Raw genomic sequence first — 53,218 nt, forward strand, 5'->3', positions numbered from 1 at the left:
GGGGCGAACGGGCGGGGGCGTTCCGGCGGGGACGGACGGAGCGGGCTCAGGCCGCATGGCGGCCCCGGACGAGCGTGCCCTCCGCGATCCGCAGCACCCGGTCGGCCGACGCCTGCACCGAGAGGTCGTGGGTGGCGATGAGCGCGGTCGCCGATTCGGTCTGCACGACGGTGCGCAGCAGATCCATGACGGCCGCTCCGGTCGCGGCGTCGAGCTGGCCGGTCGGCTCGTCGGCGATCAGCAGGCGCGGAGAGCCGGCGAGGGCGCGCGCGAGAGCCACGCGCTGCTGCTGCCCGCCCGAGAGCTCGCCCGGGCGGGAGCGCCCGCGTCCGGCCAGGCCGACCAGATCGAGGAGGTGGGCGACGCGGTCCTCCCGCGCCCCCGGCTCCTCGCGGCGCAGGCGGAGGGGGAGGCCGACGTTCTCGGCGATCGTGAGGTGCGGCAGGAGTCCGAAGGTCTGGAACACGAAGGCGATCGAGTCGCGCCGCAGTCGGGTGCGCGCCGCCTCGTCGAGGCCGGTGACCGGCTCGCCGTCGAGCAGCACGCTGCCGGCGGTGGGGACGTCGAGGCCGCTGACGCAGTTCAGGAGCGTCGTCTTGCCGGAGCCGGACCGGCCGGAGAGGGCGACGATCTCGCCGCGGGGGACGCGGAAGGACACGTCGTGCAGGGCGGTCACGTCCCCCGCCGGGGTGCGGAAGCGGCGGGTGAGGCCGTCGACGACGAGCACGTCGGTCATCGGGCACCCCCGGCCGGTGCGGTGCCGCCGGGATCGGGAGCGGGCTCCTCGCGTCCGCCCGCCGCGCGCTGCGGCCACACCCCGACGTGATCGCTCTCGAGCGTCAGCCGCACCCGGTGGTTCAGCTCGAGCGCACGCCGGTACTCGGCGGGCAGCTGCAGGCGGCCGACGCGGTCGAGGACGGCGAACTCCTCCTCCGACAGGGTGGCGGCTCCGCTGCCGTCGAGCTCCTCCCTCCGGAGGGTCTCGGAGGAGATGCGGCCGTCGCGGATGGCGACCGTCCGCCGGACCTGCCCCGCCACCGCGGCGTCGTGGGTGACGATCACGATCGTGCAGCCCAGCGCCTCGTTGACCGCCCGCAGGGCCGCGAACACCTCGTCGCCGGTGCGGCCGTCGAGCTGTCCGGTCGGCTCGTCGGCGAGCAGCACCCGCGGCGCTCCGGCGAGCGCGACCGCGATCGAGACCCGCTGCTGCTCCCCGCCCGAGAGCTGGGCGGGTCGACGGTCCGCGTGCTCGCCCAGGCCGAGCATGCCGAGCAGCTCGTGCGCCCGGGCCGCCCGCTCCCGCCGTCCGCGGCCGGCGAGCGCGAGCGGCAGGGCGACGTTCTCGGCGGCGGTGAGGGCGGGCAGCAGGTTGCGGGACGACTGCTGGCGCACGAATCCGACCGTCGAGCGCCGGTACCGCACGAGCTCGGCTCCGCGCAGCGCGGTCAGGTCGTGTCCGGCGAGGCGGGCGCGGCCGGCGGTCGGGGCGTCCAGTCCGGACAGGATCCCGAGCAGGGTCGACTTGCCCGATCCGGAGGCGCCGACGATCGCGAGCACGTCCCCCTCGTCGACGAGCAGGTCCAGTCCCTGCAGGGCCTGGACCTCGACTCCGCCGGCGCGGAAGACGCGGACGAGGCTGTCGCAGGCGATGAGCGACTCCGCTCCGAAGTCGCCGGTCGTGGTCTGCGCGAGAGCGCTGGTGAGAGTCATGCTTCCTCCCCGGAACGCAGGATGTCGGCCGTGCGGACACGGCGGGAGAGCGGCACGTCGACCGCGAGGGCCAGCGCGAGGGCGGCGGCCGCTGCGGCGAGCACACCGAGCGGGAGCAGGAGGGGGACGGAGACCGCGGCAGGTCCGCCGACGAGGGTGTCCACTCCGAAGGCCGGCCAGGCGGCGGCGAGGACGACGGCAGCGGCCAGCGTCCCGCCGACCACGCCGCACAGCACCAGGGGCACGAGCTCGCCGGCAGCGAGCGGCAGTCCCGCGCGGTCGGGGAGGCCGAGGGCGCGGAGGAGCGCGAGGGTGCCCCCGCGCCGGCGCGCACCGAGCACGGTGGTCGCCAGGACGGCCAGCACCGCGAGAGCGCCGGTGGCGAGGAGCGACTGCACGGTCGCGTCGCGGACCCCGGACACCAGAGCGCCGTCGCGGCTCTCCGCGAGGACGGACGAGCGCAGGACCGCGCCGTCGGCCCGCGCGACCGGCCCGACGGCGAGCACCGTGCCGGCTGCGGGCTCGGCGCCGAGCGCCTCCGCCAGCAGAGCGCGGTCGACGACGGCGACGGGGCGGCCCACCCACTCCGCTCGGGGGATCGGCGGGCCTGCGACCCTCGCGTCGATCCGCACGCCGTCGATGTCGAGCACGAAGGTCCCGTCCCTGACGGTGCTCGCCAGGCGGCGATCGACCAGCACCGGGAGGGGACCGCCGGCAACCGGCTCGCTGCTCGGCGGGACCGCGGGCGGGTCGGAGCTCGGCAGTGCCTCGGGCGGCAGGGCCGCGAGCAGTCGTGCGTAGTCGGAGTCGACGCCGAGGACCGTCGCCGTGACCTGGCTCGTCGGTCCCTCGGCCTGGACCCCGTCGATCCTCGAGAGCGCGGCGGCGGTGTCGCCCGCGGCGGCGAGCTCGACGGCCAGAGCGGGCCCGTCGGCTGCGGCATCGATCCGCAGATCAGCGCCGACCGCCCGCCACGAGGCCGACTCCTGCCCCGACGCGACCGTCTGCAGCAGCACCGTCGAGGCCACGGCGGCGCTCGCCGCGAGGACGACCGCGACCAGCGCCAGCCGCGAGGTCCCCTCCTGAGCGCTCGATCCGGCCAGCAGAGCCGCCGGCCCGCGGCTGCGGCGAGCGAGCCGGACGAGCGGCGCGGCAGCGAGCGCAGAGACGGGCGAGAGCGCGAGAGCGACCACCGCCGCCGTGAGCACCGGGGCGACGAGGGCCAGCGGATCGACGCCGGACGCGCCGGACCCGCCGCGGAGCGCCAGGACCGCCGTCAGTGCGGCGACGGACAGCACGCCGACCGCCGCGAGCCGCACAGCGCGCCGCCGCGGGGCGGGCAGGGGCCGCTGCAGAGGCCGGAGCGTCGCGACCACGGGCGAGACGACGAGGACCGTCGCGGCGGCGATCAGGAGGACGGGGGAGTGCGGTGGCACGATCAGCGCGGCGAGAGCGCAGCCGAGGGCGGTCACGAGCAGCGACTCGGCGGCGGCGTGCGCACCGATCAGGCCGAGGGTCGCGCCGTGAGAGCGGAGCAGCCCGATCTCGGCCCGTCGCCGCGCCGCCAGGGCCGTGCTCGCGAGCACCGCGACCAGCACCGCGACGCCCAGGAGCCCCGCGGCCAGGGTCGAGAGCTGCGCCGTCGCGGCGGACACGGCCGTGGGGAAAGCGTCGAGCGCCTCCTCGTAGCCCGACAGCGCGGTGACCGACAGGGGTGCACCCTCGGTGATGTCCGCGGTCGAGGTCTCGAGGGCGTCGATCGCGAGGCCGGCGCTCCGCTCGCGCTCGAGGTCGAAGCGGGCCGGGTCCAGACCCACCCGCACGGTGCCGAGCGCGGCCTCGGGCAGGAGCGGGCCCACTCGGTCGAGGGTGTCGGCTCCGGTGAGCACGGTGACCGCGGGCCGGGCGGCCCCTCCCCGTGAGGACGAGGAGGCGGGCTGCCAGAGTCCGGGCAGATCGGTCCAGGCCGCGCCGACCGGATCGGCGGCCTCGACGACGCCCGCGACGCGGAGGACCGGGCCCTGAGCGACGGTCAGCAGGTCGCCGACCTCGAGGCCGGTCGCGGCGGCGGTGGCGGAGGAGACGGCCACGTCCGCCGGGCCCTCGCCCGCGTCGTCCGCCGGCAGCGCCCCGGAGACGACGCGGAGCGCGTCCGACTCCGCCGGATCGAGGACGCCGAGCCGGACCTGCACTCCGCCGAGCGGGGCCGTGGCGGACAGCTCGGGCCCGAGGATCCCGACGTGGATCCCCGATGCCACGGCGGTCAGGGCTGCGGGCAGCCGCTCGGGGACCTCGGCCGCGTAGTCGAGGAGGCGGCGGGCGGTGGTGGTGGCGTAGCCCGCGGGGTCGGCGACGGAGGAGCGCAGCAGCAGGTCGGCGTCCGTCCCGGCCGCGTCCACGGCCTCCGCGGCGGCGCGGTCGAGGGTGGTGTCGATCTGCACGGGCACGGCGAGTGCGAGCGCGGCCGTGACGGCGGTGAGGACGAGCACGCCGAGCAGGGCGAGCAGGTCGCGGCGCGCGCGGCGCAGGACGAGGAAGGCCGCGGCCACGACTCCGCTCATCCGTCCGCCCCCGCCCGGAGGAGGTCGGGCAGCGGGAGCCGCCGCTGCGCGAGCGCGAGGGCGAGGGAGACGGCCCCGAGCGCGAGGAGCAGGCCGATGGGCACGAGGGCGAGCGCCTGCCACGGGATGATCAGGGTGACCGCGTCTGCGCGTCCGGCGCCCGCGATCCGCGTTCCCACCAAGGCGAGGACCGCGCAGCCGGCGAGCAGGCCCGTGACCGCTCCTGCGAGAGCCGAGGCGATCGCGTCGGCCGTGAGCACGGCGAGCACGCCGCGGCGCGAGAGGCCGACCGCCCGCAGCTGGGCGGCCTCGAGCCTCCTCGCCCGGCCCACGGCGGCGGCTCGCGCGCCGAAGCCCGCGAGCGCGAGCAGGAGGCTCGCCCAGACGACGACCGCGGCGGTCGCAGGGATCTCGGCGCGCAGAGGAGCCGCGAGCATGCGCTCGGCGAGGGACCCGGGGGACACGGCGTCCGCGGGGACCCGATCGTCGGCCTCGCTCCAGTACTCGTCGGCGAAGGCGCCCGAGGCGCGGGCCTCGAGCAGCCGGTGGGCGAGGGCCCTGGCGTCGACGACGATCGTCGACTCCGCGCGCGAGGTGGAGGGGAGGCCGGCGGCGAGCGCGTCGAGGTCGTCGCCGGTCGCCGCTCCGGGCACTCCGGCGGTCTCGCCCGCGACCCGCAGCACGACGGGCGTTCCTGCGACGAAGGCGGTGAGGTCTGCGCCGGGGATCACGTCGAGGTCGTCCGCGAGGGGCGCCGGGAGGACGGCGCCGATCGGAGCGCCGGCGTTCCAGCCCACGGCCCCGTAGGTCAGCGGGGGCGGGAAGAGCTGGGCGCCGACCGTGATCCGCAGAGCGTCCGCTCCCACCTCGACCTCGGGCGGCAGCGAGACGTCGCCCTGCACGGAGCCCGCCCAGGTCGCGGCGTCCGTGAGCGCGACGGGAGCGGCGCTGCCGTCGGCTCCCTGCGCGGACCACTCGTCGAGAACGACGTCGACGCCGACGGCGCCCTCCGTCTCGGCGCCGCTGAGGGTCGCGGTCACGCCGACCAGCCTCAGATCGCCGGAGGAGTCGAGGGCGCTCGAGGTCACTGCCGCAGGCTCGGCGGGGGCGGTCAGCGCGCCCAGCGGCACCGGAGTCAGCGCTCCCCGCGCGTCGGCGAGGATCGCGGTGAGCGCGACCTGGAGCCCGTCCGGACCCGTCACGACGGCCCGGGCCTGCAGGGCGGCGGTTCCGCGGGGGAGGAGCGGACCGGTCTCGTCGAGGTCGCTCGCCGGCAGCGCCTCCTCCAGAGCACTGCCCGAGGTGCGGACCTGCTCGTCGGGGCTGTGCGCGAGCAGGCCGCGGGCGGTGGCGTCGAGCGCGAGCAGCTGAGCCGCGGAGCCGGGCGCCTCCGCTTCGACGCCCTCCTGCAGCTTCTTCGCCACCAGGCTCTGGCGGCGGAGCACCGGAGACGCCGTCGTCGACTCGTCCAGGCGGGCGGGGGCCCCCACGGCGACGGCCGCCTCCTCGCGGACCGCCTCCTGCCCGGTCGCGCTGGTGCCGAGCGCGATCACCGAGGCGCCGACCGTGAGTGCCACCAGCACGACGCCCGAGGAGCGGCCGGAGCCGCGGGCCGCGAACCAGCCGGCCAGGGGAGCGACCGCGCCGCGGGAGCGGACGGCGAGGGCCGCGACCGGCCGGGCGCACGCATCCGCCAGCCGCGCCCCGACGATCGCGAGCCCGCTCAGCAGGACGGTGGGGGTGAGCGCGAGGAGGAGGTCGCCGCTGCCGACAGGGCCGGCCGCTCGCCAGACCAGCAGCGCGGCGACGACGACGACGACCGCCTGGCCCGCCGCCGCGAGGGGCGGCCGGACTGCGTCCCGGCCGGCGGGCCGCAGCAGGAGCAGGCCCACGACGGCCGCCACCGCGACGGCGCAGAGCACGACCGGGGCGTCCGGCAGCACCCAGCGCGGCAGCCCGGCGGCGTCGAGCGGGGGCGCGGAGGCGACCAGGGCGTGCAGCAGCACGCCGCCCCACGGGCTCGCCGCTGCGATCGCCACCGCCACCGCGAGAGCGTCGACCGCGACGGTGCCCAGGCGCTGGAGCCCGGTCGCTCCCCGCTCGCGCAGCCGCTCCAGCTCCTCCGCCCGCGACTCGGCGAGGAGGCGCGTGACGGCCGAGGCCGAGGCCGCCAGCACGACCACGAGCAGCAGGGCGACGACGAGCGCCGCCGCGCGGGTGGTCGCGAGCCCGGCCGCGACGTCGTAGAGCGCGGTCGGAAGCCCGGTGTCCACGAAGAGCGTGCCACCCGGCGGCGCGGCCGCCAGCGCGATCGCGGTCTCGGCGTCTCCGGCGGCCGAGCGCAGAGCGGTCAGTCCGTCGGCCCCCGTCTGCGCGAAGGAGGGCCGCTCGACGGCGAGCAGCTGCGCCGGGGCGATCCCCGACGCGTCGACTCCGCCCGGAGCGGCGAGCAGCGGACCCACGGCGTGGACCGGCGAGTAGAAGGAGCGGTCCGGCTCGGGGAACCCCTCGGCGTCGCCCTGCGCGAGCAGCGGGTCGTTCTCCCAGAAGGTGCCCGCTCCGGCCCGGTACACCGCGTCGATTTGGAACCCGGATCCGCCGAGCACCAGAGTGCCGCCGACGGTCAGGCCGAGCGAGCGCGCGGCGCTCTCGGGCAGCGCGACGCCGGGGGCGGCGGTGGGCCAGGAGCCCGCGACCAGCTCGGCCTCGGCGCCGGGGTCGTCGAGCTCGGCGAGGAAGGAGTAGACGCCGTCCGGCGTGGTCGCCCAGTCGGAGGTGGCCCAGCCGGTGCTCGTGAAGGAGACGCCGGGTCCGTAGCCGGCGCGGGTGGCGGCGTCGACGTCCGCCCGCGACCCGGCCATGGGGCTGGAGGGCTCGAGGACGCGGACCGTCACGTCGACGCGGTCGGGCGGGAGAGCGCTGAGCGCTCCGCTCACTCCGCTCTGCTCGGCCGAGCGCACCAGGAGGAGGGCGCCGCAGAGCACGGAGCCCGCGACCACGGCGACGGCCAGCACCAGAGCGAGCAGGCCCGACGAGGTGCGCCAGCGGCGCAGGGCGAGCGCGCCTGCCCAGAGGGGCAGCGATCCGGACGCGGAGACGACCGTGCACCTCCATCGGTGAGCGTGATCAGGCGGCGGCACCGCGAGGCGAGTCTAGGACGCGCTCCGACTCCTGCGCGACGGATGTCGAGCACGATCGGACGTCGTCGGGACGTCGTGCCCTGTTCGCCCGCCGCCCCTTGCCCGCGCGCGACTCTGCGCGCACGCTGGAGCGATGACCGCGTGGAGCCCTCTCGAGAGCGTCGGAGCCGTGGTGATCGCCTTCGCGCTGATCGGGCTCGCCGTCGCGGCCGTGGCGGTCGGAGCAGGCGACGAGATCGCGTTCGTCGGCGTGCTCGTGGCGTTCGCCGTCGCGGTCACCGGGTTCGGCCTCCACATCGCCGGCCGGCAGGCGCGCTACCGCCGCGACAACCGCTGACCGGGAGGCGCTCCCGCCGCCGCGACCGCCGGCAGGTCAGTGCCCGAGCTCCACCAGCAGCACGCCGGCGATGATCAGGCCGATCCCGCCGAGCATCGTCCAGGTCAGCGGGTCCTGGAACAGCCAGCGCCCGAGCACCGCGGTCAGCGCGACTCCGACCGCCGCCCAGATCCCGTAGGCGACCCCGATCGGCATGCCCTGGGCGAGCGCCCCGGCCAGCAGCGAGAACGCGACGACGTAGCCGACTCCGACCACGACGTACCAGCGCTTCCGGCCGTCCGTCGCGGGCTTGAGGCTCATCGTCGCGGCGACCTCGGTGAGGATCGCGCCCGAGAGCAGCAGCCAGGCCATCAGTGCGCCGCCCGGCGCGCGGCCTGCGCTCGCTGCGAGCCGATCTCGACCATCAGCACGCCTGCGATGATCAGCACCAGCCCGACCGTCATCACGCCCGTCAGAGGCTGCACGAAGAGCACGGCCGCGAGGACCGCCGTCAGCGCGACGCCGCACGCGCCCCACACGCCGTAGGCGACTCCGATCGGCATGCCGGCCCTGAGCACCCGGCTGAGGAGGACGAACGCCGCCAGGTAGCCCGCCACCACGAGGGCGTACCAGCCCGGCGACTCGATGGCGGCCTGGAGGGCGAGCGACGCCGTCACCTCGGTGAGGATCGCGCCGGTGAGGAGCACCCAGCTCATCGCGTGCCGTCGGATCGGGTCATCCGGCCAGCGTAGGGCGGGCGCGGAGGCGTGCGCCCGCGGAACGAGAGCGCAGTGCCCGGAGACGGGGTGGGAACGATCGTTCTCCGGGCAGTGGCGTGCTCACCGCGCGAAGTGCTCGCGCACCTCCGCCTGCCAGCGCTCGCGGTCCTCCTCCGTGATGAACGCCGCGTCGAAGGAGTTGAGCGCCAGCTGCTCGAGCTGCGCGTCGTCCATCCCCAGCTCCTCGACCAGGGCGCGGTAGTTCTCATCCACGTAGCCGCCGAAGTAGGGCGGGTCGTCGCTCGAGACCGTCACGACGAGTCCCTCGCGGAGCATCGCGGGCAGCGGGTGGTCGGCCATCGTGTCCACAGCGCGCAGGGCCACGTTCGACAGCGGGCACACCGTCACCGGGATGCGGCGCTCGCGGAGCATCGCGACGACCTCCGGGTCCTCCATCGCGCGGATCCCGTGGTCGATCCGCTCGACCTTCAGCAGCTCGACGGTGGCCGCGACCGTCTCCGGCCCGCCCTCCTCGCCGGCGTGCGCGACCAGGCGCAGTCCCTCCGCCGCGGCGCGCGCGTAGACGTCGACGAACAGCTCCGGGCCGAAGCCCACCTCGTTCGAGTCGAGCCCGACGCCGATGATGTGCTCGCGCCAGGGGAGGATCGCCGTCAGCATCTCGTCGGCCGCGTCGGCGCCCAGGTCGCGGAGGAAGCACATGATCAGGTCCGTCGAGATCCCGTGGGTCTCCTCGCTCCGACCGAGCGCACGGGTGATCCCGCTCATCACGGTGTCGAGCGCGACGCCGTTGCCGAGGTGCGTCTGCGGGTCGAAGAAGATCTCGGCGCGGCGGACGTTCGCCTTCTGCGCCCGGTCGAGGTAGCCGGTCGCGAGCTCGAAGAAGTCCCGCTCCGTCTTCAGCACGGTGAGGTTCGAGTAGTGCAGCTCCAGGAACGACGCGAGGTCGGTGAAGGAGTACCGCGCGCGGAGGGCGTCGAGATCCTCGGTGGGCAGGGCGACCCCGTTGCGGCGCGCCATCTCGACGATGTGCTCGGGCTCGATCGTGCCCTCGAGGTGGATGTGCAGCTCGGCGCTGGGCGGGGCGGGGAAGGCGGGGCGGGGCATGCGGATCCTCCAGGGAGCGGCCGGGGCGGCGGGGTCGCTCCCGACCGTAGGCCTCCGCTGTTTCGCGCGCGTTTCCGGCGGGAGGCGCGCGATCCGGATCCGGAGCGGCCCCGCCCCCGGGTGCTAGAGCTCGCCCTGCTGCGAGGTGCCGGCCGGGATCGGGACGAGCCGCGTCACGACGGGCGGGTGGGCGACGAGTCCGCGGATCGCCGCGTTGAGGCGGACGACCGGCTCGCCGGCGCCGTGCGCGTCGAGCAGATCGCCGCTCGTCCACTTCTCCAGCATGACGATGGTGCCGTCGGGCGAGTCGTGGATCGCGTAGAGCTCGCAGCCCTCCTCCTCGTGCACCTCCGCGATGGCGGTGGAGAGGGCGGCGACGAGCGCGTCGCGCTGCCCCTCGGCGGGAGTGAAGATCGCGGTGACGACGACGGGATCGGACATGGCGTGCCTTTCGGAGGGGGAGAGGATCAGCGCCGCGGGGGTGCGGCGCAGCTGGAGCGGATGACGAGGTCGGCCTGCACCTCGATGTGCTGCGGGGCCTCGGGGAGGCGGCCCTGCATGCGGGCGAGGACGAGCTCGACGCTGTGACGGGCGAGCATGTCGATCGGCTGGCGGACGACGCTGAGCGGCGGGGTGACCAGCTCGCTCCACGGGTTGTCGTCGAACACGACGACCGAGAGGGCCTCCGGGATCCGGATGCCGAGCTGGAAGAGCCGGTGCACGGCGCTGCGCACCTGCGCGGTGTTGGCGACGACGAGCGCGGTCGGCGGCTCCGGCAGCGCGAGGAGGGCGGCGACCGCCTCGCCGCCGACGTCGCCGCGGAAGGGCACGTCGCGCACGAGCGTGGAGTCCAGCGGCAGGCCGGCCGAGGTGAGGGAGGCGCGGTACCCGGCGACGCGGGCCTGACCGGTGGAGGTGTGCGCGGGTCCGGAGAGGATCGCGATCCGGGTGTGGCCGAGCGCGATCAGGTGGTCGGTGGCCCGGGCGGCGGAGGCGGAGTTGCCGATGCTCACGACGTCGACGTCGTCGAGCCCGGGCGTGGTGCGGTCGACGAAGACCACGTCGACCCCGGCGCGGCGCAGGCGCGACCACTTCTCGAGGTTGTCCCCGGAGGGGGTGGCGATCACGCCCCCGACGGAGCGGTCGAGCAGGCTCGTGAGCGACTCGCCCTCGACGTGGGAGTCCTCCTGCGTGGTGACCAGGAGCACCTGGGCCCCGCGGGCGCGCGCCTCCCAGACCACCTTGTCGGCGAGGCGGGCGAAGAACGGGTTGGTGAGGTCGGGCAGGACCAGGCCGATCGCGAGGGCCTGCCCCTGGCTGAGCTCGCGGGCGGCGGCGCGGGGGCGGAAGCCGAGCTCGTCGATCGCCTCGACCACGCGGCGCCGCGTGTCGACCGCGACCGGGCCGGTGCCGTCGTTGAGCACACGGGAGACGACCGAGACCGAGACGCCCGCGGTGCGGGCGACGTCGCGGATCGTCGGAGCTTTCTGCACGGGTCCTCCCGGGGGCCGGCGGGGTCCTCGTCGAACGCCGCGATGCGAACTGCTGTTGACACAGCCTAACGGGCGCTGGTACAAAACTGGTACCGGTTCCACCCCGACCGGTCAGCAGAATTCCTCCGAAGAAGACTGCGCACGACGACGACGTCCACCGCCCTCACCGGCGGCTCTCTGCGTCCGTGCGCCACCGGACCAGAGAGGTCAACGTGAACCTGTACAAACTCCTCGGCGATCGCGAACGCGAGGGCCGCCCCATCCGCGTCGGGCTGATCGGCGCCGGCCGCTACGGCACCATGTACCTCTCGCAGGCGCGCAACATCCCCGGCGTCCACGTGGTCGCCATCGCCGACGTGAACGTGGCCCGGGCCCGCGGCGCCTTCGAGCTGGTCGACTGGCCCGCCGAGGCGATGGCCGCCGACATCCCCGAGGCGCTCGCCAACCGCACCACCACCATCGTCGACAACGCGGCCGTCCTCTTCGAGCACGACATCGACGTCATCGTCGAGGCGACCGGCAACCCCATCGTCGGCGTGCACCACGCCCTCCGCGCGATCGAGACCGGCAAGCACATCATCATGGTCACCGTCGAGGCCGACGCCCTCGCCGGACCGGCGCTCGCCAAGCGGGCGGAGAAGGCGGGCATCGTCTACTCGATGGCCTACGGCGACCAGCCCGCCCTCATCATGGAGCTCGTCGACTGGGCCCGCACCAGCGGCTTCGACGTCGTCTGCGCCGGCAAGGGCGCCAAGTACCTCGAGCACTACCACCAGATGAACCCCGACAACGTCTGGGAGAACTGGGAGTTCAGCAAGGAGCTCACCGACTCCGGCCAGCTCAACCCCTACATGCACACCTCGTTCCGCGACGGCACCAAGGCCGCCATCGAGATGGCCGCCGTCGCCAACGCGGCCGGGCTCGTCCCCTCCGACGCCGGCCTCACCTTCACCCCGGGCGACGTCGAGGAGATCGCCACGATCAGCCGCCCCCGCTCGATCGGCGGAGCGCTCGACCACGAGGGCACCGTCGACGTGATGTCGAGCGTCACCCGCGACGGCGCGCTCATCCCGCACAACACCCAGGAGGGCGTCTACGTCGTCGTCAAGGCGACCAACCCCTACGTGTCGACCTGCTTCGACGAGTACCCGTGGCACCCGGACCCGACCAAGCAGTACGCGGCGCTCTACCGCCCGTACCACTACGTCGGCCTCGAGCTGAACATGTCGATCGCCAACGCCGCCCTGCGCGGCATCTCGACCGGCCACCCCGAGGGCTTCTACGGCGACGTGGTCGCGACGGCCAAGAAGGACCTCAAGGCCGGCGAGTTCCTCGACGGCGAGGGCGGCTTCACCGTCTACGGCAAGCTCGTCTCCGCGAAGCACTCGGTCGCCACCGGCGCCCTCCCCGTCGCGCTCGCCCACCACGTCGAGCTGCGCAACGACATCGCGCAGGGCGCGACGGTCGGCTGGGACGACGTCATCATCGACGAGTCCCTCGCCGAGGCGCTCGAGCTGCGCCGCGAGACCGAGGCGCTGCTCGCCTCCTGATCCGACCCCGGGCCGGGCGGCCCCCCTCCGCCCGGCCCGGACCACCCCCCCGATTCCCCTTGATCCCCCTACCTTCCAATGACGAAAGGCCCCCCTCCCATGTCGTTCCCCACCCGCGCCGCCGGCGTCGCCCTCGCCGGCCTCGCCTCCCTGACGCTCCTCGCCGGATGCTCGGCCTCGCCCGACGGAGACGGCGGCGGATCCGCCGGCGGCTCCGGCTCCGGCGCCGACATCGTGTCGCTCGTCGACGCCTCCGCGCAGACCCCCGCCGACGAGGTCGCCTCCTCGCTCGGCACCCCCACCGTGCCGGACGGCGCGAAGCTCTGCTACATCACCCGCACCCTCTCCAACGAGTTCTGGGGCTACGAGCGCGACGGCTTCGAGAACCGCGCGAAGGAGCTCGGCGTCGACTACCAGACCTTCGACGTCACCGACGAGTCCTCGATCACCGAGCAGCTCGACAAGGCCAAGAGCGCCATGAACCAGGGCTGCTCCGCCATCCTCGCCTCGCCGATCTCGGCCACCGGCCTCGACTCGATCTTCGAGTCGGCGCTCGCCGACGGCATCCCCGCGATCGTCCTCAACGACGCCAAGAGCGGCGTGGCCGGCACCGTCTACGTCGGACCCGACGCGACCACCATCGGCGCGACCGCCGCCGACTACATCGCCGACAAGCTGCCCGACGGCGGCAAGGTCGCGATGATCGAGGGCGATCCGGGCTCCTCCAACGCGATCAACCGCGGAGACGGCTTCACCGCCGCCCTCGCGAAGCACGAGAACCTCGAGCTCGTCGCCTCCCAGACCGCCTCGTGGGACCAGACCAAGGCGCAGGAGATCGCGACCACGATGCTGACCGCGAACCCCGACATCGCGGCCTTCTACTCGCAGAACGACGGCATGGCGCTCGGCGTCCAGGCCGCCATCGACGCGAAGGGCCTCACCGGCAAGGTGATCCTGGTCGGCACCGACGGCATCCCGCAGGCCAAGAAGCAGATCCTGGCCGGCGACTACACCGCCACCGTCAGCGAGCTGCCCACCACCGAGGGCGCGACCGGCGTGGACGCCGCGCTGTACCTGCTCGCCGGGAAGAAGGTCCCCGCGTGGATCGACGTCCCCGCGTTCATCATCGACAGCACCAACGTCGCGCAGTACGAGACCGGGATGCCGTAACCCGTCACCTCCTCCCTCCCCACGACCTCCTCGACAAGGAAGTAGACGGAACATGGCCGAGCATCTGCTCGAGGTCCGCGGCATCGCGAAATCGTTCCCGGGCGTCCGCGCCCTGGACGGCGTGAGCTTCACGCTCGACCGCGGCGAGATCCGCACCCTCGCCGGCGAGAACGGCGCGGGCAAGAGCACCCTGCTGAACATCCTCGGCGGGGCGCTGCGTCCGGACCGCGGCTCGATCACGATCGACGGCGTCCGGCGGATGGAGTACACCTCCCGCCAGGCGCTCGCCGAGGGGGTCCGCATCGCGCACCAGGAGCCGGCCATCGTGCCCCAGCTCACGGTGATGCAGAACCTGCTCCTCGGGCGGACGCGCAAGCAGCGCGCGTCCGCCCAGGACGACATCGACCGGGCCCTCAAGGACGTCCACCTGATGGGCTTCCCGATGGAGGCGAGGACCCCGGTCGGCCGGCTCAGCCCGGCGCAGCGGCACGCGCTCACCATCGCCCGGGCGTTCGCCTTCGGCGCGAAGATCGTCGCGCTCGACGAGCCGACGACGAGCATGCTCGAGCACAACGTCGAGGGGGTCCTCACCCGGGTCCGCGAGATCGCCCACGGGCGGGGCGTCGGCGTCATCTACGTCTCGCACAAGATGCCGGAGGTGATGAGCGTGTCGGACACGGTCGTGGTCCTCCGCGACGGCCGGCCCGCCTACGACGCTCCGATCGGCGAGACCTCGTCCGAGGACATCGTGCGGCGGATGGTCGGCCGGGAGCTGCTCTCGTTCGAGCGGCGCCACCCGGTCGCCCCGGACGCCGAGGTGCACTTCGAGGCCACGGGCGTCGTCCACCCGAGCGGAGTCGGACCGGAGTCGATCAGTGTCCGCCGCGGCGAGGTCGTCGGCATCGCCGGCCTCGTCGGCTCCGGCCGCACCGAGTTCCTCCGCGCGCTCATCCGCGCCGACGACGGCACCGAGGGGACCGTCCGCCTGGGCGGCCGTCCGCTGCGCATCCGCTCGCCGCGCGACAGCCGCGACGCCGGCATCGCGTTCATCCCCGAGGACCGCAAGCACCAGGGCCTCGTCCTCCAGACCCCGGCCTACGCGAACGTCGCCCTCACCTCCGACCGGCAGCTGAACGGCTTCGGCCCCTTCATCAGCACGAAGCGGCAGATCGAGACGGCGGAGGAGATGGGCCGGCGCATGTCGCTGCGTCCCGCCGACGTCCGCCTCAACGCCCGCCAGTTCTCGGGCGGCAACCAGCAGAAGATCGTGATCGCGAAGTGGATCTGGCTCGGAGCGAGCGTCTTCCTCTTCGACGAGCCGACCAAGGGCGTCGACGTCGGCGGCAAGGTCGAGATCTACGAGCTCATCGATCAGCTGGCCTCCGAGGGGCACGCCGTGATCGTCGTCTCGAGCGACCTGCCCGAGATCATCTCCATCAGCGACCGGGTCCTCGTGATGAGGTCCGGGCGCTTCGTCTCCGAGCACGTCGGCGACGACATCACCGAGCACAGCATCGTGGCCAACGCCATGGGCGTGGCGAAAGGAACCTCATGACCTCCCCCGAGACCGGGAGCGTCGCCACCCCGCGCCGGCGCTCCTTCAACCTGCAGGCCTTCGGCATCTACATCGCCGCCGTCGTCCTCTTCGTCATCCTGGGCGTGCTGAACCCCAACTTCCTCACCATCGGCAACCTCCGCGACGTCGCGGTGTCGGCCAGTGTGAACGCCATCATCGGCATCGGCCTGACCTTCGTCATCATCACCGGCGGCATCGACCTGGCGGTGGGCGCCATGGCCAGCTTCGTCGGAATCGTCAGCGCCTCGCTGATGGTCAACGGCGGCGTGCCCCCGCTGCTCGGTCTCGCGGCCGGCATCGTCCTCGGCCTGATCTGCGGAGGGATCAACGGCCTGCTGGTCACCAAGCTGAACCTGCCGCCCTTCATCGCCACGCTCGGCACGATGAGCGTGTTCCAGGGAGGCGCCTACGTCGCCACCAACGGCAAGCCGGTCTACGACGTGCCGAAGGAGTTCATCCTCCTGCTCAACAGCTACATCGGAGGCGTGCCCGTCGTGGTCGTCATCGTGGCGGTCGTCGGAGTCGCGGCCTGGCTGCTCCTGCGCAAGACCGTGTTCGGCCAGAACGTGATCGCGGTCGGCGGCAGCGAGGAGACCGCCTGGCTCTCGGGGGTCCGGGTCCACCGCGTCAAGATCGCCGTCTACTGCATCTCCGGCGGGCTCTCGGCCCTGGCCGGCCTGGTCATCGTCGCCCGCATCAACGCCGCGCAGCCGGACGCGGGCAGCCCGTACCAGCTCACCGCGATCGCCGCGGCGGTCATCGGGGGAGCGAACCTGATGGGCGGCGAGGGCCGCATCGCGGGCACCCTGGTCGGCGCGCTCATCCTGGGCGCGCTCACCAACGGCCTGGTGCTTCTGAACGTGCCGAGCTTCTACGAGCAGATCGTCACCGGCCTCGTCGTCCTGATCGCCGTCACGCTCGACCAGGGCAGCAAGGGCTGGCCGATGTTCTCCAGAGGCCGCAGGAAGAAGCAGGAGGACGTCGCCGCTCCTCCGACCGAGTCGACGCCGTCGGTGAACGCGTGACGGCGCTGACCGCCCTCGACGGTGCGCGGGTCCTCGTGACGGGCGGCCGGGGCCTCATCGGGCGGCCCACCGTCGCGGCGCTCCTGGCGGAGGGAGCGGTCGTCACCGTCCTCGACCGGAGCGACGCGGGGGCGGACCCGGCCGTCCGGACCGTCGTCGGCGACGTGACCGACGAGGCCGTCCTCGCCGAGGCGCTGTCCGGCCAGCACGCGGTCGTCCACCTCGGCGGTTACGCCGGACTCGGGATGGCCGACGCGGTCGAGACCTACCGCGTGAACGCCGTGGGCACCTTCGCGGTGCTCGCGGCGTCCGCAGCGGCCGGAGTCGCCAAGGTCGTCTACGCCTCCAGCATCAACGCGAACGGCTACCCCCTCGGGGCCGAGCAGGCGCTCCCGCCCGTGTTCCCCTACTCGGAGGACGCGGCGCCCCGGATCTCGGACGAGTACTCGCTCTCGAAGCTCGCCAGCGAGGACGCGGCCCGGATGGCGCACGCCACCTGGGGCCTCGAGCTCACCGGCCTCCGCTTCCCGCTGGTGCGCGACATCACGCTCGAGGGCGGACGGCGGTTCGGCGAGCACCTGCGCACCGCGCTCGCCGCCGATCCGCGCCGCCAGGCGGCGGAGGGGTTCAGCTACCTCGACGCGGCCGATGCCGCACGCTCGGTGCTCGCGGCGCTGCTACACGACACGCCTCCCGCTCCGGGGATCCTGGTCGCCGCTCCGCTCACCTACCTCCGCGACGACACCGCGGCCGCCCTCGACGCGATCGCCCCCGGTGTGCCGCGCGGCGAGCTGCCGGGCCGCTCCGTCGGGCTCGACCTCACCCGCTCCCGCGAGCTGCTCGGCTTCGAGGCCGCGGTGCTGCTCGACGACGTGGCGCCGGACCAGCTCGCCGAGGTCGCCCCGTGACGCTCTCGCTGCTCGGCCTCGGACCGATGGGCGCCCCGATGGCGCGGAACCTCGTCGACGACGGCGGTCTCGTGGTCTGGAACCGCACCCGCGCGAAGGCCGACCCGTTCGCCGCGCTCGGGGCCCGCGTGGCGGCGACTCCGCGCGAGGCGGCGGCCGACATCACGCTGACGGTGCTGCCGGACCTCGCGCAGGTCGAGTCGCTGCTGGGCGGCGAGGACGGCCTGCTCGCCGGCTGGCGCGAGCAGGGCATCGCGGATCCGGTGCTCGTGGTGCACGGGACCGTCGCGCCCTCGGCGGTGGCCGCTCTCGCCGCCCGCCTCGCCGAGGAGCACGGCGTCCGCGTCGTCGACGCCCCGCTCAGCGGCGGCACGGTCGGCGCCCGGGACGCGACCCTCAGCATCATGGTGGGCGGAGAGACGGAGGCGGTCGCCCGCGTCCTCCCCGTGCTCGCGCGGCTCGGCCGCACGGTCCGCCACCTCGGCCCGAGCGGCGCCGGAGCGACCGCCAAGCTCTGCAACCAGATCGTGGTCGCCGGGACGGTCGCCGTCGTCTCCGAAGCCCTGCTGCTCGCCCGCACCGCCGGACTCGACCCGGAGGTGATGGTCGAGCTGCTGCAGGGCGGCCTCGCCCGCACCACCGTGCTCGAGCAGAAGAGCGCCAAGTGGCTGGAGGACGACTTCGCCGAGGGCGGCAGCGCGCGCAACCAGCTGAAGGACCTCCGCTACGTCCGCGAGGCTGCGGACGCCGAGGGCGTCGTCCTGCCCGCGATCACCGCCGTGACCGGCCTGTTCGAGAGGATGGTCGCCGACGGCGACGGCGATCTGGACCACACCGGCGTCGTCCGCACGATCGCGCGCCTCGGCGCTCCGACCCCGGGGAGGCACGCATGAGCGGACTCGTCGTCATCGACGCCCACCACCACCTGACGGATCTCCGCCGCTCCTACCCGTGGCTGGAGGGGCCGGCCGAGCCCTTCCGCTACCACGGCGACGACCGGCCGATCCGCCGCTCCTACAGCGTCGACGACTACCTCGCCGACGCCCGGGACGTGACGCTCGCCGCCTCCGTGCACGTGGAGAACGGCGCGGCCGACGCACTCGCCGAGACGGCCTGGATCGACGCCCTCTCCCGCGAGCGCCCGGTGCCGACGGTGCACGTCGCGCACGTGTCGCTCCTGGACGCCGACGCGCCCCGGCAGCTGGAGGAGCACGCCGGGTACTCCGTGACGCGCGGCGTCCGCGACATCCTGAACTGGCACCCGGATCCGGTCTTCACGCACCGCGACCGGCCGGGGATCTCGGCCGATCCGGTCTGGCGCGCGCACTTCGCGCGGCTCGAGCCGCTGGGCCTGTCGTTCGACCTGCAGGTGTTCCCCTCGCAGCTGCAGGAGGCGGCCGAGCTCGCCGGCGCCTTCCCCGGCACCGCGATCGTGCTCGACCACCTCGGCATGCCGATCGGCCGCGACTCCGACTCGGTGGACGAGTGGCGCAGGGGGCTGCGCGCCGTCGCTGAGCGCGAGAACACGGTCGTGAAGATCTCGGCGATCGGCACGAACGACCACTCCTGGACCCGCGCGTCGATCGCGCCGTTCGTGCACGAGACGCTCGAGGCGTTCGGGCCGGCGCGGACGATGCTCGGCAGCAACTTCCCCGTCGACAGCCTCTACTCGAGCTTCTCCGAGCTGTACACCGCGTTCGACGAGCTCACCGCGGCACTCTCGCCTGCGGAGCGGCGCGACGTCTTCGCGGCGACCGCCGACCGCTTCTACCGGATCGGAGCGCCGCTGCCCGCGGTCTGAGGAGGCAGCGGGCGCCGCGGCGCCTCCGGGCGCCGGAGCAGCCGCAGGCCGGTGGCGAGCTGCCAGGCCGTGACGGCGTAGACGGAGGCGCGCTCCCAGACGCCGTCGGGCAGCAGGTCGACGCCGGGCACGCGGGTGTCGACCTGCAGCATCAGCAGCGCGAGCAGGCCGACCGCACCGAGCACGATCCCGACCGTCCCGAGCGCCCACGGGGCGCGGCCGTGCCGGGCCGCGGCCCCGGCGACGATCGACGCCGCGTTGCCGCCGACGATCGCCATCGCGGCGCCGACCACGTGCAGGCCGGCGATCCCGTTCTGCGCACTGGCGCTGCTCCCGTGCACGAGGCCCACCACGGCGATGCCCACGGCGTAGACCACGGCGAGGGAGAGGAACAGCCCCCGCGATCCGCCCCGCGCCGCCCGCACGGTCGTGACGGCGGCGGCGAGGTAGAGCGCCCCCTGCAGGAGGAATCCGGCGTTCATCACCGCGTGCAGCGGCGAGTCGATCGCGCGCCCCTGGAACACGCCCACCTCGGGCACGCCGAGATCGCTGATGTAGTTCCGTGCGTAGCTGTAGCCCGGGAACGCGGACGCGGCGACCGCCTCCGCTCCCACGTAGGCGAGCGCGCTCACCACCCACAGCACTCCGGCCCCACGAGTTCCCATGCGCCCATCATCCCCGGGCGCGGTCCCGCCGGTCGTCGTCGCCGGACGGCTCCCCGCCGCTCCGGTCACAGGCTGAACCCGCCGTCGGTCGTGAGCACCTGCCCGACGACCCAGCTGCCCGCCGACGTGGCCAGCCATGCGACCAGCTCCGCGGGGTCCGCCGGCGTGCCGACCCGGCCGAAGGGCGTGCTCGCGACGTACTCCTCGAGATCCTCGAGTGACCGGTCGGTGGTCTCCGGGTCCAGGTAGCCGGTGTTCACCGGACCGGGGTCGATGGTGTTGAGCACGATCCCGAGCTCCAGGAGCTCGGCGGCGACCGTGGCGGTGACGCCGGCGAGGGCGGCCTTGCTCGCGGCGTAGGCGACCTCTCCTCGCATCGCGCCGTGGATCTGGCCGGACGTCATCCAGAACACGTGCCCCTGTGCCCGCGCGTAGGGCCCGGCCCCGACGATCCGGTCGCCGGGCCTGCGGGGTCCGTCGGAACGCGGTGCCCGGCGCCGCGCGAACTCCGCGGTGAGCAGGAGGGTGGAGCGGGTGTTCACGTCCCAGAACGCGGTGAGCCGCTCGGGCGTCATGTCGAGGATGCTGCCGTCGTCGCCGCTCTTCGCGTGGTTGCAGACGAGGACGTCCAGGCTCCCGGTGAGGTCGGCTGCGGTGGCGATCAGACCGGGGATCGTGGAGGGATCGGCCAGGTCCGCGGCGACGTCGGCGAACCGCGCGCCCTCCGTGAGGTGCGCGCGGAGCTCGGACCGGACCGCGTCGAGGTCGTCGCCTCCCCAGGGGAGGTCGAGATCGTGAGGGCGGTGGTGGTGGACGACGAGGTGCGCGCCGAGGGAGGCGAGCCTCGCGGCGACGGCGAATCCGATGCCGCGCCGCCGCGAGACACCGGTGACGAGAGCGGTCCTGCCCTGCAGGGGGAGGAGTGCGGACACGGGGAGCCTTTCGATCGCGCTCGAGCGGGCCGGAGGGAGCGGGCCGGAGGGAGCGGGCCGGAGTGACGGGGATCGGGGGGTCTCAGCCGCACTGCACGGGCCCCACCGTACCGAGCCGCCGGCCTCCCCGCGATCCGGGAGGAGGCCGGTCAGACCTGCTGGAAGACCCGCAGGCCCCGTCCCCGGGAGAAGCCGAGGCGCGAGTAGCTGTCCGCCAGCCGCTCGTCGGCGGCGACCGCCACGACGACTCCTCCCGCGGGGACCGTGGCCAGCAGCTCCCGCGTCGCGAGCAGCGCCGACAGGCGGGTCCCGGGGCGCTGCGAGAGCGCCATCACCGTCCACCGCCGCCCGGGGGGCGTCTCCGCGCCGACGGCCGCGGTGAGGGGGGTCCCGACCAGCAGGGCCCCCGCCCCCACGGCTCCGCCGAGGAGCGCCGCGAGGACCAGGACCGCGCCGAGCAGCCCCGAGAGCGCGACCCACACGGCCGCCACCACGGCCAGCAGGACGACCGGGACGGTGACGGCGATGCTCACCAGGGCGTCGGCGACCGGCCGGTAGCGCCCGAACACGACCAGTCCGTTCCGGTCGGCCGTCTCGTGGGCGGCGCGGCGGATCACGGAGGGCGTGAGCGAGAGCAGCGCCGTCGGGAAGGCCAGGACGGCGAGGACGCGGTGACGCGTGAAGGCGCGCACCATCAGCCACGACACAGCGGGCAGACGTCCCCATCCGACCGGTGCCGACGCCGCTGCCATCGATCCAGTCTGCGCGATCGGGGAGGCGCGGGGCCACCCGGTACGAGGACGCCGCTCCGGCCCCGCTGCGCGAGGGAGGCCGACCTGGACTACTCCTCGTCCGCCCGGTAGACCTTCCGGAACGCGTCCTTGCGGGCGATCCTCCCGCCGCGGAACTCGTAGATGTCGCAGCCCCGCGTGACCTGGGGTCGGCCGTCGGGGCCGGTCCCGGTGAAGGACCAGGTGGCCGCGCCGCGCGTCCCGGCGATGAGGGGAGCCCCCTCCTCGTGCCGCTCCTGTCCGGTGTCGAAGGCGAGCATGAGCGCGAATCCCTCGCGGACCTGCTCCTTGCCCGTCCAGGTGCGGCCGGGCTCGGGGCCGACGGACGCGCCGTACACGCAGTCGTCGGTCATGTGACTCATCAGCGCTTCGAGGTCGTGGCGGGTCCAGGCGTCGCTGAACGCGGCCAGCACCTCGGGCGTCATCTCGCTCGTGCTGGTCTCGGTCGAAGAGGAGTCGTCCATGGGCGGGCCTCGGTCCTTCTGATCGGTGGACCGTCGTCGGTCGCTCTGCGACCGTGGCAGGTGAGCGGTCGCGGCGGCAACGCCCTCTAGCGGTCATGTCCGGAAGCGGACGGCCGGCGGATCAGCGGTCCGTCGACCCGCCGACCAGCGGGTGAGCGCGACGGCGGGGGGGGCGGTGCACTGCGGGCGGCGGGAGCGGCCGCCGAGGCGACCCGCTCCACCGGGCACTGCCGCGTCCCGATGCTGAGCCCCTTCGTGAAGGCCGTGCCGAAGTCGGACGCGGGCCGGCCCTCCTCCGCCTCCTCGGTCGCGGCACCCGGGTCGCCCGCGGCGGCCGGATGCTAGGCGCTCGCCGCCTCCTCCGCCACCTCCTCCCCGCCGGACGGCGCCGGCGCGCAGGATGAGGAGCACCGGTCGTGGCGGGCACCGACTCCTCACCGACCGGCACCGAGACCGCCACGAGCCCGCGCCGGCGGGAGGACAGCGAGAGCACCATGGGATTCTGGGGACCGACCGACGAGGCCCGCGGCACGCGCCCGGTCGACGAGCCGCTCGGCGAGCTGGAGCTCGTGCACGCCTTCACCAGCGGGCCGATGCCCACCGGCGTCAGCGTCTCGCACACCGGGCGGATCTTCGTGAACTTCCCCAAGTGGGGGGACGAGGTCCCGGCCACGGTCGTGGAGCTGGTCGACGGAGCGGCGGTGCCCTACCCGGACGAGGCCTGGAACACGCCGTCGGGAATCGACGACGCCGGCGCCCTCGTCTCGGTGCAGAGCATCGTCGTCGATCCGGCCGACCGGCTCTGGATCCTCGACACCGGCAGCCCGATGTTCGAGCCGACGAAGAAGGGCGGCCCCAAGCTCGTCCGCGTCGACCTGGCGACCGACACCGTCGAGCAGGTGATCGTCCTCGAGCCCGACGTCGCCCTGCCGACCACCTACCTCAACGACGTGCGCTTCGACCTGCGGCGCGGGGTCGCCTACATCACCGACTCGGCCGACTCGGGACCGAACGGGATCATCGTCGTCGACCTCGAGACGGGGTCCGCCTGGCGCCGCCTGCACGACCACCCGAGCACGAAGGCGCTCACTCCTCCGGAGCTCGTGCCGATGGCCGAGGGCCGCGTGCTGATGAAGCGCCCGGCCGACGGCGACCCGCAGCCGGTCACGATGGGCGCCGACGGCATCGCGATCTCGGCCGACGGCGAGCGCCTCTGGTACTGCCCGCTCGCCTCCCGCCGCTGGTTCAGCGTGGCGACGTCGGCCCTGGTCGACCGGTCGGTGCCGGACGAGGACGTCGCGGCGACCGTCGTCGACGAGGGCGACAAGGGCGGGGGATCGGACGGCCTCGAGACGGATGCGCTGGGCCGCTTCTACGCCACGAGCTACGAGAACAACGCGATCGTCCGCCGTCGCACCGACGGCACGATGGAGACGATCGTGCACGACGAGCGGCTGCTCTGGCCGGACACGATGTCGATCGCGACGGACGAGCACCTGTACGTCACCGCGAACCAGCTGCACCGCCAGGCCGACTACCAGGGCGGCACGGATCTGCGGACGTACCCGTACTCGCTGTTCCGGGTGCGGATCGGCGCGGGGCCGGTTCTCCTGCGCTGAAGGCCCCCGCCCGGTCTCCTGCGCCGAGATCCGCAGCGCGGATCAGCGCCAGTGGGCGAGCTCCGTGCGGAGCGTCGCGCGGGCGCGTGCGAGCAGTCCGCGGACGGTCGAGGACGACAGTCCCAGCTCGTGCGCGATCGCGTCGTAGCTGCACTGCTCCAGCTGGCGCAGCTCCCAGCAGCGGCGCTGGGCCGCGGGCATGGCGGCGAGCACCCGGTTGGCGTCGGCGGCGAGCGAGCCGCAGTGCGCCGCGTGCTCCGGGTCGTCGGCGGCGGAGGCGGGGAACTCGTCGTCCAGCTCGGCGCGCAGCCGCGAGACGCTGGAGCGGAGCCGGTCCACGCTGCGGCGCCGGGCGGTCGTCACGAGCCAGCCGGCGATGGTCTCGCCGTCGATCACGCTGTCGACGTGGGTCCACGCCGCGAGGAAGGTCTCCTGCACCACGTCGTCGACGTCGGCGCTGCTGCGGAGGGTGCGGGCGGCGGTCGCGCGGAGCAGCCCGGTGTAGCGGCGGACGATGGTGGCGAACGCCCGGTCGTCGCCCTCGGCGGCGCGGATGACGAGCATCCGGTCCGAGTCGGGCTCGAGCAGGGCGAGCGGCGGCGCCGCGATAGGGGCGGTGCGGGACCTCGTGGGGTGGGCGGGGGTGGTCGTGAGCATGCGGACTCCGGTCGACTCGATGTGTACGCATGATTCGGAGGCGCGCTCATGCCCGGTTTCCCGCGTCGGGACCCCAGAGAGAGGGGCAGGTCTGTCCGCGTCTCGGGGACGTCAGCGCCGCCGCGACCACCAGCGGCGGGGCCGCTCGGGCGCCGCGGCCGCCCGTGCCGCCGTCGCTGCGGTGCGGGCGTCGCGCCGCTGCGACCAGGCGGTGACCTCCGCCTCGATCTCCCGGAGCGGAGTGACGACGGGCGGCCCGCCCAGCAGCTGCCGGCGCGCCTCGATCACCCGCTGATTGAAGTCGGCGAGCTCGGCGCGCACCTCCTCCTCGCGGTGCAGCCGGTCGAGGCGCTCGTCGAGTGCGCGGTCCTCGGCGCGGAGGAGGAAGGCGGCCGGGCCGATCCCGGTGAGGTTCTCGCGCTCGATCTTGCGGCGGATCCACCAGTCCGGGTCGTGCGCCGCACCCAGATCCGGCAGCGGCTTCCCCGATCCCGGCAGGTCGTCGAAGTCGCCGCGGCGGATCGCGAGCTGGATCGCCGTCTCGACGAACGCGGCCCGCTCGAGCGGATCCTCCGGCAGGGCGGGCTGCTCCGCCTCCTCCTCGCCCGCGGCGCCGGCCCGGTACCGGGCGGCGCGCTCCCTCGCATCCGACATCCCTCCACGCTAGATCGGGCTCCTCGCCCCGGGCAACCACCCCTCCCGCCGTCTCCGTGGTCGGCGGGGCGCCGCGGGTCGACGTCGCCGGACCGGCGTGCGTAGTATCGATACTCGATAACATCGACGATCGATAAGGAGCACGCCATGACAAGTGTCATCCCCAGCGGACCGGTCCGGGAGCGTCCGCGCGTGTTCCGGGTGGCCAGGGCGGTCCTGCTCATCGTCGCGGTCTTCTCCGTGCTCACCGCGCTCCTGCAGACCTGGACCGTCACCACCGGGCGCACCCTGCTGGTCTCCGGGGGAGCGGACGGCCGCCTCCCGCTCCGGAGCCTCCCGCAGCTGCTGCAGGCCGAGCCGCGCGAGGGCACCGCGCCCACGCTCGCCGACGCCGCCCTCTCCCTCCGCCTGCTCGGTGCGCTGCCGAGCCTCCTCCAGGCGGTCACGATCGTCCTCGCCACGGTCTTCCTCCTGCGGGTCCTCCGCGGCATCGCGGCCGGACGCCCGTTCGACCCCTTCGTCCTCGCGAACTGGCGCCGTCTGAGCCTCGCCCTGCTGATCGGAGGAGTGGCCCAGGGCCTCGCCGACACCGCGGCGGGCCTGTACCTCAGCTCCGGCATCGGCCTGCTCTTCGGCGCCGGCCGGGTGAGCGACGAGCAGCGCGACACGTTCCTCGGCGGCGACTACCAGGCCATCGGGACGAACCTCCCGCAGTGGCCGGTCCCCGTCCTGCTCGCCGGAGTGGTGGCCCTCGCCCTGACAGCGGCGTTCCGCGCCGGCGCGAAGCTCGAACGGGACGTCGACGGCGTTGTCTGAGCCCGCCGACGACGAGAGGCACCGGATCGACTGCCACCTCGGAGCAGTGCTGGCCGAGCGCGGCGTGACCCTCACCGCCCTCTCGGCCCGCACCGGCATCACGATGGCGAACCTCTCCATCCTCAAGAACAACCGCGCCCGCGCGATCCGCTTCACGACGCTGACGCTCATCTGCGACGCGCTCGACTGCACCCCGCAGGAGCTGTTCTCGATCCGGGCCGTCGACGAGCGGGCGTAGCGGCGGGCGGATCGGTCAGGGGATCTCTGCGGAGCCGATGGTGTGGACACCGTCCGATCGGATCGTCGATCGAGCGGGCCTCAGTCGCGCTCCGTGTCCGCCCCTCCTGGGATCGGCCGGAGCTCCGCGGAGCTCGCTGTCGTCCCGACCCATGGATGAGCCTCACCAGCGCGGACGCCCCGTCGTCATCGCGGGAGTGGCGATCGCCGCTGCAGCCGTCCTCTCCGCAGCGATGTACTGCGAATCCGCTCGCCGTCGTCACTGGGACCCTGCTCGAGCCGGTCGGGAGACTCGTGCGCGTCGTGCCACCGCCGCCCCCCGCCGCTCAGTCCAGCGGGTAGCCCGGCAGCCCGTCGATGCTGACCGCGTTCCGCGTGGCGCGGTACTCGGCCATGCCGTCGGGGCCCTTCTTCTCGGCCTGGAGGAGGAGCAGGTCGCGCTCGCCGACCGGCTCCATCACCGGCACGCCCCAGCCGCACGCGTCGCTGATGCGGGTGAGGTCGACGGTGACGACCGCGCGGGTGCTCGGGTGCTCGGGGTGCTGCTCCGCGACCTCGGCGAACGCCTCCGAACCGGGCAGGTGCACGGAGCCGGTGCCGTGCAGGCGCACGATGCGCGGACGCGGTCCGAACGACGCGAACATCAGGCACACGCGCCCGTTCTCGCGCAGGTGCGCGATCGTCTCGACTCCGCTGCCCGTGTAGTCGACCCAGCCGACGCGCCGCGGACCGAGGATCGAGAACGAGTCGTGGCCGCGCGGCGACATGTTGACGTGCCCGTCGGCGGCGAGGGGCGCGGTGGCGACGAACCACATCGGCTGCTCGTGGATCCAGGAGGAGAGGCTCTCGTCGATCTCGTCGTAGACGTGCGCCACGGGGTCAGGCCCCGGCCGCGCGGCGGACCAGCTCGGTGACGGCGGCGCGCGTCTCGGCGTCGGCGGAGACGAGCGCGTAGGCGGTCGGCCAGATCGTGCCGTCGTCGAGCTGGGCGCCGTCCTGGAAGCCGAGGGTCGAGTAGCGCGTGCCGAACTTCGCGCCGGGCTGGAAGAAGACGATCGCCTTGCCGTCGGAGCGCGCGTAGGCGGGGAAGCCGTACCAGGTCTTCGGGAGGAGGTCGGGAGCGGTCTCGCCGACGACGTCGTGCAGCATCTGGGCGATCGGCCGCTCCTCGTCGGTCATCGCGGCGATCGCGGCCTCCGCGTCCCTGCGGTCGGCATCGGCCTTGTCGGCGCTCTTCTGCCGCTTCGCCTCCGCCCGCAGCTCGGCCGCGCGCTGCTTCATCGCCGCGCGCTCGTCCTTCGAGAAACCGTCTTCGGAGGCCATGTCCGCCCGTCCCGTCCGTCTGCGGCTCCCGGTCCGGGAGCGTCCCCGCACATCGTGGCAGCGCCGCACTCGCCGCACAACGGCGGGAGCGAGCGCGAACGCGCGCCCCGGAAGCCCAGCCTCCGCGGTTAGCGTGGGCGGATGCGCCTCCTCCTGATCCGCCACGGCCAGACCCCCTCCAACGTCGCCGGGCTCCTCGACACCCGCATCCCCGGACCCGGGCTCACCGACCTCGGCCGCACCCAGGCCGCGGCGCTGCCCGGTCGGCTCGCGGGCGAGGGGATCGGCGCGCTGCTCGTCTCGACGATGGTCCGCACCCACGAGACGGCCGCCCCTCTCGCCGCGGCGCTCGGGCTCGAGCCGATCGAGCGCGACGGCATCCGCGAGGTCGCGGCCGCGGGGCTCGAGATGCGCGGCGACGACGCGGCGGTCGAGGAGTACATGGGCACGGTCTTCCGCTGGGCCGGCGGCGAGACGTCGATCCGGCTGGCGGACGGCGAGACGGGCGACGAGTTCGCGGCGCGCTACGACGCGGTGGTGGCGGAGGCGGAGGCGCTCGGGCACGAGGTCGTCGCGCTGGTCAGCCACGGCGCGGCCATCCGCTGCTGGGCGGGTCTGCGCTCCCTCGACCTCGATGCGCGCTTCATCGCCGACCACCTGCTCGACAACACCGGCGTCGTCGTCCTCGAGGGCTCGGGAGACGCGTGGACGCTCGTGTCCTGGCAGGGCGAGCCCGTCAGTGGAGTCGGCGCGGCGGCCCCCTCGGGCCCGGCGGGCGAGACCACCGTCTGAGCTGCGGGGCCTCCTCGCCGGCCGCGCAGCGGCGGATGGAGACCGGCCGGAACGAGCGCCTCCGGCCGCGCCATCACGGTAACGATCGCGCAACACTCCGGAAACGAGCTCCGACCAGCACATTCGCTCGCGCCGATCGGTTCATCACCACCCCTGGACCCGCCCCCGCAATTGTCCGACGTTTGCCCCTCGGCGGCTCCGCGGCTACCGTGGTCGGCGGTCCTCACGGGCCCCGATGAACCGGTCCGCGCTCGCACGGCGTCCCCCCAGGACGCGCCGCGATCGTACGGTCAACGGGAGTGGAGGCGGCCCCGAGGCCGCCTCGGACGCTCTCGCCTCCACCCCCTGCCGCGCTGAGCGGCGGGACGCACGCGGAGGCTCGACGCACGGCTGTCCCACGCTCCCGACCCGGCACCACGAGATGAGCGCAGGGCGTCGTCCCTGCGCGCCGACGGAGTGTACGTGCACCAGAACCAGCAGACCATCAGCGAGCCCCGGAGCGAGGCGGGCGCCGATCCGGCGACCCCCGCTCTCGAGGCCCGCCACCTCTTCAAGGTGTTCGGCCGGAAGCCCGACGAGGTCGTCCGCCGACTGAGCGAGGGCGCCGACCGCGGCGAGCTCGCCGGACTCGGCACGGCCGCGGTGATCGACGCGTCCTTCACCGTGCGCCGCGGCGAGATCTTCGTCGTGATGGGCCTCTCCGGCTCCGGGAAGTCCACCCTGATCCGCATGCTGAACGGGCTCCAGGAGCCCTCCGCGGGCGAGGTCCTGATCGAGGGCTCCACCATCACCGGCGTCTCCGAGGCGGAGCTGCGCCGCGTGCGCCGCTCGTCGGTGTCGATGGTGTTCCAGCACTTCGCGCTCCTCCCGCACCGCACCGTGCTCGACAACGTCGCGTACCCGCTCGAGATCCAGGGCGTCCCCGCGGCCGAGCGCCGCGAGCGGGCGATGCTCGCGGTCGAGCGCGCCGGTCTCGCCGGCTGGCACGAGAAGATGCCCCACGAGCTCTCCGGCGGCATGCGCCAGCGCGTCGGCCTCGCCCGGGCGCTCGCCGCCGACACCGACATCGTGCTGATGGACGAGGCGTTCTCGGCGCTCGACCCGCTGATCCGCCGCGAGATGCAGGAGCAGCTGATCGAGCTGCAGCACGAGCTCGGCAAGACCATCGTCTTCATCACGCACGACCTCAACGAGGCCATGTTCCTCGGCGACCGCATCGCGGTGATGCGCGACGGCCGCATCGTCCAGATCGGCACCCCGGAGGAGATCCTCACCGACCCGGCGAACGACTACGTCGCCCAGTTCGTGCAGGACGTCGACCGGGCCCGCGTGCTCACCGCCTCCGCCGTGATGGAGCCCGCGCGCTCCGTGGTCACCCTCGCGGCCGGTCCCCGCGCCGCGCTGAGGAGCATGCGCGACCTGCAGACCTCGGCCGCGTTCGTGGTCGGCGGCGGACGACGCCTGCTGGGCACGGTCCGCGACCGCGACGTGATCGAGCAGGTGCGCCGGAGCACCGGCGACCTCTCGGCGGTCCTCACCTCCGACGTCGTCACCGTCGGTCCGGACACCGCCCTCAGCGAGGTCATCGAGCCCGCCGTCGAGTCGGCGCTGCCGGTCGCCGTGGTCGACGCCGACGGGCGTCTGCTCGGAGCGATCCCGCGGGTGACCCTGCTCGCGGCGCTCGGCAACGTGCCCGCCCGCACGGGCGAGCACCCGGTGATCGAGCCGCCCGCGACCGTCTCGACCGAGGTCGTCACCGCGACCCTGCACGCGACCGGAGGCCCCGTCGACGACGCCGTCCTCGCGGCGGACGGAGGTGCACGATGACCGATCTCGGATTCCGCCTCCCGCTCGGCGCCCTCGCCGAGGGTGCCGTCGATGTCCTCACGCAGACCTTCCAGCCGGTCTTCGACCTGCTGCGCACCGTCTTCGGCGCCCTCTACTCCGGCGTCGACCTCGTCCTCGCGACACCGCCCTTCTGGGTGATCGTCGCCTTCCTCGCCGTACTGGCCTACGCCGTCCGCGGCTGGGTCTTCGCGGCCGGCACCGCCGTGGGGCTCCTGCTGATCGTGGGGGTCGACCAGTGGGAGAACGCGATGGACTCCCTCGCGCTGGTGCTCGTCGCCTCCGTGATCGCCATCGCGCTGAGCGTGCCGCTGGGCGTGCTCGCCGCGCGCAACCGCACGGCCTCCGCGGTCATCCGGCCCGTGCTCGACCTGATGCAGACGATGCCGGCCTTCGTCTACCTGATCCCCGCGCTGATCCTGTTCCGGGTCGGAGTGGTGCCGGGCATCGTCGCGACCATCGTGTTCGCGATGGCGCCGGGCGTCCGGCTCACCGAGCTGGGCATCCGCGGCGTCGACCCGGAGCTCGTCGAGGCGGGGGAGTCGTTCGGCTCCTCGAAGTGGCGGATCCTCCGCCAGATCCAGCTGCCGCTGGCGCTGCCCTCGATCCTCGCGGGCCTCAACCAGGTCATCATGCTCTCGCTCTCGATGGTCGTCATCGCGGGCATGGTCGGCGCCGGAGGGCTGGGCGGCGACGTCGTCGCGAGCCTCAACCGGATCGACGTCGCGCTCGGCTTCGAGGCGGGCATCTCCGTCGTGATCCTCGCGGTCGTCCTCGACCGGATGACCGGCGCGCTGGGCTCGCCCTCGCCGGCGAGGGTCGCCCGGGCGAAGAACCGCCGCGCCGTCGTGGCGACCCGCTCGGCCGTCGGCGTCGTCTCGATCGGCCTGGTCGCGTCCCTCGGGGCCGCGACCCTCGCCGCTCCCGCCACCGCCGCCTCCGTCGACAACGGCGACCGCACCGACGTGACCGTCGCCGTGTTCCAGGGCTGGGACGAGGGGATCGCCGTCTCCGCTCTGTGGGAGGCGGTGCTCCAGGAGCAGGGCTACGACGTGACCCTGCAGAACGCCGACGTCGCCCCCGGCTTCCAGGGCCTCTCGACCGGCGACTACGACCTCGCCCTCGACACCTGGCTGCCGCTCACTCACGCGCGGTACGTCGAGCAGTACGGCGACTCGATCGTCGACCTGGGCGCGTGGAACGACGAGGCGAAGCTGACCATCGCGGTCAACGAGGACGCCCCGATCGACTCCCTCGAGGAGCTCGCCGCCGACCCGGGCGTCGTCGGGAACCGCCTGATCGGCATCGAGCCCGGCTCCGGTCTCAACAAGACGACGACCGAGGACGTCATCCCCGGCTACGGCCTGGAGGGGATGGACTACCTCACCTCGTCGACGCCGGCCATGCTCCAGGAGCTCTCGAGCGCGACCGCCGCGGGCGAGAACATCGCCGTCACGCTCTGGCGCCCGCACTGGGCCTACGACGCCTTCCCGGTCAAGGACCTCGAGGACCCGAAGGGCCTGCTCGGGCAGGCGGAGGGGATCCACTCCTTCGGCTCGGCCGCCTTCGACGCGGACTACCCGACGATGAGCCGCTGGATCCGCGACTTCCGGAAGGACTCGAAGACGCTCTACTCGCTCGAGAACGCGCTGTTCAACGACGGGGCCGACGACCGCTCCGCCGCCCTCGCCGCGTGGATGGACGAGAACCGGGAGTACGTCGACACGCTGATCACCTGATCCGCCACCACGACGAAGGCCGAGAGGCCGGGCGGCCCCGGACCAGGGCTGTCCCGGCCTCTCGGCCTTCGTCGCGCAAGGGTCAGGCGGCGCTGACCCGGCGTCCCGCGGTGGCGCGGACGAGGAGGGTGACCACCAGCACCACGGCGGCGGCGACCAGCGCGGCGATCCCGGCGGGGACCGAGACGAGCTCGCCGGCGAAGCGGCCGACGGCGACCCAGGAGAGTCCCCAGACGAGCGAGAGCATCGGGGCGATGCGGCCGCGGCCGGTGACCGCGATCAGGAGTCCGACGAGCGCGGCGACGGCGAGGACGACGACCGCCCAGACCGCGGCGCCCGGACCGTCCGCGCTGCCGACTCCCGCGCCGACGAGCCCGGCGGTGACGTTCGCGGCCGTGGCCACGCACACCCAGCCGAGGTAGAGCCCGAAGGTGCCGTCCGTCACGATCGCGTCGACCACTCCGGCCGACCGGGTGGTCCGCAGGATCACGAAGATGCGCGCGAGCACGGCCAGCAGCAGGGCGATCACGACGACGCTGAGCGTCAGGAAGCCGGCCTGGACGACCAGGATCCACGCGGCGTTCAGGAGGAGGCTCGCGGCGGCCCAGTAGCCCAGCCGGCGGTGGCGGGTGCGGGTGGTCTGCGAGGGCAGGAACTGCCAGATCGCGTAGGCGATGAGGCCGGTGTAGATGACGCTCCAGATCGCGAAGGCGGGGCCGTCGGGAGCGATGGGGGTGGAGGACGCGGTCAGGGCGCCGCCGGCCGCGTTCTGGATCTGCGTGCCGCCCGCGGCGCCCGAGCCGATGAACGAGCCGATGAGGGCGAGCACCGCGCTCACGGCGACGACGACCTGGCGGATCCGGTCGGCGCGGTCGGGGGTTCGTGTGGCGGTCATGTCGCTCCTCCATTAGTCAGCTGGCTGAGTAATAAGAGTAGCGCGATTCCGCTCCCCGTCCACTGGGGCTTGCGGCGCGGCCCCGGCCCTGGATGAGGGCCGGGGCCGGATCCTCAGGCTCGAGCGGTCGCGTACTGCTCGCGGATCACGGGGCGGTGGTCCGGCGCGGGCTCGGCCACCGAGGTGACGGTCCACGTCGGACGCGATCCGGTCAGCGCCCAGGCGGCCTGCACGGCGGCACCGTCGGCCACGTACTCGCCGGGCGTCGGCACCTGCACGGGCACGTCGAACACCTGCGAGGCCGCGAGCTGCACGGCGCGGTTCTGCGCGGCCCCGCCGATGAGGAGGATGCGCCGCGCCTCCACTCCCTGCGCGCGAACGGCGTCGAGCCCGTCGGCCAGTCCGCAGAGCATGCCCTCGATCGCCGCGCGGGCGAGGTTCGGCCGCGTGGTCGAGGCGATGGTCATCCCGTGCAGGCTCGCGGTCGCGTCCGGCAGGTTCGGCGTGCGCTCGCCCTCGAAGTAGGGGACCAGCACGAGGCCGTCGGCACCCGGCTCCGCCTCGAGCGCCAGTGCGGCGAACTCGTCGAAGTCGCTGCCGAGCAGGGTCGCGGTCGAGGCCAGCACGCGCGCGGCGTTGAGCGTCGCGACCAGCGGCAGGAAGCGCCCGCTCGCGTCGGCGAAGCCGGCGACGGTCCCGGAGGCGTCGCGCACCGGGTCGTCCGTGACTGCGAAGACGGTGCCGCTCGTGCCGATGCTGACGACCACGTCGCCGGGGCCGGCGCCGAGGCCGAGCGCGGCGCCCGCGTTGTCGCCCGCGCCGGGGCCGACGACGAGTCCGCTCTCGGTGCGGCCCGCCTCCTCCGAGGGGCCGAGCACGCGGGGGAGCAGCGGGCGGTGGCCGAGGGCGCGCTCGAGCAGGTCGAGGTCGTAGCCGTCCGCTCCCCAGTACGAGGTGCCGGACGCGTCCGACCGGTCGGTCGTGAGGGCGTCGAGCTGCGGACCGCGGGCGGAGTCGGGGCCGTAGCCGAGCAGGCGCCAGGTCAGCCAGTCGTGGGGGAGCGCGACGGCGGCGACACGGGCGGCGTTCTCCGGTTCGGCGTCGCGCAGCCAGCGGAGCTTGGTGGCGGTGAAGGAGGCGACCGGCACCGATCCGGTCCGCTCCGCCCAGGCCCCGGCTCCGAGCTCCTCGATGAGCGCGGCGGCGGCGGGCGCGCTGCGGGTGTCGTTCCAGAGCAGAGCGGGGCGGATGACGGCGCCGCTCTCGTCGAGGACGACCATGCCGTGCTGCTGGCCGCCGACCGAGATCGCGGCGACGTCGTCGAGCCCGCCGGCGTCGGCGAGGGCGAGCTGCAGCGCTTCCCACCAGGCGGCCGGATCGACCTCGGTGCCGTCCGGGTGGCTCGCTCGGCCGGTGCGCACCACGGCGCCGGTGTCGAGGTCGCGGACGACCACCTTGCAGCTCTGGGTCGACGAGTCGATCCCTGCGACGAGCGTCATCGCTGTCCTCTTTCGTTGGGGGGTTCGGGGAGTTCGCGGCGCGTGCTGGGCCGGGCCGGATGCAGGAGAACGGACGAGACCCCGTGCGGGTGCAGGGGATCTCGTCCGTCTCAGGTCGTCCCGCGGCGGACCGCGGGCTCAGGGGGTGCGGGTCAGCCGCGGGCGCCGAGCAGGTGCTCGGTGGCCAGCTGCTGCAGGCGCACGAAGCCGAAGCCCTTGCCGCCGAGGTAGGCGTCGGCGTCGAACGACTCGTACGAGGCGGTGTCCGCGAGCAGGTCGTCGTACGACTCGCCCTCGTTCAGCGTCGGGGTGGAGAGCTCGGCGACCTTCGCGGCAGCCAGCGCCTCCTGCACCTCGGGGTCGGCGCGGAAGGCCGCGGCGCGCTCCTTGAGCAGCAGGTAGGTGCGCATGTTCGCGGCGGCCGAGTCCCAGACTCCGGTCTCGTCCTCGGTGCGCGAGGGCTTGTAGTCGAAGTGGCGCGGGCCGTCGTAGGCCGGGACGCCGCCGGGGCCGCCGTTCTCGAGGAGGTCGACGAGCGAGAACGCGTTGTGCAGGTCGCCGTGGCCGAAGACCAGGTCCTGGTCGTACTTGATGCCGCGCTGGCCGTTGAGGTCGATGTGGAAGAGCTTGCCGTGGTACAGCGCCTGGGCGATGCCGGCGGTGAAGTTCAGGCCCGCCATCTGCTCGTGGCCGACCTCGGGGTTCACGCCGACGAGCTCGGGGCGCTCGAGGGAGTCGATGAACGCGATCGCGTGGCCGAGCGTGGGCAGCAGGATGTCGCCGCGGGGCTCGTTCGGCTTGGGCTCGATGGCGAAGCGGATGTCGTAGCCCTTGTCGGTGACGTAGTCGCCGAGCAGGTTGACGGCCTCGCGGTAGCGCTCGAGCGCGGCGCGGATGTCCTTGGCGGAGTCGTACTCGGCGCCCTCGCGGCCGCCCCACATGACGAAGGTCTTCGCGCCCAGCTCGGCGGCGAGGTCGATGTTGCGGAGGACCTTGCGCAGCGCGAAGCGGCGGACGTCGCGGTCGTTCGAGGTGAAGCCGCCGTCCTTGAAGACCGGGGCGCTGAAGAGGTTGGTGGTGACCATCGGCACGACGAGGCCGGTGGACTCCAGCGCGCCCTTGAGGCGGTCGATCTGGGTCTGGCGCTCGGCGTCGGTGGAGCCGAAGGCGAACAGGTCGTCGTCGTGGAAGGTGAGGCCGTACGCGCCGAGCTCGTCGAGCTTCTCGACCGCGTGGACGACGTCGAGCGGCTCGCGGGTCGGGCCGCCGAACGGGTCCGTCCCGTTGTAGCCGATGGTCCAGAGGCCGAACGAGAACTTGTCGGCGCGGGTGGGGGTCAGGGACATGGGATCCGAATCCTTTCCGGCGACGTCGCCGAATTGTTGTTGAGCCCAACATATCCCCTGAGGGTCGGGAGGCGCAACGAGCGGAAGGCCCGGCGCGTCGCCCTCCGGCCCCTCGCGGGTGCCGCCCGTTCGTGCCGCGGAACCGCTCGCGGAGTGGGCCGACGCCCGGGGAGGTCGTCGCGAGGATCGCTTGCGCAAGCGCTTCGACTGTGCGTACAGTCGCTCCAGCACGACCGGTCGAAGCGCTTCGAAGCTCGACCGCGACCGACGACGACGTCCGGCAGGAGGAGCCATGGCGACCATCCACGACGTGGCCCGCGCTGCCGGAGTCTCGATCAGCACCGTCTCCTACGCCCTCTCCGGCAAGCGCTCGATCGCCGCCTCCACCCGGCAGCGCGTCGACGACGCGGTGCGCCAGCTCGGCTACCGGCCCCACGCGGGAGCCCGGATGCTCGCCGGGGCGCGGACCCACATCCTCGCCCTCTCCGCCCCGATGCGCGGCGAGCTGCATCTGCCGACCCACATGCGCTTCGTCACCGAGGTGCTCGAGCGTGCCCGGGAGTCGGACTACGACGTCCTGCTGCTCGTCACCGACGAGGCCTCCAGCGGCATCGGGCGCGTCTCCTCCTCCTCGCTCGTCGACGGCATCGTCCTGATGGGCGTCGACGACGACGACGACCGCGCCGAGCTGATCCGCGCGGCGGGGGTCCCCGCCACCTTCATCGGCGTGCCCGCCGACTCCCACGATCTCGCCTGCGTCGACCTCGACTTCGCCGAGGCCGCCCGCCAGAGCGTCCGCCGGCTCGCCGAGCTGGGCCACCGCTCGCTCGGCCTGCTCGAGCACCCGCAGTCCTACACCGACCGCAACGCCGGCTTCGTCCGCCGCTTCGACGAGGCGTTCCGCGCCGAGGCCGCGGCGCTCGGAGTCGAGATCGCGGTCGAGCGCCCGCACATCGGCCGCCCGAGCGCACAGGCCGCGATCGACGCGATCCTCGCCGCACCCGTCCCGCCCACCGCGCTCGTGCTGCACTGCAACGAGCCCGTGGCGGAGGCGGCGATCGAGCGCGTCCTCGAGCGCGGCCTCTCCGTCCCCGGTGACCTGTCGATCCTGGCGGCCTGCGCCAGCTACGACGGCGGAGCCCTCCCCGTCCCGACCAGCAGTCTTCCCCTCCCGTTCGACGCGATGTGCCGAGCGGCCGTCGCGCGGACCCTCCAGCAGATCGACTCCGGCCGCACCGTCGGTGTCGAGCTGCTCCCGCCCTCCTACGTCGACCGCGGATCCCTCGCGGTCGCTCCGACCGGCGCTCCGGTGCCGGCGGTCCCGTCCGGCACTCCCGCGCCGGCCTCCCTCTAGTCCTCCACCCTCTTCCTGCCCGCTCCGGCTCTGCGCACTGTCGAAACGCTTCGACACCACGCCCCCGCGAGAGAGCGCTCCCTGCACCACCTCCGCAGCACCACCGCACCGTTCGAAGGAGAACCACCGCAATGTCGCTCCGATCCCGCTCCGCCTTCCACCGCCCGACCGCCGGTCTCAGCCGGCGCAACCTCCTCGCCGGCGGAGTCGGCCTCAGCGCGATGTTCGCGCTGGCCGCCTGCTCCGGTGGCGGCTCCGACGCCGGCTCCGACGCGCTCTCGACCACGGTCGACGGCGCCGGCCGCACCCTCACGCTCTGGGACTTCGAGACGCCCGACAGCGACCGCGGCATCGCCTGGCTCGCCGCCCGCGACATCTTCACCCAGGAGACGGGGGCCGAGATCGCGTACGAATTCAAGGCCTTCGAGCAGCTGCGCACCGGCGCCAGCCAGATCTTCAACTCCAACTCGGCGCCCGACGTCGTCGAGTACAACAAGGGCAACGCGACCAGCGGACTCCTCTCGAGCCAGGGCCTGCTCACCAATCTCGACGAGGCGGTCGAGTTCTACGGCTGGGACTCGCTGATCCCCGGCGCGCTGCAGACCACCGCGAAGTACGACGAGAACGGGATCATGGGCTCCGGCTCCTGGTACGGCATCCCCAACTACGGCGAGTTCACCTTCGTCTACTACAACAAGGACGCCTTCGCCGCGAACGGCCTCGAGGTCCCCACCACCTACGAGGAGTTCACGGCCGTCCTCGACGCCTTCGTGGCCAAGGGGATCACCCCGCTGGCCGAGGCCGGCGCCGAGTACCCGCTGCAGCAGCTCTTCTACCAGCTCGCGCTGCTGAAGGCCGACCGCTCCTGGATCACCGACTACCAGACCTACACGGGCGAGGTCGACTTCGAGGACGCGGCCTGGAGCTACGCGGCCGACCAGCTGAAGACCTACGTCGACAAGGGCTACTTCTCGGCCGACGCCTCCGGGCTGAAGGCGGAGGACGCGGGCACGGCGTTCATCTCGGGCGAGTACCCGATCTTCTTCTCGGGCTCCTGGTGGTTCGGCCGCTTCAAGACCGAGATCACCGGATTCGAGTGGGACACGTTCCTCTTCCCGGGTGCCGAGTTCACGATGGGCTCCGCCGGCAACCACTGGGTGATCCCGGAGACGGCGAAGAACAAGGACCTCGCCTACAAGTGGATCGACATCACGATGCGACCCGAGATCCAGAACCTCATCGGCAACAACGGAGGCATCCCGCTGGTCGTCGACGAGAGCGCCATCACCGACGAGAAGAGCAAGGCGCTGCTCTCGCAGTGGAAGACGGTCGTCGACGGCGACCAGCTCTCCTTCTACCCCGACTGGCCCACCGCGACCTTCTACGACGACCTGGTCGCCGCCACGCAGGAGCTCATCAACGGCTCCTCCGACGAGTCCGCCATGCTCTCCGACCTCCAGGCCAAGTACGACGACGGAGTCGCCGACATCAAGTGACGCGGAAGCGTCACGTGATGTCGGCCACGGCGGCCGGCCCCGCGCCTGCAGGCGTGGAACGGCAGCGGACGACCTGAGGACGTGACGGCGACCCCTCGAGGGGGTCGCACGAACACCGCCGGGCCTCCACCCCCCCCCGCTGGATGCCGCTCCGGTACACGACATGCCGTCGCCTCCGTACCGGAGCGGCATCCCGCCCCAGCACGCCCACGACCCCGTCCGACCTAGGAGTACCCATGACGACGACAGCACCTCGTCGCGCGGAGAGCGCGCCGCCTCCCACGACGCCGCCCCGCGAGAAGCGCTCCGGCGGCTACTGGCTCTACCTGATCCCCGGGTTCGTGCTCTTCACGTTCATCGTGCTGATCCCGCTGATCTGGAACGTCTACATCAGCTTCACGTCCTGGCGCGGCATCAAGCCGCCGATCTTCATCGGCCTCGACAACTGGATCGAGCTGATGGGCGACGACCAGTTCTGGACCTCGTTCCTCAACTCGGTCTACATGATCATCGCGATGGTGATCGTCCCCACGATCCTCGGACTCCTGCTCGCGGCGATCCTCTTCGATCTCGTCGGCAAGAAGTTCGGCGGGCGCCTGGCGAGCTTCCTCCGCGCCACCTACTACCTCCCGCAGATCCTGCCGACCGTCATCGCCGCGATCGTCATCGGCTGGATCCTCCGCCCCGACAACGGCGCGCTGAACTCGATCCTCGAGGCCGTCGGGCTCGGCTCCCTCTCGCACGACTGGCTCGGCAAGCCGGACACCGCGATGCTCTCGATCATGGTCGTGATGATCTGGGTGCAGCTGGGCTACCCGGTCGTCATCTTCATGGCGGCGCTGCAGCGCGTGGACCCCGAGCTCTACGAGGCGGCGGAGCTCGACGGGGCGAACTGGTTCCAGCGCTTCCGCTGGATCACGGTCTCGATCATTCGGCCCGAGATCTTCGTGGTCACCCTCACCTGCACCATCGCCGCGCTGAAGGTCTTCGGCCCGATCTACGCCCTGACCCGCGGCGGCCCCGGCGACTCCACGATCGTCCCCTCCTACTACTCCTACACCGAGTTCTTCCAGAAGCAGCAGGTGGGCTACGGCGCCACCATCGCGACCGCGCTCACGATCGTCATCGTGATCCTCGCCGTGCTGTTCATCCGCGCCCAGGAGCGCGTCGAGCGCAGCGAAGGAGCCCGCTGATGTCGGCCATCGAGACCCTGCCCCTCACCCAGGCCGGCACGGAGGACGCGGACCTCTCGTCCTCCCGTCCCGCCAAGCCCGCGAAGGGCACGACGAAGCGCACCCTCGGCGACTGGGTGATCCTCGCCGTCGCCGTGGTGATCGGGCTCGTGATCATCAGCCCGGTGCTGCTGATCCTGCTCAACTCCTTCAAGACCCCCGCGGAGTACTCGGCGAACGGCCCGCTCGCCTTCCCGACCGGCCTCTCCTTCGACGGCCTCTCGACCTTCTGGAGCCGCGTCGACTTCCCCGAGAAGCTCGGCAACTCGATCCTCATCTCGGGGTCGGTCGCGATCCTCGCCGTCGCCCTCTCGGTGCTGAACGCCTACGCGATCGGCATCGGCCGGGTCCGCGGCCGGAGCTGGATCATCGTCCTGTTCCTGCTGGCGAACATGCTCCCGCAGGAGGCCCTGCTCTACCCGCTGTACTACATGTTCAAAGCGGTCGGGATCTACGACACCCAGCTGTCGGTCATCGTCATCTTCACCGTCATCCAGTCGGCGTTCGGCACCTATCTGCTCTCGAGCGTCTACGGCACCTTCCCGAAGGAGATCCTCGAGGCCGCGGCTCTCGACGGCGCCTCGAAGTGGCAGGTCCTCACCCGGGTGATCGTCCCGATCTCGCGGCCCACCCTCTCGGTGCTGATGATCTTCTTCTTCATCTGGACCTGGAACGAGTTCCTCATCCCGCTGGTCTTCCTGGTGAGCGACGCGACGCAGACCGTCCCGATCGCGATCTCGAGCCTCCAGGGCGACAAGATCATGGACGTCACCACGACCAGCGCGAGCGCTCTCCTGGGCCTTCTCCCGACGCTGATCTTCTTCCTGATCTTCCAGCGCACCCTCACCCGCGGCATCACCGCCGGCGCGGTCAAGTAGCCCTCTCTCCCTCCGTCGGCGCCTCCCTCGCGGGATCCGCCGGCGCGCCATCGAAAGGCACCCCCATGAAGTTCACCGACGGGTTCTGGCAGACGCGGGCCGGATTCACGCCCCTGTTCGCGCAGGAGGCGTACGACATTCGCACCGACGGCACCTCGCTCGAGGTGATCGCCCCGACCCGGGTCATCCAGGGCCGCGGCGACGTCCTCAACCGGCCGGCGCTCACGGTCACGGTGTCCTCGCCGGCCGAGGGGGTCGCGCGGGTGCGGATCGAGCACTGGCGCGGGACGGCGGTGCGGCCCGGCTTCGAGCTGGCCGGGGGCGACGTCGGAGCGGCGGAGGTGACGGAGTCCGGCGGCGTGCTGCGCACCGGCGACCTCGAGGTCCGGATCAGGCAGGGCGCTCCGTGGTCGCTGGAGTTCTGGGACACCTCGACCGGCACGCGCCTCACCGGCTCCGGGCACAAGGCGCAGGGCTACCTGACCGGACCGGACGGAGCCGCCTACCTGCACGAGCAGCTCGACCTCGGCGTCGGCGAGCTGGTCTACGGGCTCGGCGAGCGCTTCGGCCCCTTCGCGAAGAACGGCCAGACCGTGGACGTGTGGAACGCCGACGGCGGCACCTCCTCCGAGCAGGCCTACAAGAACGTCCCGTTCTACCTCTCCAGCCGCGGCTACGGCGTGCTCGTGAACGATCCCGGCCTCGTCTCGTTCGAGATCGGCTCCGAGGCGGTCGAGCGCGTGCAGTTCTCGGTCGGCGGCGAGGCGCTGGAGTACCTGGTGATCCAGGGCCCGACGAAGAAGGACGTGCTGCGGCGCTACACGGGCCTCGCGGGCCGCCCCTCCGTCGTGCCCGCCTGGAGCTACGGGCTCTGGCTGACGACCAGCTTCACCACGAGCTACGACGAGGAGACGGTGAACTCCTTCATCGACGGCTTCGCGGAGCGGGAGCTGCCGCTGTCGGCGTTCCACTTCGACTGCTTCTGGATGCGCGAGTTCCAGTGGACCGACCTCGAGTGGGACCCGCGCACCTTCCCGGACCCGGAGGGGATCCTCGCCCGCCTGCACGAGCGCGGACTGCACACCTGCGTCTGGATCAATCCGTACATCGCGCAGGCCTCGCCGCTGTTCGCCGAGGGGCGCGAGAAGGGGTACCTGCTCAGAACGGCCTCCGGCGACGTCTGGCAGTGGGACATGTGGGTCGCCGGCATGGCGCTGATCGACTTCACGAATCCGGAGGCGACCTCCTGGTTCCAGGAGAAGCTCCGCGTCCTCGTGCGCCAGGGCGTCGACTCCTTCAAGACCGACTTCGGCGAGCGGATCCCGTCGGAGGGCGTCGTCTGGGCCGACGGGACCGACCCCGAGGCCATGCACAACTGGTACACCCAGCTCTACAACCGCGCGGTGCACGAGGTGCTCGAGCAGGAGCTCGGCGAGGGCCGCGCGGTCCTCTTCGCCCGCAGCGCCACGGTCGGCGGGCAGTCGCTGCCGGTGCACTGGGGCGGGGACAACACCTCCTCCTACGTGTCGATGGCCGAGACCCTGCGCGGAGGCCTCTCGCTCGCGCTGGGCGGGTTCGGCTTCTGGGCGCACGACATCGGCGGCTTCGAGGGCACGCCCGATCCCGGAGTGTTCAAGCGCTGGCTCGCGTTCGGCCTGCTCTCCTCGCACTCGAGGCTGCACGGATCCTCCTCGGTGCGCGTGCCGTGGGCGTTCGACGAGGAGGCCGTGGAGGTCACCCGGCTCTTCACCCGGCTGAAGCTCTCGCTGATGCCCTACCTCTTCGCGGCGGGGGCGGAGGCGGCGAGCACCGGCGTCCCGATCATGCGCCCGATGGCGCTCGAGTTCGAGGACGACCGCAGCGCCGCCCACCTCGACACGCAGTACCTGCTCGGGCACGACCTGCTCGTCGCTCCGGTGTTCACCGAGGACGGCACGGTCGAGTTCTACCTCCCGCGCGGGACGTGGACGAGCTGGTGGACGGGCGAGCGGATCGTCTCGACGGGGGAGTGGCGTCGTGAGGTCCACGGCTTCGACTCGCTGCCGCTGTACGTGCGCGAGGGTGCGGTGATCCCGGTGGGGGCCCGCCAGGACTCGGCCGAGTACGACTACCTCGACGGGCTCGAGCTGAGGGTGTTCCCGGGGCCGGACGGCGCGACGCCGGTCCGGGTCGTCGCGCACGACACGGGGGAGGAGACGGTCTTCACCGTGACGCGCACCGGCGGCGAGGTCTCGGTCGACGGCCCGGCCGGCACCTGGACCTGGGTCGAGGCCTGAGCGGCGCCCTCCTGCTGATCGAGCAGCGGGCGCAGCCCTCCCCTCGAGACCCCGGCCCCGCCCCCGGCTAGGCTGACCCCCGCAAGCAGAGGAGACCGCGGATGCCCGACCACGCGACGCGCGGCAACAACCTCGACCGCGTCAGGCGGCACAACCTCTCGGCGATCCTCCGCCTCGTGCACCGCGGCGGCCCCCGCTCCCGCTCGCAGCTGACCCGCCTGACCGGCCTCAACCGCTCCACGATCGCGGCGCTGGTCGGCGAGCTGGTGGAGCTCGGCATCGTGCGCGAGCGCGAGCCCGCCACGCCGAACCAGGTCGGCCGGCCGAGCCCCGTCGTCGAGGCCGATCCCGGAGTCGTCGCGCTCGCCGTGAACCCCGAGATCGACGCCGTCACGGTCGCCGTGGTCGGCGTCGACGCGGTCGTCCGCCGCCGCATCCGCCGCTCCGCCTCCGTCCCCACCGCCGAGGCCGCCGCGCGTCTGGCGGCCGAGGCGGTCGCCGAGCTGCTCGCCGAGCTGCCCGAGGAGACGCGGACCGTCGGCATCGGCGTCGCCGTGCCCGGCCTCGTCCGCGACGCCGACGGCCTCGTCCGGGTCGGCCCGCACCTCGGCTGGGACGACGAGCCCTTCTCCCGCATGCTCGCGGACGCGACCGGCCTGCCCGTCCTCTCGGCGAACGACGCCAACCTCGGTGCACTCGCCGAGAGCGTCCTTGGCGCCGGCCGCGACGTCTCGCACCTCGTCTACCTCAACGGCGGCGCGAGCGGAGTGGGCGCCGGCGTCATCGTCGGCGGCGCGCCTCTGCACGGCATCGACGGCTACGCGGGGGAGATCGGCCACACCCTCGTCAACAGCGCGGGCATCGACTGCCACTGCGGCGCCGTCGGCTGCCTCGAGACCGAGGTCGGCCGCGCCGAGCTGCTCACCGTGCTCGGCCTCGACGAGAGCGAGCGGCTGGAGGAGGCGCTCGCCGCCTCCGAGGACCCGGCCGTCCGTGCCGAGGTCGAGCGCCAGCTCGGGCACCTCGCGGTCGCCCTGCGCAACGTGATCAACGTGTTCAACCCGCAGCTCGTGGTGCTGGGCGGCTTCCTCGGGGCGCTGATCGGAGTCGCGCCGGGGTTCCTGGAGGAGCGCCTGGGCCGCGGCGGCCCCTTCCGGGTCGCGCTCGACTCCGTGCGCATCGTTCGGACCGAGCTCGGCGCCGATCTGCTCATGCTGGGCGCAGCCGAGCTCGCCTTCGAGCGCCTGCTCGCCGACCCGCTCGGCACTCCGCTCCACCCGGTCTGACCCGACGGCGGGCCGAGGGGTGGCGCCGCTGTCCGACACGTGATCGAATTGATTCGACCGAGCGGCGCGGGAGCCGACGAGGTCCGCTCCCGCGCCGAGGACGACACCGGCCGCACCACTCCCTCCCACCCCGCTGCGCCCTGCGCAGGAAGGCACTCCGTGTCCACTCCCGCCTCGACTCCGACCGGCTCTCTCCCCGTGCACCGCCACCCGGGCGACGCCCTGACGGCCCGCCAGCGCCTCGTCTACGTGATCGTCCTCGGCTCGCTGACCGCCCTCGGGCCGTTCACGATCGACCTCTACCTGCCGGCGTTCCCCGCGCTGCAGAGCGAGCTGAACGTGTCGGAGGCGGCGGTCCAGCTGACCCTCACCGGCACGACCCTCGGCTTCGCGCTCGGCCAGCTGGTCGTGGGCCCCTGGAGCGACGCGGTCGGGCGGCGCCTGCCGATCCTCCTGGCCACCTCGCTGCACGTGCTGGCCTGCGTCGGCGCGGCGCTCGCCCCCGAGATCATCACCCTCGGCGTCTTCCGCTTCCTGATGGGAGCCGGCGCGGCGGCGGGCGGCGTGGTCGCGATGGCGATGGTCCGCGACCTCTTCGGCGGACGCCCGCTGGTGCGGATGCTGTCCCGGCTCGCCCTGGTGTCGGGCCTCGCGCCCGTGCTCGCGCCGGTCATCGGCTCGCAGCTGCTGCTGATCATGGACTGGCGCGGGATCTTCGTCTTCCTCGCCGCCTACGGCGTGCTGGTCGTCGCGGCCGTCGGCCTGCTCGTCGTCGACACCCGGCCCCGCGCCGCCCGACACGAGCGCGAGCACCGCTCGCTCGTGCAGCGCTACCGGGCCGTCCTCAGCGACCGCGTGTTCCTCGGAGTGGCCGTGATCGGGGGTATGACCTTCGCCGGCCTGTTCACCTACCTCTCCAGCTCCTCGTTCCTGTTCCAGGGCCTCTACGGATTCGACGCGCAGCAGTACGGACTGCTCTTCGCCGTGAACTCGCTCGGCGTCGTCCTCGGCGTGCAGGCGTCCTCCTACCTCAGCCGGAGGATCGGGCCGCAGTGGATCCTCGCGATCACGACGCTGACGCTGTTCACCTCCGCAGGCCTGATCGCCCTCTTCGACGTGCTCGGGCTGGGGCTCTGGGGCACGCTCGTCCCGCTGTGGTTCTTCATCGCGTCCTGCGGCTTCAGCTTCCCGTGCGTGCAGGTCCTCGGCCTGGTCAACCACGGCCGGGAGGCGGGGACGGCCGCGTCGCTGCTCGGAGCGGTCAACTTCGGCACCGCCGGACTGCTGTCGCCGATCTCGGGGGTCTTCGGCGCCGGCTCGGCCGTGCCGATGGCCCTGGTGATGATGGCGACGGCGACCGTGTCGATCCTGGCACTCTGGCTGATCGTCCGGCCGAGGAGCGTCCCGGTGCTGCAGGACTGAGCGCTCGGCTCCGGGTCCCGGCGGTCCGGCACGCCCCGCTCCTGCGGCTCCTCCCGGGCGTTCCGGCCCTCGCTGGATCCGCTCCCGAGCGCCGCTGCTACAGTCCCCTCCCATGTCCTTCCGCGACTCCTCCGCCCTGCTCGCCGAGCTCTCCGACCCCGACCGCGACGTCCGCCTCCGTGCGGCGATGACCCTGGGCGAGATCGCCGAGCCCGCCACCGCCGAGCCCCTCGCCGCGCACCTGTGGGAGGAGCCGGACTTCTTCGTCCGCGACGTGCTCACCTGGTCGCTCGGCCGCCTCGGCTCCGCCGCCGTCCCCGTCGCCCGCGAGGCGCTCGGCCGCGAGCCCCGAGTGCGCACGCAGGCGCTGCACGTGCTCAGCAAGATCCTCGACCCGGCGACGCTCGACGACATCGCCCCGCTGGCCGCCGACTCCGAGCCCGCCGTCGCCGCGAAGGCCCGCTTCGCGCTGGGCCGCCTCGGCGACGAGCGCGCCCTGCCGGTCCTGCTCGGCCTGCTCGGCGACGACGACGCGGAGGCGCAGAACGTGCTCACCGACGTCCTCGCCTCCTTCGGCGCCGCGGCCGTCCCCGGTCTGGAGCAGGCCCTCCGCGAGGGGTCCGCGCCGGTCCGGCGTCACGCCGCTGCCGCACTCGGCTACCTGGGCGACGACGCGCGTCCTGCCGTCGACGCGCTGGACGGGGCCGCCGGCAGCGACGACTCCGCGCTCGCGGTCTCGGCCGTGATGGCGCTCGGCTCGATCACCGGTCCCGACGCGGCCGCCGCCCTCGAACGGGCCTCCGCCTCGGACGACTCCCGCGTGAGCGCCGTCGCCGCGCGGCTCCTCGCGCGCTCCTCCGAGCCGACCCGGCTCGACGCCCTCCGCGCCGCCCGCCTGGCCCGCGCGGCCGGCTGAGCCGCGCCGCGAACCCCCGCGGGGGAAGGCCGGGCATCCGCACGGCCGGTCGGACCGTGCCACGAACCCCGGCGCACGGACGCCGGGCTTCCGAACGGTCGGCCGAGCCGCCCCGCAACCCCCAGCGGGGGAACGCCGTGTGACGGCATCATGTCCGGATGGATCACCGCGACGACCGCCTGTCGACCGAGCCCGGAACCGCGCGCCCCGACGCCGTCCAGCGTGCGCGGATGCGCGAGCAGGTGCCGTCCGACGACGTCGCCGCCCGGCTGCTGACGAAGGAGGCGGCCCACCGGGTCTCCCGCCGCTGGCCGCTGATCTCCGCGTCGCTCGCGATCCTGCTCACGGTGCTGCTCGCCGTGCTGATCGCCTTCCGCCCCACCTCGGCCTTCCGCTTCGACGTGGAGTGGATGGACGAGATCGTCGAGCACCGCTCGCCGGTCTGGGACATCCCGGCCCTCGTCATGAACACGGTCGGAGCGGGGCTCGTCGGCACGACGCTCATCCCGCTCGGCATCGTCGCCGTGCTGCTGGTGTTCCGCAGGCGGTGGGCCGCGCTCTACTACGCGATCGCCGCGCTGGTCAGCGTGGGCGCCACCCAGCTCGTCAAGGAGTTGGTGGGACGCGCCCGCCCGGCCGACATGCTCGTCACCAGCGACTACGGCTCCTTCCCGTCCGGCCACACCGCCAACGCGGCGACGACGGCGATGGTGTTGGCCCTGGTGTTCCCGCTGCTGTGGGTCTGGATCGCGGGCTTCCTCTACACCGTGGCGATGATGGCGAGCCGCACCTACCTCGGCGCCCACTGGCTGAGCGACACCGTCGGCGGCCTGCTGCTCGGGATCGGCGTGGCGCTCGTGGTCTGGGCTCCGCTCGCCGGCCGCCTGCGCACCGAGGCCGAGCTCCCGCACCCGCCGATCTGGATCCGCCGCACCACCTGACCGGCGCAGCGCTCCCTGCGAGGGCTTCGAGGCCCCGAGGATCGGCGCCCGAGGAGCGCGGAGGCTCGCCGATCAGCCGAAGGCGGCGAGGGAGTCGAGCTCGTTGAAGGTGTAGACGTGCAGGCCCGCCAGGCGGTCGCCCGCCGCCGCTTCCAGGCGCGCGACGAACGCGGACGGGTCGAAGCGGCGTCCGCGGAGGAGCCCGCCGGCCACCGAGGTGCTCCGCTTCAGGAAGCCGAGCGAGGAGCCCACTCCGATCCGCGCGCCCAGCGTCAGCAGCCGCGAGCGCTCGACCGGCCCCGGCACCCCCGCCCACAGATCGGCCGTGATCCCCGTCTCGCGGAGCCGGTCGGCGTAGCGGACCACCGCGTCGACGTCGAAGCACATCTGCGTGACGATCGAGCGGATGAACGGAGCGCGCTCGCGCAGGTGCCGCTCGATGCTCTCGTCGGAGAGGTGCGGGTGGCCCTCGGGATAGCCTGCGATGTCCAGGGCCAGCCCGGGTGAGATCTCGCGGGCGTCGCGGATGAGCTCGAGGCTCGTGGAGTAGGTGCCGGCCGCCGAGGACGCGTCGCCCGAGATCACGAACGCCTCGTCGATCCCCGCCTCGCCCATCCGCTCGAGGACCCGCTCGAGTGCGGCGCGGCCCTCGACGTTCCGCGCCGCCAGGTGGGGCACCACGCGGAACCCGCGCCCGGCCAGCGCGACCGCGCAGTCCACGGTCCGCCCGGTCCCGTGCTTCGGCAGGCTGGTCACGGTCAGCGTCACCGCGGAGGGGTCCGGGAACGCCCGTGCGGCGCGCTCGCCGATGTCGTCGGCCGGGATGATCTCGAAGCGAGCGCGGGTCATCGGCCCAGCCTGCCACGCGGAGGCGGAGCGGCGCGGGTGGTGGCCGCAGCCGCACGAGTGTCGGAGGGGCGCCCTAGCCTGGAGCCGATCGCCGCCCGGTGATCGCGGAAGGAGTCGCGTGTACCTGGAGTCCGGCCGCGTGGTCACGAGCCCCACCGACCTGTCGAACTGGGCGGCCTGCGAGTGGGCCGTCCTCCGCCGGTTCGACGCCCTGCTCGGCCGCGCCTCGCGCCTCGAGGCCGAGAGGGACGGGATGCTCGAGCGCACCGCGGTGCTCGGCGACGAGCACGAGCACCGCTTCCTCGCCGAGCTGAAGCGCACGCACGAGGTGCTCGAGTTCGAGCGCCCCGAGCCCGCCGGCTACCCCGCGGCGGCCGAGGCGGCCGTCGAGGCGATGCGCGCCGGGGTCGACGTGCTCTACCAGGCCACCTTCTTCGACGGCGAGTTCCTGGGCTTCTCGGACTTCCTCCTCCGCACCACCGACGGCGCCTACGAGGTCTACGACACCAAGCTCGCCCGGCACGCGAAGATCCCGGCGCTGCTGCAGCTCGCCGCCTACGCCGAGCAGATGCAGGCGCGCGGCATCCGCGTGGGGGAGCAGGTGCACCTCGTGCTCGGCGACGGCTCCGTCACCAGCCACGAGCTGGCCGTCGTCGCCCCGGTCCAGCGGGTGCAGCGCGCACGGCTCCGCGCCGTGCTCGCCGAGCGCCTCGCCGCCGACGAGCCGCTGGCGTGGGGCGATCCGCGCTACCCCTCCTGCGGACGCTGCTCGGTCTGCACGCCCGAGGTCCAGGCGCACCGCGATCCGATCCTCGTCGCCGGGATGCGGCTCGACCAGCGGGCGAAGCTCACGGCGGCCGGCGTCCTCACCCTCGACGCCCTCGCCGAGCACGACGGCCCCGTCCCCGGGCTCGGCGCTGGCACGCTCGAGGGCCTGCGCGCCCAGGCGCGGCTGCAGCTGCGGTCGGAGTCCTCGCCGGTGCCGGCCGTCGAGGTGATCGACGCCTCCGTGCTCGCCGGGCTGCCCGCGCCCGATCCGGGCGACCTCTTCTTCGACTTCGAGGGCGATCCGCTCCACACCGAGGACAACCGCGAGTGGGGCCTCGACTACCTCTTCGGCATGGTCGACGACCAGGAGCGCTTCACCGCGCTCTGGGCGCACGACCTCGCGGCCGAGCGCCGGGCGCTCCTCGACTTCCTCGCGCTCCTGCGGGCGCGCCGGGCCGAGCACCCCCGGATGCACGTCTACCACTACGCCTCCTACGAGCGCAGCCACCTCCTCTCGCTGGCGCTCCGCCACGGGGTCGGCGAGGAGGAGGTCGACGCGCTCCTGCGCGACGGCGTCCTGGTCGACCTGTACCCGATGGTGCGGCGGGCGCTCCGCGTGGGCTCGCGCAGCTACTCGCTCAAGAAGCTGGAGCCGCTCTACATGGGCGAGGAGGAGCGGGACGCGTCCGGCGTCACGAACGCCGCCGACAGCATCGAGATGTACGTGGAGGCGCGCGCCGCACAGAGGGTCGATCCTGCCGAGGGGCAGCGCGGGCTCGACCTCGTCGCCGAGTACAACGCCTACGACTGCCGCTCCACGCTCCGCCTGCGGGACTGGCTCCTGGAGCTCGCTCCGCCGCGCGAGGAGCTGCCGCCGCTGCTCGAGGTCGAGATCCCCGTGCCCCGCGAGCCGCACCCGGTCGCGGTCGCACTGCTGGCGCAGGTCGAGGGGATCGAGCCGCGCGAGCGCACGGCCGACCAGACCGCGCTCGCCCTCGCCGGCGCGGCGATCGACTACCACCGCCGCGAGGCCAAGACCTTCTGGCAGGAGCACTTCGACCGCCTCCGGCAGCCGCTGGACGAGTGGGCGGACACCCGCGACGTCGTGATGATCGACCGGGTCGAGGTCGTCCGCGACTGGGCGAAGCTCCCGCGCGCCCGCACGCAGTCGCGCGAGCTGCGGATCCTCGGCCGGCTCGCTCCCGGCAGCCGGCTCGGCACCGGCTCGTCGCCGTACCTGGTCTACGAGGCCCCGGCGCCCCCTGGTGCGCCCTCGCCCGGTCCCGGTCTGCGCGGCGCCTCCGAGCGCTCCGAGATCCTCGCGGTCGACGACGACGGGGAGCGGATCGTCCTGCTCCTCAAGGAGGGCCTGAAGGCGGGGGAGGATCCGCACGACGACGCTCCGGTCGCCCTCGCCCCCGCGCCGCCGCCGCGCGCCGCGCCCCAGCCCGAGGCGATCGCGGAGTGGGGCGGCGAGGTCCTCGACGCGCTGCCCGCGATGCTGGCCGACCCGGCGCTCGACGTCCTCCGCCGCGTGCCGCCCGGAGCCGTCGCTCCTGTGCAGGGCGACGACGTGATCGACGCGGTCGTCACCACTCTGCTCGGACTCGGCCGGGCGACCCTCGCCGTGCAGGGTCCGCCCGGCACCGGGAAGACCTACGTCGGCTCCCACGTGATCGCACGGCTCGTGAACGAGCACGGCTGGCGCATCGGCGTGGTCGGCCAGTCGCACTCGGTGGTCGAGAACGTGCTGAGCGCCGTCGTCGGCCGCGGCGTCGATCCCTCCCGCGTGGCGAAGGTGCCCAAGAACGGCACGTCGCCCGAGGCGCTCGAGGCCGCGCCCTGGGCGCCGGTGAAGAACGCGGCGGCGCTCACCGCGGTCCTCGAGGAGGGCGGCGGCTGCGTCATCGGCGGCACCGCCTGGACCTTCGCGAACCCGGTCACCGTGCCGCGCCGCTCGCTCGACCTCCTGGTGGTCGACGAGGCCGGGCAGTTCTCGCTCGCTCCGACGATCGCGTCGGCCGTCTCCGCCCAGCGGCTGCTCCTGCTCGGCGATCCGCAGCAGCTGCCCCAGGTGAGCCAGGGCGCGCACCCGGAGCCGGTCGACGAGTCGGCGCTCGGCTGGCTCGCCGACGGGCACGACGTCCTCCCGCCCGAGTACGGCTACTTCCTCGCGCAGACCCACCGGATGCACCCGGCGCTCTCCGACGCCGTCTCCGAGCTCTCCTACGAGGGCGCGCTGCGGTCGCGGGCGCCGCAGGTGCGCCACCTGGAGGGGGTCGAGCCGGGCGTGCACTCCGTCCCGGTCGAGCACGCGGGCGACACCACCTCCTCGCCGGACGAGGCGAGGCGCGTCGTCGAGATCGCCCTCTCCCTCGTCGGCCGCGCCTGGACCGACGAGCACGGCGAGCGGACGCTGACCGCGGCCGACGTCATCGTCGTCGCGCCCTACAACGCCCAGGGCGGGCTCCTCCGCACCGCACTCGACGCCTCGGGCCTCGAGGAGACGCCTGTCGGCACGGTCGACCTCTTCCAGGGCAGGGAGGCGGTGGTCGCCATCGTGTCGCTCGCCGCGTCCTCCGGGGCCGACGTCCCGCGCGGAATGGAGTTCCTCCTCCTGCCCAACCGCCTGAACGTCGCGGTCTCGCGGGCGAAGTGGGCGGCGTACCTGGTGCACTCGCCGGCACTCGCCGCCTCGCTCCCGACCTCGCTGACCGGCCTCGAGCACCTCTCCGGCTTCCTCCGCCTGCTCGAGCGGGGGGAGCGGGCCGCCCGGTGACGGATCCGGTGGCCGAATGGCGCACTCCGCTCCGATTCCGTCGGTGCTCGGCATGGTGGACGACGCGATCCGTCGCTACGGTGTCCCCATGAGAATCCTCCTGGTCGGCGCCGGCGGCGTCGGCGACGCCTTCGCGAAGATCGCCGCGCGCCGCTCCTTCTTCGAGCAGATCATCGTCTGCGACTACGACCTCGCCCGGGCCGAGCGCACGGTCGCCTGGATCGCGGAACGGCACGGTGCCGACGACCGCTTCGTCGCCGCGCGGATCGACGCCTCCGATGCCGAGAACGTCGAGACCGTCGCCCGCGCGCACGGGGCGACCCACGTCATGAACGCGGTCGAGCCGCGCTTCGTCCCGACGATCTTCGTCGGAGCGCTCGCCGCCGAGGCCGACTACCTCGACATGGCGATGAGCCTCTCGCTCCCGCACCCCGAGCGGCCCCACGAGCTGACGGGGCTCAAGCTCGGCGACGAGCAGTTCGCCGCGGCGGAGGAGTGGTCCTCCCGCGGCCGCCTCGCCCTGGTGGGCATGGGCGTGGAGCCGGGACTCTCCGACGTCTTCGCCCGCTACGCCTCCGACCACCTCTTCGACGAGATCGACGAGCTCGGAGTGCGCGACGGCGCGAACCTCGTCGTGCACGACGCGGACGGCCGCGAGATCTTCGCTCCGTCCTTCTCCATCTGGACCACGATCGAGGAGTGCCTGAACCCGCCGGTGGTGTTCGAGCGCGACCGCGGCTGGTACACCACCGCCCCCTTCTCGGAGCCGGAGGTGTTCGAGTTCCCCGAGGGCATCGGCCCGGTCGAGTGCGTGAACGTCGAGCACGAGGAGGTGCTGCTGATGCCGCGCTGGCTCGACGCCAAGAAGGTCACCTTCAAGTACGGCCTCGGCGAGCAGTTCATCGGCGTCCTGCGCACCCTCCACCTCCTCGGCCTGGACAGCACCGAGCCCTTGCGGGTCCGCTCGGCCGGCGGTCCCGTCGAGGTCTCGCCGCGCGACGTCGTCGCCGCCGCGCTGCCCGACCCCGCCGGCATCGGCCCGCGGATGACGGGCAGGACCTGCGCCGGCCTCTTCGTCTCGGGCACGAAGGACGGCGCCCGCCGCGAGGTGTACCTCTACCACGTGAGCGACAACGAGTGGACGATGGCCGAGTACGGCACCCAGTGCGTGGTCTGGCAGACGGCGCTCAACCCGGTGGTCGCGCTCGAGCTCCTCGCGACCGGCGTGTGGACCGGCGCCGGAGTGCTCGGGCCGGAGGCGTTCAGCGCCGACCCGTTCCTCGAGCTGATGGCCCGCCCCGAGGCCGACGGCGGGTACGGACAGTCCTGGCACGTCCGCGAGGACTGACCGGCGCCGCCGACCTAGGCTGAGCCCATGAGTGACGACGACGGGCTCGCCTCGGCGAGGGACGAGGCGCGCGCGGCCCTGGAGGCCGCCCGCCGACTGCAGGCGGAGGCCGCCGAGGCCCTGGCGCGAGCGGAGGCGGCGGCCGCGGCGCTGAACGCGGCGGCCGGCCCGGAGGAGGCGGAGGCCGTCGCGGACGACGTGCGGCTGGTGGCGGCGTCGGGGAGCGGAGCGGAGCAGTCCGCTGCTCTCGTTGCTCCGGCCGCCGTCGGTCCGGCCGCCGCTGCTCCGCCCGCCCCCTCGGCGCC

46 protein-coding genes and 1 pseudogene are annotated in these 53,218 nt (G+C 73.4%); 26 read left to right on the forward strand and 21 right to left on the reverse strand.

Annotated elements, in window-relative coordinates; all coding sequences use genetic code 11:
• Positions 1–46: 46 nt before the first annotated feature.
• From C5C59_RS14955 to C5C59_RS17080, 4 genes are read right to left on the reverse strand one after another with little or no spacing between them, the layout of a single operon-like run.
• The gene (locus C5C59_RS14955; protein ID WP_104239442.1) at positions 47–736 is read right to left on the reverse strand and encodes an ABC transporter ATP-binding protein; all 690 of its coding nucleotides are present in this window, start codon (positions 734–736) and stop codon (positions 47–49) included.
• A complete protein-coding gene (locus tag C5C59_RS14960; RefSeq protein ID WP_104239438.1) occupies positions 733–1,710 on the reverse strand; it encodes an ABC transporter ATP-binding protein in 978 nt (325 codons plus the stop codon). The genes C5C59_RS14955 and C5C59_RS14960 overlap by 4 nt, the downstream gene beginning before the upstream one ends.
• Positions 1,707–4,271, reverse strand: coding sequence for an ABC transporter permease (locus C5C59_RS14965; RefSeq protein ID WP_104251305.1), 2,565 nt, complete (start codon positions 4,269–4,271; stop codon positions 1,707–1,709). The genes C5C59_RS14960 and C5C59_RS14965 overlap by 4 nt, the downstream gene beginning before the upstream one ends.
• The gene (locus tag C5C59_RS17080) at positions 4,268–7,411 is read right to left on the reverse strand and encodes an ABC transporter permease (protein WP_146082888.1); all 3,144 of its coding nucleotides are present in this window, start codon (positions 7,409–7,411) and stop codon (positions 4,268–4,270) included. The genes C5C59_RS14965 and C5C59_RS17080 overlap by 4 nt, the downstream gene beginning before the upstream one ends.
• A 133-nt stretch (positions 7,412–7,544) precedes the next feature.
• On the opposite strand from C5C59_RS17080, the gene C5C59_RS14975 reads away from it, so the two are divergent.
• Positions 7,545–7,748, forward strand: coding sequence for a hypothetical protein (locus C5C59_RS14975; RefSeq protein ID WP_104239440.1), 204 nt, complete (start codon positions 7,545–7,547; stop codon positions 7,746–7,748).
• Positions 7,749–7,784: 36 nt separating this feature from the next.
• Here C5C59_RS14975 and C5C59_RS14980 read toward each other — a convergent pair whose 3' ends face one another.
• From C5C59_RS14980 to C5C59_RS15000, 5 genes are all read right to left on the reverse strand, one after another.
• Positions 7,785–8,099 carry a multidrug efflux SMR transporter gene (locus C5C59_RS14980; RefSeq protein WP_104239710.1) on the reverse strand — a complete coding sequence of 105 codons (315 nt, stop codon included), beginning with the start codon at positions 8,097–8,099 and terminating at the stop codon, positions 7,785–7,787.
• Positions 8,099–8,443 (reverse strand): multidrug efflux SMR transporter, encoded by a 345-nt coding sequence (locus C5C59_RS14985; protein WP_104239709.1) that lies wholly within the window; start codon positions 8,441–8,443, stop codon positions 8,099–8,101. The genes C5C59_RS14980 and C5C59_RS14985 overlap by 1 nt, the downstream gene beginning before the upstream one ends.
• A 123-nt stretch (positions 8,444–8,566) precedes the next feature.
• Positions 8,567–9,571 carry an adenosine deaminase gene (locus tag C5C59_RS14990; RefSeq protein ID WP_104224890.1) on the reverse strand — a complete coding sequence of 335 codons (1,005 nt, stop codon included), beginning with the start codon at positions 9,569–9,571 and terminating at the stop codon, positions 8,567–8,569.
• A 123-nt stretch (positions 9,572–9,694) separates the two neighbouring features.
• A complete protein-coding gene (locus C5C59_RS14995) occupies positions 9,695–10,012 on the reverse strand; it encodes a putative quinol monooxygenase (RefSeq protein WP_104224889.1) in 318 nt (105 codons plus the stop codon).
• Positions 10,013–10,038: 26 nt separating this feature from the next.
• Entirely contained in the window at positions 10,039–11,064 is a 1,026-nt protein-coding gene (locus C5C59_RS15000; protein WP_104239700.1) for a LacI family DNA-binding transcriptional regulator, read from the reverse strand.
• A 212-nt stretch (positions 11,065–11,276) separates the two neighbouring features.
• Here C5C59_RS15000 and C5C59_RS15005 point away from each other — a divergent pair, with 212 nt between their 5' ends.
• From C5C59_RS15005 to C5C59_RS15035, 7 genes are all read left to right on the forward strand, one after another.
• A complete protein-coding gene (locus tag C5C59_RS15005) occupies positions 11,277–12,614 on the forward strand; it encodes an NAD(P)H-dependent oxidoreductase (protein WP_104251308.1) in 1,338 nt (445 codons plus the stop codon).
• A gap of 99 nt (positions 12,615–12,713) precedes the next feature.
• Positions 12,714–13,784, forward strand: a complete 1,071-nt coding sequence (locus tag C5C59_RS15010; protein WP_104346463.1) for a substrate-binding domain-containing protein — start codon at positions 12,714–12,716, stop codon at positions 13,782–13,784.
• A 52-nt stretch (positions 13,785–13,836) separates the two neighbouring features.
• On the forward strand, positions 13,837–15,339 hold the full coding sequence (locus C5C59_RS15015) for a sugar ABC transporter ATP-binding protein (protein ID WP_104239248.1): 1,503 nt from the start codon (positions 13,837–13,839) through the stop codon (positions 15,337–15,339).
• Complete coding sequence (locus tag C5C59_RS15020; protein WP_104239249.1) at positions 15,336–16,385, forward strand: ABC transporter permease; 1,050 nt, start codon at positions 15,336–15,338, stop codon at positions 16,383–16,385. Before C5C59_RS15015 ends, C5C59_RS15020 begins: the two co-directional genes overlap by 4 nt.
• A complete protein-coding gene (locus tag C5C59_RS15025; RefSeq protein WP_181134916.1) occupies positions 16,382–17,293 on the forward strand; it encodes an NAD(P)-dependent oxidoreductase in 912 nt (303 codons plus the stop codon). Before C5C59_RS15020 ends, C5C59_RS15025 begins: the two co-directional genes overlap by 4 nt.
• Positions 17,290–18,186, forward strand: coding sequence for an NAD(P)-dependent oxidoreductase (locus C5C59_RS15030; protein ID WP_258062793.1), 897 nt, complete (start codon positions 17,290–17,292; stop codon positions 18,184–18,186). Before C5C59_RS15025 ends, C5C59_RS15030 begins: the two co-directional genes overlap by 4 nt.
• Positions 18,183–19,094, forward strand: a complete 912-nt coding sequence (locus tag C5C59_RS15035; RefSeq protein ID WP_104239251.1) for an amidohydrolase — start codon at positions 18,183–18,185, stop codon at positions 19,092–19,094. Before C5C59_RS15030 ends, C5C59_RS15035 begins: the two co-directional genes overlap by 4 nt.
• On the opposite strand, the gene C5C59_RS15040 is transcribed toward C5C59_RS15035, so the two are convergent.
• The 4 genes from C5C59_RS15040 to C5C59_RS15050 form a co-directional block, all read right to left on the reverse strand.
• Positions 19,061–19,759 carry a DUF998 domain-containing protein gene (locus tag C5C59_RS15040; RefSeq protein ID WP_104239252.1) on the reverse strand — a complete coding sequence of 233 codons (699 nt, stop codon included), beginning with the start codon at positions 19,757–19,759 and terminating at the stop codon, positions 19,061–19,063. The genes C5C59_RS15035 and C5C59_RS15040 overlap by 34 nt on opposite strands.
• 65 nt (positions 19,760–19,824) lie before the next feature.
• Entirely contained in the window at positions 19,825–20,691 is an 867-nt protein-coding gene (locus C5C59_RS17640; protein WP_258062794.1) for an SDR family oxidoreductase, read from the reverse strand.
• Between the two features lie 149 nt (positions 20,692–20,840).
• Positions 20,841–21,443, reverse strand: a complete 603-nt coding sequence (locus C5C59_RS17645; RefSeq protein ID WP_146079346.1) for a hypothetical protein — start codon at positions 21,441–21,443, stop codon at positions 20,841–20,843.
• 89 nt (positions 21,444–21,532) lie between these two features.
• On the reverse strand, positions 21,533–21,946 hold the full coding sequence (locus C5C59_RS15050) for a nuclear transport factor 2 family protein (RefSeq protein ID WP_208543359.1): 414 nt from the start codon (positions 21,944–21,946) through the stop codon (positions 21,533–21,535).
• A gap of 416 nt (positions 21,947–22,362) precedes the next feature.
• On the opposite strand from C5C59_RS15050, the gene C5C59_RS15060 reads away from it, so the two are divergent.
• A complete protein-coding gene (locus tag C5C59_RS15060; RefSeq protein ID WP_258062795.1) occupies positions 22,363–23,565 on the forward strand; it encodes a major royal jelly family protein in 1,203 nt (400 codons plus the stop codon).
• Positions 23,566–23,607: 42 nt separating this feature from the next.
• Here the strand turns inward: C5C59_RS15060 and C5C59_RS15065 are convergent, their stop codons facing one another.
• Both C5C59_RS15065 and C5C59_RS15070 read right to left on the reverse strand, forming a co-directional pair.
• Complete coding sequence (locus tag C5C59_RS15065; protein WP_104239255.1) at positions 23,608–24,222, reverse strand: RNA polymerase sigma factor; 615 nt, start codon at positions 24,220–24,222, stop codon at positions 23,608–23,610.
• Between the two features lie 111 nt (positions 24,223–24,333).
• The gene (locus C5C59_RS15070) at positions 24,334–24,876 is read right to left on the reverse strand and encodes a DUF1992 domain-containing protein (RefSeq protein WP_104239256.1); all 543 of its coding nucleotides are present in this window, start codon (positions 24,874–24,876) and stop codon (positions 24,334–24,336) included.
• 147 nt (positions 24,877–25,023) lie between these two features.
• Here C5C59_RS15070 and C5C59_RS15075 point away from each other — a divergent pair, with 147 nt between their 5' ends.
• Positions 25,024–25,692: a hypothetical protein gene (locus C5C59_RS15075; protein ID WP_146082872.1), complete on the forward strand. Its 669-nt coding sequence runs from the start codon at positions 25,024–25,026 to the stop codon at positions 25,690–25,692.
• A complete protein-coding gene (locus C5C59_RS15080) occupies positions 25,685–25,930 on the forward strand; it encodes a helix-turn-helix transcriptional regulator (RefSeq protein ID WP_104239258.1) in 246 nt (81 codons plus the stop codon). The genes C5C59_RS15075 and C5C59_RS15080 overlap by 8 nt, the downstream gene beginning before the upstream one ends.
• Positions 25,931–26,255: 325 nt before the next feature.
• Here C5C59_RS15080 and C5C59_RS15085 read toward each other — a convergent pair whose 3' ends face one another.
• Both C5C59_RS15085 and C5C59_RS15090 read right to left on the reverse strand, forming a co-directional pair.
• Positions 26,256–26,804 (reverse strand): pyridoxamine 5'-phosphate oxidase family protein, encoded by a 549-nt coding sequence (locus C5C59_RS15085; protein ID WP_104239259.1) that lies wholly within the window; start codon positions 26,802–26,804, stop codon positions 26,256–26,258.
• A 4-nt stretch (positions 26,805–26,808) separates the two neighbouring features.
• The gene (locus C5C59_RS15090) at positions 26,809–27,252 is read right to left on the reverse strand and encodes a hypothetical protein (RefSeq protein ID WP_104227361.1); all 444 of its coding nucleotides are present in this window, start codon (positions 27,250–27,252) and stop codon (positions 26,809–26,811) included.
• 141 nt (positions 27,253–27,393) lie between these two features.
• Here C5C59_RS15090 and C5C59_RS15095 point away from each other — a divergent pair, with 141 nt between their 5' ends.
• The 3 genes from C5C59_RS15095 (at position 27,394) to C5C59_RS17720 (ending at position 31,628) form a co-directional block, all read left to right on the forward strand.
• Complete coding sequence (locus tag C5C59_RS15095; protein ID WP_104239260.1) at positions 27,394–28,044, forward strand: histidine phosphatase family protein; 651 nt, start codon at positions 27,394–27,396, stop codon at positions 28,042–28,044.
• 462 nt (positions 28,045–28,506) lie between these two features.
• A complete protein-coding gene (locus C5C59_RS15100) occupies positions 28,507–29,871 on the forward strand; it encodes a glycine betaine/L-proline ABC transporter ATP-binding protein (RefSeq protein ID WP_258062796.1) in 1,365 nt (454 codons plus the stop codon).
• Entirely contained in the window at positions 29,868–31,628 is a 1,761-nt protein-coding gene (locus C5C59_RS17720; RefSeq protein WP_104239261.1) for an ABC transporter permease/substrate binding protein, read from the forward strand. Before C5C59_RS15100 ends, C5C59_RS17720 begins: the two co-directional genes overlap by 4 nt.
• Before the next feature lie 82 nt (positions 31,629–31,710).
• Here the strand turns inward: C5C59_RS17720 and C5C59_RS15110 are convergent, their stop codons facing one another.
• The 3 genes from C5C59_RS15110 to xylA all read right to left on the reverse strand — a co-directional run bounded on the left by C5C59_RS15110 (position 31,711) and on the right by xylA (position 35,368).
• Positions 31,711–32,523, reverse strand: coding sequence for a tryptophan-rich sensory protein (locus tag C5C59_RS15110; RefSeq protein WP_104239262.1), 813 nt, complete (start codon positions 32,521–32,523; stop codon positions 31,711–31,713).
• A gap of 113 nt (positions 32,524–32,636) precedes the next feature.
• Positions 32,637–34,022: a xylulokinase gene (xylB, locus tag C5C59_RS15115; protein WP_104239263.1), complete on the reverse strand. Its 1,386-nt coding sequence runs from the start codon at positions 34,020–34,022 to the stop codon at positions 32,637–32,639.
• A gap of 152 nt (positions 34,023–34,174) precedes the next feature.
• Positions 34,175–35,368, reverse strand: a complete 1,194-nt coding sequence (gene xylA, locus C5C59_RS15120; protein ID WP_104227357.1) for a xylose isomerase — start codon at positions 35,366–35,368, stop codon at positions 34,175–34,177.
• A 292-nt stretch (positions 35,369–35,660) separates the two neighbouring features.
• Between xylA and C5C59_RS15125 the strand changes: the two genes are divergently transcribed.
• From C5C59_RS15125 to C5C59_RS15165, 9 genes are all read left to right on the forward strand, one after another.
• Positions 35,661–36,722: a LacI family DNA-binding transcriptional regulator gene (locus tag C5C59_RS15125; protein ID WP_104227356.1), complete on the forward strand. Its 1,062-nt coding sequence runs from the start codon at positions 35,661–35,663 to the stop codon at positions 36,720–36,722.
• A gap of 131 nt (positions 36,723–36,853) precedes the next feature.
• Entirely contained in the window at positions 36,854–38,218 is a 1,365-nt protein-coding gene (locus C5C59_RS15130) for an ABC transporter substrate-binding protein (RefSeq protein ID WP_244229596.1), read from the forward strand.
• Positions 38,219–38,454: 236 nt separating this feature from the next.
• On the forward strand, positions 38,455–39,411 hold the full coding sequence (locus C5C59_RS15135; RefSeq protein ID WP_104224874.1) for a carbohydrate ABC transporter permease: 957 nt from the start codon (positions 38,455–38,457) through the stop codon (positions 39,409–39,411).
• Positions 39,411–40,328, forward strand: a complete 918-nt coding sequence (locus tag C5C59_RS15140; RefSeq protein ID WP_104227354.1) for a carbohydrate ABC transporter permease — start codon at positions 39,411–39,413, stop codon at positions 40,326–40,328. Before C5C59_RS15135 ends, C5C59_RS15140 begins: the two co-directional genes overlap by 1 nt.
• A 65-nt stretch (positions 40,329–40,393) precedes the next feature.
• Positions 40,394–42,604 (forward strand): alpha-xylosidase, encoded by a 2,211-nt coding sequence (yicI, locus tag C5C59_RS15145; RefSeq protein WP_104239486.1) that lies wholly within the window; start codon positions 40,394–40,396, stop codon positions 42,602–42,604.
• A 101-nt stretch (positions 42,605–42,705) separates the two neighbouring features.
• Positions 42,706–43,890 (forward strand): ROK family transcriptional regulator, encoded by a 1,185-nt coding sequence (locus tag C5C59_RS15150; RefSeq protein WP_104227455.1) that lies wholly within the window; start codon positions 42,706–42,708, stop codon positions 43,888–43,890.
• Positions 43,891–44,049: 159 nt separating this feature from the next.
• Positions 44,050–45,312, forward strand: coding sequence for a multidrug effflux MFS transporter (locus C5C59_RS15155; protein WP_104239485.1), 1,263 nt, complete (start codon positions 44,050–44,052; stop codon positions 45,310–45,312).
• A gap of 112 nt (positions 45,313–45,424) precedes the next feature.
• Positions 45,425–46,228: a HEAT repeat domain-containing protein gene (locus C5C59_RS15160; protein WP_104239484.1), complete on the forward strand. Its 804-nt coding sequence runs from the start codon at positions 45,425–45,427 to the stop codon at positions 46,226–46,228.
• Positions 46,229–46,386: 158 nt separating this feature from the next.
• Positions 46,387–47,169 (forward strand): phosphatase PAP2 family protein, encoded by a 783-nt coding sequence (locus tag C5C59_RS15165; RefSeq protein ID WP_258062797.1) that lies wholly within the window; start codon positions 46,387–46,389, stop codon positions 47,167–47,169.
• A gap of 72 nt (positions 47,170–47,241) precedes the next feature.
• On the opposite strand, the gene C5C59_RS15170 is transcribed toward C5C59_RS15165, so the two are convergent.
• Entirely contained in the window at positions 47,242–48,018 is a 777-nt protein-coding gene (locus tag C5C59_RS15170) for a methylenetetrahydrofolate reductase (RefSeq protein WP_104251307.1), read from the reverse strand.
• Positions 48,019–48,136: 118 nt separating this feature from the next.
• On the opposite strand from C5C59_RS15170, the gene C5C59_RS15175 reads away from it, so the two are divergent.
• The 3 genes and pseudogenes from C5C59_RS15175 to C5C59_RS15185 all read left to right on the forward strand — a co-directional run.
• Positions 48,137–51,565 (forward strand): bifunctional RecB family nuclease/DEAD/DEAH box helicase, encoded by a 3,429-nt coding sequence (locus C5C59_RS15175; protein WP_104239666.1) that lies wholly within the window; start codon positions 48,137–48,139, stop codon positions 51,563–51,565.
• 88 nt (positions 51,566–51,653) lie between these two features.
• A complete protein-coding gene (locus C5C59_RS15180; RefSeq protein WP_104239667.1) occupies positions 51,654–52,913 on the forward strand; it encodes a saccharopine dehydrogenase family protein in 1,260 nt (419 codons plus the stop codon).
• A gap of 27 nt (positions 52,914–52,940) precedes the next feature.
• Positions 52,941–53,218, forward strand: a pseudogene (locus tag C5C59_RS15185) (hypothetical protein); the annotation flags it as partial.

This window comes from Rathayibacter sp. AY1F4 (assembly GCF_002931775.1).
Taxonomy (GTDB): domain Bacteria; phylum Actinomycetota; class Actinomycetes; order Actinomycetales; family Microbacteriaceae; genus Rathayibacter.

What these genes read in the sequence shown, in the direction of transcription:
- C5C59_RS15125 (WP_104227356.1), top strand. Translation starts at nt 35,661, where the DNA reads ATGGCGACCATCCACGACGTGGCCCGCGCTGCCGGAGTCTCGATCAGC.
- C5C59_RS15015 (WP_104239248.1), top strand. Translation starts at nt 13,837, where the DNA reads ATGGCCGAGCATCTGCTCGAGGTCCGCGGCATCGCGAAATCGTTCCCG.
- C5C59_RS15165 (WP_258062797.1), top strand. Translation starts at nt 46,387, where the DNA reads ATGGATCACCGCGACGACCGCCTGTCGACCGAGCCCGGAACCGCGCGC.
- C5C59_RS17720 (WP_104239261.1), top strand. Translation starts at nt 29,868, where the DNA reads ATGACCGATCTCGGATTCCGCCTCCCGCTCGGCGCCCTCGCCGAGGGT.
- C5C59_RS15160 (WP_104239484.1), top strand. Translation starts at nt 45,425, where the DNA reads ATGTCCTTCCGCGACTCCTCCGCCCTGCTCGCCGAGCTCTCCGACCCC.
- C5C59_RS15135 (WP_104224874.1), top strand. Translation starts at nt 38,455, where the DNA reads ATGACGACGACAGCACCTCGTCGCGCGGAGAGCGCGCCGCCTCCCACG.
- yicI (WP_104239486.1), top strand. Translation starts at nt 40,394, where the DNA reads ATGAAGTTCACCGACGGGTTCTGGCAGACGCGGGCCGGATTCACGCCC.
- C5C59_RS15180 (WP_104239667.1), top strand. Translation starts at nt 51,654, where the DNA reads ATGAGAATCCTCCTGGTCGGCGCCGGCGGCGTCGGCGACGCCTTCGCG.
- C5C59_RS15010 (WP_104346463.1), top strand. Translation starts at nt 12,714, where the DNA reads ATGTCGTTCCCCACCCGCGCCGCCGGCGTCGCCCTCGCCGGCCTCGCC.
- C5C59_RS14980 (WP_104239710.1), bottom strand. Translation starts at nt 8,099, where the DNA reads ATGGCCTGGCTGCTGCTCTCGGGCGCGATCCTCACCGAGGTCGCCGCG.
- C5C59_RS15090 (WP_104227361.1), bottom strand. Translation starts at nt 27,252, where the DNA reads ATGGCCTCCGAAGACGGTTTCTCGAAGGACGAGCGCGCGGCGATGAAG.
- C5C59_RS15110 (WP_104239262.1), bottom strand. Translation starts at nt 32,523, where the DNA reads ATGACCGCCACACGAACCCCCGACCGCGCCGACCGGATCCGCCAGGTC.
- C5C59_RS15075 (WP_146082872.1), top strand. Translation starts at nt 25,024, where the DNA reads ATGACAAGTGTCATCCCCAGCGGACCGGTCCGGGAGCGTCCGCGCGTG.
- C5C59_RS15150 (WP_104227455.1), top strand. Translation starts at nt 42,706, where the DNA reads ATGCCCGACCACGCGACGCGCGGCAACAACCTCGACCGCGTCAGGCGG.
- C5C59_RS15070 (WP_104239256.1), bottom strand. Translation starts at nt 24,876, where the DNA reads ATGTCGGATGCGAGGGAGCGCGCCGCCCGGTACCGGGCCGGCGCCGCG.
- C5C59_RS14990 (WP_104224890.1), bottom strand. Translation starts at nt 9,571, where the DNA reads ATGCCCCGCCCCGCCTTCCCCGCCCCGCCCAGCGCCGAGCTGCACATC.
- C5C59_RS15065 (WP_104239255.1), bottom strand. Translation starts at nt 24,222, where the DNA reads ATGCTCACGACCACCCCCGCCCACCCCACGAGGTCCCGCACCGCCCCT.
- C5C59_RS14975 (WP_104239440.1), top strand. Translation starts at nt 7,545, where the DNA reads ATGACCGCGTGGAGCCCTCTCGAGAGCGTCGGAGCCGTGGTGATCGCC.
- C5C59_RS15040 (WP_104239252.1), bottom strand. Translation starts at nt 19,759, where the DNA reads ATGGGAACTCGTGGGGCCGGAGTGCTGTGGGTGGTGAGCGCGCTCGCC.
- C5C59_RS14955 (WP_104239442.1), bottom strand. Translation starts at nt 736, where the DNA reads ATGACCGACGTGCTCGTCGTCGACGGCCTCACCCGCCGCTTCCGCACC.
- xylA (WP_104227357.1), bottom strand. Translation starts at nt 35,368, where the DNA reads ATGTCCCTGACCCCCACCCGCGCCGACAAGTTCTCGTTCGGCCTCTGG.
- C5C59_RS14965 (WP_104251305.1), bottom strand. Translation starts at nt 4,271, where the DNA reads ATGAGCGGAGTCGTGGCCGCGGCCTTCCTCGTCCTGCGCCGCGCGCGC.
- C5C59_RS14995 (WP_104224889.1), bottom strand. Translation starts at nt 10,012, where the DNA reads ATGTCCGATCCCGTCGTCGTCACCGCGATCTTCACTCCCGCCGAGGGG.
- C5C59_RS15095 (WP_104239260.1), top strand. Translation starts at nt 27,394, where the DNA reads ATGCGCCTCCTCCTGATCCGCCACGGCCAGACCCCCTCCAACGTCGCC.
- C5C59_RS14985 (WP_104239709.1), bottom strand. Translation starts at nt 8,443, where the DNA reads ATGAGCTGGGTGCTCCTCACCGGCGCGATCCTCACCGAGGTGACGGCG.
- C5C59_RS15020 (WP_104239249.1), top strand. Translation starts at nt 15,336, where the DNA reads ATGACCTCCCCCGAGACCGGGAGCGTCGCCACCCCGCGCCGGCGCTCC.
- C5C59_RS17645 (WP_146079346.1), bottom strand. Translation starts at nt 21,443, where the DNA reads ATGGCAGCGGCGTCGGCACCGGTCGGATGGGGACGTCTGCCCGCTGTG.
- C5C59_RS15130 (WP_244229596.1), top strand. Translation starts at nt 36,854, where the DNA reads ATGTCGCTCCGATCCCGCTCCGCCTTCCACCGCCCGACCGCCGGTCTC.
- xylB (WP_104239263.1), bottom strand. Translation starts at nt 34,022, where the DNA reads ATGACGCTCGTCGCAGGGATCGACTCGTCGACCCAGAGCTGCAAGGTG.
- C5C59_RS15170 (WP_104251307.1), bottom strand. Translation starts at nt 48,018, where the DNA reads ATGACCCGCGCTCGCTTCGAGATCATCCCGGCCGACGACATCGGCGAG.
- C5C59_RS15140 (WP_104227354.1), top strand. Translation starts at nt 39,411, where the DNA reads ATGTCGGCCATCGAGACCCTGCCCCTCACCCAGGCCGGCACGGAGGAC.
- C5C59_RS15035 (WP_104239251.1), top strand. Translation starts at nt 18,183, where the DNA reads ATGAGCGGACTCGTCGTCATCGACGCCCACCACCACCTGACGGATCTC.
- C5C59_RS15050 (WP_208543359.1), bottom strand. Translation starts at nt 21,946, where the DNA reads ATGGACGACTCCTCTTCGACCGAGACCAGCACGAGCGAGATGACGCCC.
- C5C59_RS14960 (WP_104239438.1), bottom strand. Translation starts at nt 1,710, where the DNA reads ATGACTCTCACCAGCGCTCTCGCGCAGACCACGACCGGCGACTTCGGA.